This window comes from Glycomyces amatae (genome assembly GCF_020991375.1).
In the GTDB taxonomy this organism is placed as follows: Bacteria; Actinomycetota; Actinomycetes; order Mycobacteriales; family Micromonosporaceae; genus Glycomyces; species Glycomyces amatae.
In genome coordinates this window covers 1-57,671 of sequence record NZ_JAJLQZ010000026.1, presented here as the reverse complement: position 1 = coordinate 57,671, position 57,671 = coordinate 1, and the positions used below count along the sequence as shown (strand labels likewise).

The following is a 57,671-nucleotide window of genomic DNA, read 5'->3' as shown; positions in this document are numbered from 1 at the left end:
AGCCGCCCTCGACCTCCCGCAGGGGCAGGCCCGCCAGGTCGGGGTGCTGCTCGCGCAGCAGCGACCGCACCAGCGCCTCGTCGATCACCAAGTCGCTCAAGCGAACCCTCCTCGCCGCCCTCGATCGGGGCGTGTCGGCGCCGATGTGCGGCCGAGCCTACCCGGGACCGCGCGCGTGGGGGCCGCCCCGGCCGGCGCGGCCCCCACGCGCGGTTCGATTCGCCGCGGCGTCCTATGGGCGGGCCCCCTCGTCGCACAGGGCCGCGACGAGCAGGTCCGTCAATGCCTCGTCGAAGGCCTCCTCGTCGAAGTAGCCGTGCCGGTCGTCGACGTTCCAGGCGACCGAGATCTGGCGCCGCCCGTCCTCGGAGTGGAACGAGTAGCTCGAGTGGCCGAGTGTGTCGCCGGTGTGTCCGAAGTAGATCTCACCGGGTCCGTCGCCGCAGCCGAGGGGCATGCCGAAGAGGCCGAGCCCGTAGAGGCGCTCGCCGCCGGTCCCCTCGAACGCGGCGGCCTCGGCGAACTGCTCGTCGGCCAGCAGCGTCCCGTCGGCCATGGCCCGGTAGAAGTCGTTGACGGCGTTCATGTCGGCGACCACGCCGCCGCCCGCCCACAGCTGCGTCGTGGACAGCCCGGTGGTGTCCATATAGGGCTCACCGGCCTCGCCGGTGGTCACGTACGGCGTCAGGTGCGGTCCGCGGAACCCGAAGCCGTCGTCGTGCGGCAGGTACGCGTCGTCCATCCCGGCGGGCTCGAACACGCGCTGGTCCAGCTCGTGGCCGAGGCTGTTGCCGGTCAGCTCCTCGACGAGCAGGCCGAGCGCCATGTACCCGGTGTTGGAGTACGACCAGCCGCCCCCCGGCTCGAACAGGAGCGGCCCCCGGGTGCCCAGCGCGACCAGCTCCTCGGGCTCGTAATGGGTCCGGTAGTGCTCGCGGACGTCGGACAGGTCGTCCTCGGCCAGGGAGGGGTAGAGGTGCCGCAGGAACTCGTCGAGGCCGCCCCGGTGCCCCATGACCTCCCGGATCGTCGGCTCGTTCTCGTAGGGGAGGAGGCCCGGCAGGTGGTCGCCGATGGTGTCGTCGAGGTCCACGGCCCCTTCGGCCTCGAGCTGGAGCAGGACCACGGCGGTCATGGACTTGGTGATGCTGCCGATGCCGACGCGGTCGTCCGGCTCGGCCGGTGCGGGGTCGTCGAACCCGCGCGGCCCGGCGGCTTCGGCCCAGGTCTCGTCGTCGCGGCGGACCTCGACGACCACCGAGTGCTCTCCGGCGTCGGCGAACGCCTCGAACCTCGCGTCGAGCAGGTCGGTGTCGAGTGCGGGACAGGGCCCGGCGGCCGCGGCGGGCGCCGCGGCGAGGACGAGCGCGATGGTCAAGACTGTTGCGGCAGTTGGGTGTTTGCGCATGCATCGAGCCTAAGGACGCGGTATGCCGGTTTCGATACAGCAGGCTGGAGCATCGATGGTCCGGAATGCGCCCGCGGCGGCCGCTCCGGTTCACCGCTCCGGTTCGAGCGGTGCCTTGTCGGCGCCGATGACCAGCGCGTCGACGGCCCGCTGGAGCGGCGCCGTGATGTCCTCGTCGGGCCCTGCCGTGAGGACCAGGTGGTGGAGCACCCCGACGAGCGCGAGCGCCACGCCGGACGGGTCCGCGCCGATCCGTCCGAGCTCCCGCTCGGCCGCGAGGTAGGCGGCCGCCGCCCGCTCGACCGCGTCGAGCCCGGCCGCCCGCTCGCCGAGCACCGCCTGGACCCGCCCGGCCAGCTCGGGCCGCAGGACCATCAGCCGGGCCAGCACGGCCAGGGCGGGGCGCGGGACGGCCGACAGGGCCTCCCCGAGGTTCCGCGCCACCGCGCCGCCGCCCGCGCGTTCGGGCAGTCCTGCCGCGGCCGCGCTGACCAGGAAGGACCGGTCCACCGCGTACGCGGTCAGGAACTCGTCGAAGTCCCCGAAGTGGGCGTGGAGCAGCCCCGTCGCGACGCCGGCCTCGCCGGTGACGGCGCGGCCGCTGAGCCGCGCGGGCCCCTCGCGCACGACCACCCGCTCGGCGGCGGCGAACAGCTGCTGCCTGAGCTGGGGAATGGCGACACCTCTGGGCACGCGCCCCAGTCTATAGGCGAGGGGGAGGGGCGGTGCCGATCATTTTGAACACTCGTTCATACTGAGGATGAACAAGTGTTCATACTCGGATGGGAGCGACGAATGGGCATCGGGAACCGACGGGCGGTCGTGATCGGCGCGGGCATCGCGGGGCAGGCCGCCGCGCTGCGCCTCCACCGGGCCGGATGGCGGACACTGGTCGTCGAGCGCGCGCCCGCCCGCCGCAGCAGCGGCTACATGGTGAACCTCATCGGCACCGGCTACGACGCCGTCGAGCGGCTGGGGCTGCTCCCCGCGCTCGCCGAGCGCGACCTGGGCGCGTTCACCTCGATCCTCGTCAGGGCCGACGGCTCGCGCAAGTTCGCCGTCCCGGCCGCCGTGGTCGAGGCCGCGCTCGGATCGCGGGCGATGTCGGTCTTCCGCGGCGACCTCGAGACGGCCCTGCACCAGGCCGTCCGGGACACCGCCGAGTTCCGCTTCGGCACCACCGTCCAGGCCGTGGCGCAGGACGGCGACGGCGTCGAGGTCGCGCTCGATGACGGCACCACCGAGCGCGCCGACCTGCTCGTCGGCGCCGACGGCCTCCACTCGGGCGTCCGCCGCCTCGTCTTCGGCGACGAGTCCCGCTTCCGCGTCGACCTCCACCACATGGTCGGGGCCTTCCCCCTGGACCGGGTGCCCCGCGGGCTCGACGAAGGCAGCGGCACCACCTTCATCGGCCCGCGGCGCACCGCGGCGGTCGTCAACCTGGGGCCGGGGCGCTCGTCGGCGTTCTTCACCTACCGCAGCGCCGACACCGCCGCGGACCTGGAGCGCGGCCCGGCCCAGGCGCTCTCGGCCGCCTTCGGCGACCTGGGCGGCGGCGTGCCCGACGCCCTCGCGCAGCTGCGCGAGGACCCCGGCGGCGCCTACTTCGACTCGGTCGGCCAGATCGCCATGGACGCCTGGAGCCGCGGCCGGGTCGTCCTGCTCGGCGACGCGGCCTGGTGCGTGACGCTCTTCGCCGGGTACGGCGCGGCGCTGGCGCTCACCGGCGCCGACCGGCTCGGCGCCGCCCTGGAGCGGCACGGGGACGTCCCGTCCGCGCTCGCCGACTGGGAGTCGCGGCTGCGTCCCGAGGTCGTCGAGCGCCAGGCCGCGGCCCGCCGCGGCATCGCGCGGTTCGCGCCGCCGACCAAGGCGCACATCTGGGCGGCCGACATGACGATGCGCGCCATGAGCCTGCCGGGTGTCAGCAGGCTCATGGCGCGCTCGATCCGGTCCGCGCGGCAGTCCCGGCGGGACTGATCCGGCGGTCCGCCCGAGGCCGGGTCAGTCCCGCCGGCGCCACACCAGGACCGCGGCCGCGAGGCCCGCCAGGCACGGCAGCGTCACCAGCGCGCCGTAGGCGGGCGGGGCGATGGTGCTGTAGGCCTCCCCGCCCATGAAGCCGATCGACAGGGCCAGGACCGTGCCGACCGCGAACGCGGCCGTGACGAACCAGCGCGCCCAGCGCTTCCCGGCCGTCGCGATGGCGACGATCCAGGTCACCGCGCCCAGGCCGCCGAGGAGGGCGAGCGCGAGGGCGATCGCGTCCCGGTCCTTCTGGACGTCGGAGGCGGGCCAGTCGGGATAGGCGTCGCGCACGTGGGCTCCGATGGTGTCGGCCGTCGCGATGTCGAGGTACGGCGCGACCGCGCCGATCACGCTCAGCGCCAGGCCGGCGTACAGCGCGATCAGCAGCGGCCGCTTCGCGGCGGCGCGTTCGGGCTGCTTGAGGGTGGTCATGGGCGCTCCTTCGATTCATACGTCGTAAGTTTCCTCATGGCAGTCTATACTTACGATGTATGAATCATCAAGGGGGTTTCATGACGGCGAACCGGACACGCGGCCAGAAGGCCGGGCTGACCAGGGAGGCGATCCTCGAAGGCGCGGTGCGGCTGGTCGACCGGGACGGGCTCGCCAAGCTCTCCATGCGCCGCCTCGGCGCCGAGGTCGACGTGGAGGCGATGACCCTCTACCACTACTTCGCCGGCAAGGACGCCCTCCTGGACGGCCTGGTCGAGCACGTCTTCGCGCGGGCCGACTTCTCCCTCGCGGGCGGCAGGTCCTGGCAGGACGGCCTGCGCGACTACGCCCGCTCCCTCCGGGCCACACTGCTCGAGCACCCGGGCCTCGTGCCCCTGGTCGTCTCGCGCCCCGCCGTGACCGAGCAGAGCCTGCGGATCATGGAGCACGGCCTGGCCGAACTGCACGCGGCCGGGTTCGGCCTGCGCGCCGCGCTCGACCTCGTCTACTCGCTGAACGAGTTCGTGCTCGGCCACCTGGTGTCCGCCTCGAACCCGGCGGTACCGGACACCGCATCCGTCCAGGAAGGCCACCTGACCGGCATCGACCCGGGGGAGTACCCGCTCATCAGCGAGGCGATCCGCGCGGACCGGGACCGCGAGGCCGACACCCGCTTCGACGTCGCGCTCGAGGCGATCTTCCGCGGCTTCGGCGACCTCCGGCGCACCTGACGGCCGCGATCCGCCCGCCGCGGCCGCCGCGGGCCTGCGATCCTGAAGCGGTGTCCGCCAACGCACCGACGCCCGAGCCCGTCACGCCCGACGCCCCGGCGCCGATCACCAGGCCCCTGCTCACCCAGTCCTGGCTCGACCTGGCCTTCCTCCACTGGCAGGTCGCCCCGGAGGACGTCGCGCCGCTCCTGCCCGCCGGCACCGTCCCCGACACCTTCGACGGCGCGGCCTACGTCGGCCTCGTCCCCTTCCGGATGCACCGCGTCGGATGGCCGCCCCTGCCCGGCATCCCGTACCTGGGCTCCTTCCCCGAGACCAACGTCAGGCTGTACACGGTGGACGAGGCGGGCCGCCGCGGCGTGGCCTTCCGCTCCCTCGACGCCGCGCGCCTCATCCCCGTGCTCACGGCCCGCGCGGGCTTCCGGCTCCCGTACACGTGGTCGCGCATGGCCGTCCGCGCCGACGGCGACGAGCGCACCTACACCAGCTCGCGGCGCTGGCCCGGCCCCCGCGGCGCGCGCAGCCGCATCGCCCTGCGCGTGGGCGGGCGCCTCGCCGAGCCGACCGCGCTGGAGCACTTCCTCACCGCCCGGTGGGGCCTCCACAACGAGGTCGCCGGGCGCCTGCGCTACCTGCCCAACGCCCACCCGCGCTGGCCGCTGCACCGCGCCGAGCTCATCGAGTGCGACGAGGACCTGACCGCCGCGGCCGGGCTGCCCGTCGAAGGCGACCCGGTGAGCGTGCTCTACTCGCCCGGCGTCAAGGTGCGCTTCGGCCGCCCGCTCCCGGCGGCGGGTCCGCGGTCATGACGGGCGGGCAGGCCGCCGAACCCGCCCTTCGGCGGGCGCGCCGCCGCACGCCGACCCCGCCGCCCGCGTCCGAATCCTGAACCCCGAACCGCGCCCTACCTGGCCGTGCTTTATCCGACAGTGCCTTATTCGACTGTGCCTTCGACTGTGCCTTATTCGACCGTGCTTCATCCGACTGCGCTTCATCCGACCGCGTTCTACTCGGCCGTGCCTCGCTCGGCTGTGCCTCAATCAACCGTGCCTCAATCGACCGTGCCCTGCACCACCGCGGCGTACCGGCCGCCCAGCTCCCGGCGCAGCCGCTGGAGGTCGGTGGCCGCGAACGCGACGATGCTCGCCTGCGGTGGCTGCTCCATGGTGCTGTCCCACCAGCCCGAATCGCCCCGGCTCATCGCCGAGGCGTCGTCCAGCGCCCGGTCCTGCGGGCCGACGCGGATCATCGTGTTGATCTCGATGAGCCGGTACAGGTACCGCTGGGCCAGGTCCTGCTCGTCGGTGAGGAGGAAAGGCGAGCGGCGCAGCACCAGCATGTTGACGCGCCCGATCTCCTCCTGGTAGCGCAGTGACGCCATCTCCCCGTCGGCCTCGCCCCGCATCACCTGGGACCGCAGCCGCTCCTCCAGGTCCGAGAGCGCGTTCCAGACCTCCTCGAGCGCCGCGACCCGGTGGGCCCGGTACGCGCTGCCGGACTCGTGCGCCTGCGTGCGCCGCCATTGCCAGAATCCGGCCGCGACCGCCAGTACCGTGCCGACGAGCGCCAGCCCTGCGGCGATGAGTGGTTCCATGTGCACCGTACGTTCCCTTGCTGCCGGGGCCCCGGGAAGCCGGAACCGTCCGCACAGGACTGCGAGGATCGCTCCAGTATGGCGTGTCCGCCCCCTCACCGACAGGTGCGGACGGCCGATCTTCGGAAGGCGGCCGCTTCGGATCAGCCCGCGGCGAAGGCGGTCCGCAGGAAGTCGCGGTAGACCGCCGTGGAGGCCCGGAGCGCCACGGTCGCGTTCGACGGCTCCGACCGCCACGGCCGGGTGTCCACCAGGAGCTCCCCGAGGGTGCGCTCCCCGATGGTCTCGACGCTCACCGACGCCTCGACCTGCTCGGTGAACAGGTCGGGCCGCACCAGGTAGGCCACGCACATCGGGTCGTGCACCGGCGCGGACCCGGCCGCCGCCCGGTCGTGCTCGAGCCGGTGGCGCAGCAGCATCGCGACCCCCGCGGCGGCGGGCGTGCCGATCCGCTCGAACACCTCGCAGTCGCGTTCGGACAGCGGCGCGCTGTGCGTCGCGTCCAGCGGGACGATGACGACCTCGCGGATGCCCGCCGTCAGGACCACTTGGGCCGCTTCGGGGTCGGCCCAGAAGTTGAACTCGGCGGCGGCCGTGACGTTCCCGTTCGCGTGCGCCCCGCCCATGAGCACGAGGCGCGGGATCCGTTCGGCCAGGCCCGGCTCCGCCGTCAGCGCGAGCGCCACGTTGGTCAGCGGTCCCGTCGCCACGAGCGCCGCGTCGGCGCTCGCCGCGTCCCCGTAGAACCGGGTGAGGAAGTCGACCGCGTGCTCGGCCCGCGCGGTCGAGACCGGTTCGCCGAAGCCGAGGCGCGACAGCTGGAACGCGCTGTCCTTGTTCAGGACGTCGCGCGGGATCGGCAGGTCGGGCCGCAGGTAGGGCCGGTCGGCGCCCGAGTAGACGGGCACGTCCGCGCCGACGAGGCCGAGGACGCTCAGGGTGTTCGCGGTGACGTCGGCGAGGGCGACGTTGCCGCCGACCGTCGTGATCGCGACCGGTTCGAGCCCGGGGTGCGACGCGGCCGCGAGGATCGCGATCGCGTCGTCCGAGCCGGTGTCGCAGTCGAGGACGAATCTGGTGGGCGACATCGGCTTCCCTTCGCGAGTCCACTGTGCCCGGCACCGCCGGCCGGGCAGGCCGCTACCGTACTCCGGCCCGGTCGGCGGCGCCCGCCGGCGCCCCTTCGGCGAGCAGGAGCCGCCGCACCGGCACCATCGCCGCGAAGAGCAGGACCGACGCGGTCGCCATCCCCAGGCGCAGCGGGAGCCCGACCGCCTGGTCGAGCACCATGACGGCCACGGCCGCGACGACGAGGACCGCGCTGCGGGCCGGGACGCGGCGGCGGACCGCCGCGTGGACCATGAGGATCGGCATCCCCAGGAACAGCAGGGTCGGCCCGACCGCGTAGACGGCGGGCTCCACGCCCGGCACGGCCTGGACGGCGTCGAACATGTCCCACATCTCCGGGCGGCTCGTGGTCGCGAAGCCGACCACCAGGTCGACGGCCATCTGGACGGTGAGCGCCGCGCCGCCGAGCACCGCCAGGGCGGCGCCGGACCCGGCGAGCAGCCGGCCGCCGGGGGAGTCGGCGCCGATGCGCCGGTGGATCCCGAGGAGCCCCAGTGCGAGCAGGGCGTACGCCGGCAGCCACAGCAGGTGCCCGATCGTCCACAGGGGTTCGTCGCCCATGCCGTCCATGAGGCGCGTGGCGGCCCAGCCCAGGAGGATGCCGACGGGGGAGAGGAGGAGGAAGGCGCCGGCGGCGCGCGGGGAGGTCATGCGCCGAGCCTAACTATGCAGAATTTATTCTGCAAGTTTTTCTCTGCAACTTTTCGCGGACGACCGCCCCCCGCGGGTCCGGCGGTATGCTCGGCATCATGTCGGAGGCACCGGTCGAACAGTCGTCAGCGACCCTCAAGGCACTGTCCAACCCGCTGCGCCGCAAGATCCTCCACCACCTCGGCGTCCACGGCCCCGGCAACTCGACCACCATCGGCCGGGCCGTGGGGGAGAGCACCGGCACCACCAGCTACCACCTGCGCCTCCTCGCCGACGCCGGGCTGATCGCCGAGGCCCGCGAACACGCCAAGGGCCGGGAGCGCTGGTGGCGCCTGATCCGGGCCGACCGGCGCATGCCCGACCTGTCGACCCTCTCCGAAGCGGACCGCGCCGCCGCCGAGGCCCTCCAGGAAGTCCGGTTCGACGAGGACCTCGAACTGCTGGGCGCGGCCTTCGACCGGATCGGCGACAGCGAGGGGTGGACCCAGGGCTCGCGCGGCGGCGGCCACATGACCCTCGACGAGATGCGGCGGTTCCACGACGAGTACGTCAAACTGCTCCAGCGCTTCGCGCACGGACCCGAGGACGCCCCGCCGGGCGCCCGCCCGGTGATCGTGCGCTGGTATGCCGCCCCCGACCCGAGGGCCTGACCCCGGCGAGGCCTACCGCGCCGCGGGCGCCGTGCGGGCCCGCACGGGGGCGCCTCGCCGGACCCCGGTCACCACACCTCGACCGGCCAGGCGCTCAACACGGGCGCGTCGTAGTCGCCGGTGCTCGTGACGACCACGCCCGGCGCGAAGTACGCCGCGGTCCCCGGCAGGGCGACGCCCTCGCCGGTCGCCAGGTCGTACGCGTACACGCCGTAGGAGCTCCAGCCCCACATGCCCGCGTCGCCGTAGAGCCACAGGGTCGCCCCGACCGCCCAGGCGCGGTCCCCGCTGCCGAACGCCGCGCTCGCGCGCCACCGCTCCTCGCCGGTCGCCGCGTCGTAGGCGGCCAGGCCGTCCTCCCCGGCCTCCCAGTCGGCCACCACGAGGACGTCCGCCCCCTCGTCGAGCGCGACCGCCTGGCCCTCGACGGGGGCCTCCCACACGGCCTCGCCGGTCGCGGCGTCCACGATCGACGGCACCCCGTCGATCGTCAGGGGCAGCCTCCCGTCCCGCGCCTCGGCGGTCGGCAGGCCGCCGCAGGAGGCGAAGTCGGCGGTCTTGCGGGTCTCGGCCTCGATCTCCCACACGGGCGCCGCGTCGCCGAAGCGGTGGCCGGCGAGGACCGCGGTGCACCCGTCGGCGGGGTTGTCGTCGTAGTCGTCGTAGACGACCACGGTGTCGCCCGCGAGCGCGACGCTCCCCGGGGCCCGCACCTCCGCGAGCGCTGCGCCGTCCTCGTAGACCGTGACGACCCGGCTGTCGTGACCGGTCGGGAAGGACTCCACGAGGAGCCGGTCCGGCGCCGGCTCGCCGGTCCAGGAGCCGCCCGACACGACCCGGGCGCTGGCGTAGGTCGGGACCGACCACCGGGGCGACAGGTCGCCGGGGTCCCTCGCGTAGAGGGTGCAGTCGCCGACGCGGTCGTCCTGGTCCCCGGTGCACTCGGTCATGAGCACCGCGTCGGCGAAGACCGTCACGAACGAGGCCTCCCGGTCGCGCCACACCTCCTCGCCGGTGTCCAGGTCGAGCGCGACGGTGTCCTGGCGGCCGGGCCACTCGTAGTCCTCGCCGTCGAGGCCGCCCGCGGTCTCGGAGACGATCACGACGCCCCCGGCCACGCCGACCTCGGGCCCGAACTCCTCCCACTCGTACGACCAGGCCTCCGCGCCGTCCCGCTCCAGGGCGATCCGCCCGTCCGCCAACCGCAGCACCCCCTGGTCCACCTGCGCGACCTGGTCGCCCTCCTCCTCGACGCCGGCGGTCCACAGCGGGTCGCCCGCGTACACCCCGACCTCCCCGGGCCGCCCCGTCTCGTCGGCGGCCCCGTCGACCGCGCCGACCGCGACCGAGTCCGGGAGCTCGCCCTCGGGCCACGCGGACTCGTCGGGGAAGCCGGGCTCGTAGAGCGGCTCGATCACGAACATCGACGCCACGACCGCGACCGCCAGGCCCGCGAAGCCGAACTGGACGTACCGCGGCCAGCCGCGCAGCTCCCGCCACAGCGTCAGGCGATCGTCGTCCGAGGTCATGCGTCCTCCAGGGGTGGTCCGGTCCCCGCACCATAGCGACGCGCCGCAAACTGGCGCCCGGCCGCTATCCTCGGTCCGATCGTGCCCCGACCCCCGGATGTGCCCATGCCCCCGACCGACCCCCTGGCGACCCGGACGCGCCGCGAAGGCCTGCGCGTCGGCTGGACCATGCTGTTCTCGGCGCTGAGCCTGCTCCCGCTGTGGGTGTGGCAGCAGGCGCGCGAACCGGGCACCGCCGTCGAGGTCGTCACGGCCTTCATGGAGGCCGTGCGCGACAAGGACCTCGACCGGGCCTACGGCTTCATCGACACCGGCGTCCCCGCCGGGCCCGAGGCCGCGTTCCTCCACCCCGACGCCATCGGCGAATGGGACCTGCTGGCGGTCGAGCGGGTCGGCGCCGACCGGGGGTTCGAGGAGCGGGTCTCGGTGACCGTGGGCACCGACCGGGGCACGGCCTCCGGCGTCTTCACCCTCTACGAGGACGACGGCGAGTACACCCTCCGCGACCCCTTCCAGACCGTCACCCTCGCGGCCTCCTCGTACCTGTCGGTCCAGGTCAACGACCGGACCGTCCCGACGCCCCCCGAGACGACCTGGCAGGACTGGTACGTGCGGCAGGCGCAGCGCACTGTCACGCTGCTGCCGGGCGTCTACCGGTTCTTCGGCGGCGAGGAAGTCGCCCTCATCGGCGACGACGACGGCTCCCGCTCCGACCCGATCGGCACGCCGCTGCCCGAACCCGGCGAAGAGGCGGCGGTCTCGCTCCAGGGCGCCGTGAACGACTACGTCGACGCCTGCGTCGAGTACTGGCTGACCGCGCCCCCCGGCTGCCCCTTCGCGACCGACGGCCGGGTCGACACCGCCGACCGGCGCCGCGTCGAGGAGGTCCGCGACCCCCTCTGGACCGTCGAGGAGTACCCCGCGGCCGCGGTCGCCCCCGGCACCGGCCTCTACGGCGAACCGGTCCTGTTGGTCGAGTTCACCGAACCGGGCCGCCTCGCCCTCCAAGGCGACGCCACCGAGGACTGGGACGCCTGGGAGCCGTTCACCGCCGCGTGCCGCTTCGACGGCGCCGGACTGCACGTCCTGACCGACGCCGACGGCTCGATCCGGATCGCGCCCCTGGGCCAGACCGCGACCGACACCTGCCGGGGCACCGCATGAGGCGCCGCGGCACGAAACTGCTCGCCTGGGCCCGCCCCCGCCGCTGGTCGATCCTCGGCGAAGCGGTCCTCGCGGCCGCCCTCGCCCTCCTCGCATGGCCGATCCTCGCGATCCAAGGCAACGAACCGGAGGCGGTCGACGTCGTCACCGCCTACCTGGAGGCGCTCCGCGACGGCGACGTCGAACGCGCCGAGACCTTCGTGTCCGACTCCTCCGGCCTGGACGCCGACCGGTCCTGGCTGACCGCCGAGGCCGTGTCCCGGGACTGGGAGGTCGAGTCGGTCGAACTCAAGTCCGCCTCGGACACCACCGTCCACGCCGTCATCACCGCCGGCGGCCGGCGCGCCGAGGGCGCGTTCCGGTTCGAAGGCCGCGACGACGACCTGCGCATCGCCAACCCGTACGTGTACCTGACCGGCGTGGAACCGATCTTCGCCGCCCTCGAGGTCAACGGCGTCGCCGGCGAGGTCGAGTCCCCCGACGGCGCCCCGTCCCCCGTGGCGCTCTACCCCGGCTCCTACGCGCTCTTCGCGAGCGTCCCGGACCTCGCGGGGGAGGACGACCTCTCACTGCTCGCCCTGCCCGGCGCGAACGGCGGCGCCTACAGCCTCGACGCGATCGACTTCGCCGCGGTCGTGACCGGCCCCCTCACCGGCAGCGAGGCCCTCGAGACCCGCCTCAACGAGCAGCTCGCCGCCTGGCTCGACGACTGCGCCGAGAGCCCCGACCTCGCCCCCGCCGGGTGCCCGTTCAGCGCCGCCTACGACTGGGGCGTCGCCTACGACGGCCGCACCGAGTTCGCCTCGGTGACCGAACTGGACTGGACCGTCGCGGCCCACCCGAAGGTCCGCTTCGGCCGCGACCTCCGCCTGGAGACCGTCGAACCGGGCTGGATGACCTTGAGCGGCAAGGGCACCGCCCTCCTCGAGGACGGCGAGACGGCCCTGGACGGACGCTGCGGCGTCAACCTCGGCGGCCTCGTCCCCGTCCTCGGCGAGGACGGCGACTTCACCTTCACCCCGCCCGAGGGCCAGGGCAACACCTGCTACTGACCGTAGAGCGGGTTCGCCCCGGGCGGGCGCTCCTCGGCCGACACCGGCCCCGGCGCGGTCCCGCCGCCGAACGGCGACCCGCCCAGCCGCTCCCGGCCGTGGTCCGACAGCCAGCCCGCCAGGTCCGGCCCGGCCGGGACGATCCGCGTCGGGTTGACGTCCTCGTGCACCGCGTAGTAGTGGCGCTTGATCTGGTCGAAGTCGACGGTGTCGCCGAAGCCCGGCGTCTGGAACAGGTCCCGCGCGTACGCCCACAGGTGCGGCATCTCGGTGAGCTTGCTCCGGTTGCACTTGAAGTGCCCGTGGTAGACCGGGTCGAAGCGCACCAGGGTCGTGAACAGCCGCACGTCGGCCTCGGTGAGGCGCTCGCCCATGAGGTACCGGCGGTCGGCCAGGCGCTCCTCCAGCCGGTCGAGCGCCGCGAACAGCCGCTCGTAGGCGCGGTCGTAGGCGCGCTGGGAGCCGGCGAACCCCGCCCGGTACACGCCGTTGTTGACCTCCGTGAAGATCTCCTCGATCACCGGCAGCATGTCGTCGACGAGATCCTCCGGCACCAGGTCCGGAGCCCCCTCCCGGTGATACGCGGCCCACTGCGTCGACAGGTCGAAGGTCAGCTGCGGGTAGTTGTTAGTGACGACCTCACCGGAGGGCACGTCCACCAGCGCCGGCACCGTGATGCCCCGCGGGTAGTCGGGGAAGCGCTTGAAGTAGTGCTCCTGGAGCCGCTCGGTGCCCAGCACCGCGTCGCGCCCGCCCGGGCCCAGGTCGAACGTCCAGGAGCGGACGTCGTGGACCGGCCCCGGCGTCGCCAGCGAGATCACGTTCTCGAGGCCCAGCAGGCGGCGGACGATGATCGACCGGTGCGCCCACGGGCAGGCCCGCGCCGCCACGAGCCGGTACCGGCCCGGCTCGACCGGCCACGCCCGCGCGCCCTCGGTGAGGCCGGCCATCCGCGGATCGCCGATCCTCGAGGGCTCCTCGACCGGCGCCGACCGGACGGCCGCCGCGTCGGCGACCACGCGGTCCTCGATGTACTGGGTGTCCCGGGTGAACTCCTCACCGGACACGTACGCGCCCTTCGTGGAGTGCTCGTCCCCGGCGCTCTGCTGCTGTGCCACGGCCCCAGCCTACGCACCGCCGCCGTCCCCGGCCCGGACCGCCGCGTATGGTACCGCCGCGGCGCCTCCGGCCGTGTTCGGGCCCTGCCGTCCGAAACGCTCGGCATAGGAAGGTGCGGACGGCACCCGCTGCGGCTAAGCTAGCGTCCTGGTGTGCCGGTCCCACCGCACGCCGCCACGTCCATACGCGTAGGAAAGGTACGGACCCCATGACGAGCAAGGCCGCCGACGAGCCGCGCAAGCGCGTGCTCATCGCCGAAGACGAGGGGCTCATCCGCCTCGACCTGGCCGAGATGCTCACCGAGGAGGGTTACGAGGTCGTAGCCGAGGCCGCCGACGGCGAAGCCGCCGTCCGCCTCGCCCAGGAGCACCAGCCCGACCTGGTCATCTGCGACATCCAGATGCCCATCATGGACGGGCTCCAGGCCGCCGAGAAGATCGTCTCCGCGCGCATCGCGCCGGTCGTGATCCTCACCGCCTTCAGCCAGCGCGACCTCATCAGCCGGGCCCAGTCCGCCGGCGCCATGGCCTATCTCGTGAAGCCCTTCCAGAAGTCCGACCTGGTCCCCGCGATCGAGCTGTCGCTGACCCGCTTCGCCGAGATGACCGCCCTCGAGAAGGAGGTCGCGAACCTCACCGAGCGCCTCGAGGTCCGCAAGCTCGTCGACCGCGCCAAGGGCCTGCTCATGACCCAGTACGGGATGCCCGAGCCCGACGCGTTCCGCTGGATCCAGCGCGCCGCGATGGACCACCGCCTCTCCATGCGGGCCGTCGCCGAGCGCGTCATCGCCGAGGCCGAGCAGAAGGAAGCCCAGGAGGCCGAGTAGGCCCGGCCCCACGGCTCTGAACGCCACGGCCCGCGGACCGCCAGGTCCGCGGGCCGTTCCATACCCGGCGGGCCACGCCGCCCCCCGCGTGCCGCCGACTTGTCGGAGGCACTCGATAGGCTCGGGGGCGTGACCGCTTCGCAATCGCGCCTGCTCCTGATCGACGGCCATTCGATGGCCTACCGCGCGTTCTTCGCGCTCCCCGCCGAGAAGTTCGCCACCGACGACGGCCAGGCCACCAACGCCGTCTACGGCTTCGCGTCCATGCTCATCAACCTGCTCAAGGCGGAAGAGCCCACGCATGTCGCGGTCGCCTTCGACGTCTCCCGCCACTCGTTCCGCACCGACGAGTACCCCGCCTACAAGGACGGGCGCGGCGAGACCCCCGAGGAGTTCAAGAGCCAGATCCCGATCATCCAGCAGCTCCTGGACGCCCTCGGCATCACCTGGCTCACCAAGCCCAACTTCGAGGCCGACGACATCATCGCGACCCTCGCCACCCGCGGCGGGGCCGCCGGGTTCGCCACCCTCATCTCCTCGGGCGACCGCGACGCCATCCAGCTCGTCGACCCGGACACCACCCTGCTCTACCCGGTCAAGGGCGTCACCGAGCTGGCCCGCTACACGCCCGAGGCCGTCGAGGCCAAGTACGGCGTCGCCCCCGACCGCTACCGCGACCTCGCCGCCCTCGTGGGGGAGAAGTCCGACAACCTCCCCGGCGTCCCCGGCGTCGGCCCCAAGACCGCCGCGAAGTGGATCGTCAAGTACGGCTCCCTCGACGGCCTGGTCGCCAAGGCCGACGAGATCACCGGCAAGGCCGGGCAGAGCCTGCGCGACCACCTCGACGACGTCCTGCGCAACCACCGCATCAACTGCCTCGTCCGCGACCTCGAACTCGAGTCGGGCCTCGACGACCTCGCCTGGGAGGGCTGGTCGGTCGCCGAGACCAACCGGCTCTTCGACGCCCTCCAGTTCCGCGCGCTCGGCGAGCGCCTCAACGCCAACCTCGCCGCCAAGGCCGTCGGCGCCGCGGTCGTCCCCGTCGCCGAAGTCGACCGCGTCGAGGCCGCCGCCCTCGCCCCCGGCGGGCTCGCCGCCTGGCTCGCCGCCCGCGAGGGCGACGTCGCCCTCGCCTACACCGGCCTGTTCGCCTCCGGCGCCGGCTCCTTCGACTCGATCGCGCTCGCCGAAGGCGGCCAGGCCCTCTGGTTCGAGCCCTCCCAGCTCGACGCCGAGGACGAGCGGTCCTGGGCCGACTGGCTCGCCGACCCCGCCAAGGGCAAGCTCGTCCACGACGCCAAGGCCTTCCTGTGGGGGGCCGACGCCGCCGGCTGGCCCGAGCCCGCCGGCATCAGGGCCGACACCGTCCTCGGCGCCTACCTCCTCAAGCCCGAGCAGCGCTCCTACGCCCTCGGCGACCTCGCCATGCAGTTCCTCGGCCGCGAGCTCGAGACCCCCGAGACGCCCGCCGACGACGGCGCCCTCGTCGGCCTGGACGCGGCGATGAACGACGACGCCGCCCGGGTGGAGGCCGACAGCGCCGCCGCGGCCGCCATCGGCGAGATCGCCGCCGAGCAGGCCGGGCGCCTCGAGCAGCGCCACCAGGCCCACCTCGCCGACGGCATGGAGTACCCCCTCGCCGCGGTCCTCGCCCGCATGGAGATCACCGGGATCGCCGCGAACGAGGGCCACTTCGCCGACATCGAGGCCGGGTTCGCCGCCCAGTCCAAGGAGGCCACCGACCGCGCCCACGAGATCGTCGGCCGCCCCTTCAACGTCGGCTCGCCCAAGCAGCTCCAGGAGATCCTCTTCGACGAGCTGAACATGCCCAAGACCAAGCGCACCAAGACCGGCTACACCACCAACGCCGACGCCCTCCAGCAGCTGTTCGCCAAGACCGGGCACCCGCTGCTGGAGCAGCTGCTGCGCTTCCGCGACGTCGAGAAGCTCAAGCAGATCGTCACCACGCTGCGCTCGACCATCCAGACCGACGGGCGCATCCACACCACCTTCTTCCAGACGGTGGCCGCCACCGGCCGCCTCTCCTCGACCGACCCGAACCTCCAGAACATCCCCGTCCGCTCCGAGGCCGGGCGCGCCATCCGCGCCGGGTTCGTCGTCTCCGACGGCTTCGAGTCGCTCATGACCATCGACTACTCGCAGATCGAGATGCGCATCATGGCGAGCCTCACCGGCGACGAGGGCCTCATCGAGGCGTTCATCGCCGGCGAGGACATCCACAGCGCCGTCGCCGCGAAGGTCTTCGCCGTCGACCTCGCCGCCGTCACCGCCGAGCACCGCCGCAAGATCAAGGCCATGTCCTACGGGCTCGCCTACGGCCTCTCCGCGTACGGCCTCAGCCAGCAGCTGGGCATCACCACCCAGGAGGCCCAGCAGCTCTCCGACGACTACTTCGCGCGCTTCGGGAGGGTCCGCGACTACCTGCACCGCGTCGTCGAGGAGGCCCGCAGGACCGGCTACACCGAGACGATCATGGGCCGGCGCCGCTACTTCCCCGATCTCACCTCCGACAACCGCCAGCTGCGCGAGATCGCCGAGCGGGCCGCCCTCAACGCCCCCATCCAGGGCAGCGCCGCCGACATCATGAAGACCGCGATGCTCGGCGTCGACCGGGCCCTGCGCGAGGCGAAGCTCGACTCGCGGGTCCTGCTCCAGGTCCACGACGAGCTGGTGTGCGAGGTCGCGCCCGGCGAGGCCGGCCGGCTCGAGGCGCTCGTGCGCGAGCAGATGTCGAACGCCGCCGAGCTGGCCGTCCCGCTCACCGTCTCGGCCGGCTTCGGCGAGTCCTGGGAGGCCGCCGCCCACTGAGGGGGCGCCCCGCGCGGCTCCCGGGCCGGGTCCGGTGGCAGTCGACACGAGGCCCGGCCCGGACTGGCGCGGCATTATCGCGCACGGTAACCTGGAGATGGCCTGGGCATGTCCGCGTCCTCAGAAGGGAGCAGGGCGCGTGCCAGCGGCAAGGGCGGCCCGGGAACGAACTGCGAGCATTCGCGTCACGCGAGGGCGCGGGCGCGAGCCCACGAATCTGACACGTATCCGGAGCACCAGCCCACATGACGAGCAGCATCGAGGCCACCTCGAGCAACGCTGAGAACAGCACCACGGTCGACGAGACTTTTTCCGACGAGGAACTCCTCGCGGCGATCGACGCGACCATCAAATACTTCAATGACGGCGATATCGTCGAAGGTACCGTCGTCAAGGTCGACCGGGATGAAGTCCTGCTCGACATCGGCTACAAGACCGAGGGCGTCATCCCCTCGCGCGAGCTGTCGATCAAGCACGATGTCGACCCCGAAGACGTCGTCTCAGTGGGTGACCACGTCGAGGCCCTCGTCCTCCAGAAGGAGGACAAGGAAGGCCGTCTGATCCTCTCGAAGAAGCGCGCCCAGTACGAGCGCGCCTGGGGCACCATCGAGAAGATCAAGGAAGAGGACGGCGTCGTCCGCGGCTCGGTCATCGAAGTGGTCAAGGGCGGTCTCATCCTCGACATCGGCCTGCGCGGCTTCCTGCCCGCGTCCCTGGTCGAGATGCGCCGCGTGCGCGACCTCCAGCCGTACGTCGGCCGCGAGCTCGAGGCGAAGATCATCGAGCTCGACAAGAACCGCAACAACGTGGTCCTGTCGCGGCGCGCCTGGCTGGAGCAGACCCAGTCCGAGGTCCGCACCGAGTTCCTGCACCAGCTCGCCAAGGGCCAGGTCCGCAAGGGCACGGTCTCCTCGATCGTCAACTTCGGCGCCTTCGTCGACCTCGGCGGCGTCGACGGCCTGGTGCACGTCTCCGAGCTGTCCTGGAAGCACATCGACCACCCGTCCGAGGTCGTCGAGGTCGGTCAGCCGGTCGAGGTCGAGGTCCTCGAGGTGGACCTGGACCGCGAGCGCGTCTCCCTGTCGCTGAAGGCGACCCAGGAAGACCCGTGGCGCCAGTTCGCCCGCACCCACGCCATCGGCCAGATCGTGCCCGGCAAGGTCACCAAGCTCGTCCCCTTCGGCGCGTTCGTCCGCGTCGAGGACGGCATCGAGGGCCTCGTGCACATCTCCGAGCTGGCCGAGCGCCACGTGGAGGTGCCCGAGCAGGTCGTCAAGGTCGGCTCCGACGCCATGGTCAAGGTCATCGACATCGACCTGGACCGCCGCCGGATCTCGCTCTCGCTCAAGCAGGCCAACGAGGCCTACGTCGAGAACGAGGAGCAGTTCGACCCGACCCTGTACGGCATGGCCGCGCAATACGACGACCAGGGCAACTACATCTACCCGGAGGGCTTCGACTCGGAGACCGGCGAGTGGATGGAGGGCTTCGACGAGGCCCGCGAGGAGTGGGAGCGGCAGTACGCCGAGGCCCGCACCCGCTGGGAGGAGCACGGCAAGCAGATCGCCGAGCGCGTCATCACCGAGGCCCCGGCCAAGCCCGCCGAGGGCGAAGCCGCCCCCAAGGGCGACAAGAAGGGCGGCAAGGCCCCTGAGAAGAAGTCGGCTCCGGTCGAACCGCAGGGAACCCTGGCCTCCGACGAGGCGCTCGCGGCGCTCCGCGAGAAGCTCGCCGGCGGCAACTAGCCGACACTCCTGTCACTCTTTAAACTGACAGACCACTGCCCGTCCCAGGCCGTTCGCCTGGGGCGGGTAGTGTTCTATCTGTGCTTAAAGTCGCATTGACCGGTGGCATCGGAGCCGGTAAGAGCACGGTCGCAGCGAAGCTGTCGCAGCTGGGCGCCCGCGTCGTCGACGCGGACGCCCTCTCCCGCGAGGTCGTCGCCCCGAACACCGAGGGGCTCGCCGCGGTGGTCTCCCGTTTCGGGCCCGAGGTGCTCACTCCCGACGGAACGCTCGACCGCGCCCGACTCGCCCAGATCGTCTTCGACTCGCCGCCCGCCCGGGCCGAGCTCGAGGCGATCGTCCACCCGCGCGTCCGCGCCCGTGCCCGAGAACTCACCGATGCCCTCCCCGACGACGCCATCGTCGTCCAAGACATACCGCTCCTGGCCGAGACCGGCCAGGCGCCCGGCTTCCACCTCAACATCGCCGTGGAAGCGCCGCGCGAGCTCCGGCTCGAACGGCTCGCCGCGCGGGGCCTGCCCCGCACCGACGCCCTGCGGCGCATCGACGCCCAGGCGTCCGACGCCGACCGCCGCGAAGTCTGCGACCTCGTCCTCCACAACCGGGACGGCGTCGAGGACCTCGAACGCCACGTCGCCATGCTCTGGGAAGACCGCATCATGCCGTTCGCCGAGAACCTCCAACTCGAACGGGCCGAACCCCGGCCCGAGAAACTCCAGTTCGTCGAGTCCGACCCGCTCTGGCCCCGCCGCTTCGAGCACCTGGCCGCCCGGCTGCGCCGCGTCATGGGCCCCAGCGCCGTCCGCATCGACCACGTCGGCTCCACCGCCGTCTCCGGGCTGCCCGCCAAGGACGTCATCGACATCCAGGTGACCGTCGTGTCCCTGCACGTCGTCGACGCCTTCGCCGAGTCCCTCGGCGACGCCGGGTTCTTCGGCCGGGTCCTGTTCGACTCGCCCAAGCCCGAGCGGCCCGACATCGCCGACTGGGAGAAGCGCTTCTACGGCTACGCCGACCCCGGCAACATCGCCCAGGTCCACTTCCGGACGATCGACAGCCCCGGCCAGCGGTTCGCGCTGCTGTTCCGCGACTGGATGCGCGCCGACCCGCAGGCCCGCGCCGACTACGCCCAGCTCAAGGGCACGATCGCCGCGAAGGTCGACGCCGACGCCGAGTACGCCGAGGCCAAGGAGCCCTGGTTCGACCGCGAGGGCTGGCCCCGCGCGAACCGGTGGGCCGCCGAGACCGGCTGGCACGCGCCCGTCTGCTGATGCTGCGACGGGAACGGGCCCGCGGCGCCGCCGCGGGCCCGTTCCCGTGTCCGGTCATCCCATATGTCACCAGTGGTAGCAAATATGTGACGCAAATGCGGTTATGACGTCCAGTGCCCGATTCTGTTACGATGAACAGTCGCGTTCGACTCCTGTTCGACGACGACCGCCCCGGCTCGGCCGCGAACTCCCGCGGCCCCGAGACCGGCCCCCATCCGTCTGATCGAGTACAGAAAGCCATGCCACCACGATGGATACGACAGAAGATCCAGTCTCCGCCCCCGCCGCCGGGCCGGGCGGTCGTGTGCAGCTGACCCTCTCCCTCAGCGGCCTGGCGGCCCTCGCCGCCGCCCTCCTGGTCGCCGAGGCCTCAGGCCACCCCCTGCCGCCGCTCGCGGCCGCGCTCTGCGTCGCGCTCTGGCTCATCGGGTCCGTCACCGTCCAGATCGTCGTCGTCCGCCGCCGGCGGCACCGGCGGCGGCTCGGCGTGCTCGGCCGGATCGGCCTCGGGAGGCGGTCCGCCCGGTCGGAGTGCAAGCGCATCGACACGAAGATCAAGGACCCGCGCGATGTCCAGCGCGATGCCGCGGCGATGGTCCGCGACGCGAAGGGGAACAGCGAGGACCGCGACCGCGCCGTCCACGACCTGGCCCACGGCCCCGGGGCCGACGACGCCTCGAGGCGGATGCTCCGCAGCACCATCCAGGACCGCCGACTCGACCAGGGCCACCGGCTCGCGATGGCCGCCGAGTACCGCCGCTGCCACCCCGCGGCGGCCTCCGAAGCCCTGTTCCACTTCGCCCACGACAGCGCCAACCCGCCGTTCCTGCGCCTCGAGGCGGCACGGCTCATCACCTCCGACGACCAGCGGCGCCTGACGACCCTCGTGATCGCCACCGCCGCCGACGTCGACGCCGAATGCCGCCTCAAAGCGGCGATCGAGCTGAAGCCCCTGGCGCTCCACGACGCGGAGGAGGCCCTCAAGGTGCTCGCGCAGGACGCCGCGGTGAGCTTCGGCACCCGACTGCAGGCCGCCCGGCACTGGGCGCCGATCAACCAGACGGCCGCCGTCGAAGTGCTCTGGCAGATCGTCGGCTCGACGGACACCCCGTGGATCTGGCGCATCGCGGCGGCGGCCGAACTCGTCGTCCTGCGCGTCCGCGCCGCGTACAAGATCCTCCTCGAATGGGTCGAGAACCGCGAGCTCCCCGAAGAGGTGCGAGCCCACGTGCTCGCGACGCTCCGCCGGCTCGAGGCCCAGCGCGCGGTCTGACGCCGCCCACGGCGACGGGCCCGACCACCATGGCCGGGCCCGCCTCCCCTCCGCCCTCTAGCCGATCGCCTCGCTCACGGCCGCCGGGATCGCCACCATCGGGAAGTCCTCGTACTCCAGCTCCGCCGAGGCGGCCCCGAAGTACGACATCATCTCCACCTCGCGGAGGCGGTCCTCGCTCACGTGGTACCGGAACGCCGACTCACCGGCCTCCGCCGGGGCGTCCCCCGCCACCGGGAACTCGACCACGTACACCGGCTCGCCCCCGCTCTCGTCCACGCGCAGCAGCGACGCCTCCTCCGCCAGCTCGCCGGCGTCCCCGGGCTCCTCCGCGGCCATCTCCAGCATCCGGTAGACCAGCGACTCGACCGGCCCGAAGCTGTCCGCGGCGTTCTCGTCGGCGAGCGCGTGCGTCTCCCAGCCGTCCAGCGGCGGCACCTCGGGCAGCTCCTCCTCGTCGGTGGCGACGGTCGCGAACCCGCCCGGCCGCGCCAGCAGCAGCCGGTCTCCGTCGCCGTCGCTCACCCGCAGGTACGCCGTCATGGTCCGCCAGTCCACCGAGCCCGAACCGGTCGCCACCTGGCCGTCGCCCACCGGCACGGTCAACTCGACCACGGCCGACCGCGACCAGTTCGCCGCGCGCACCCCCGCGAGCGTCTCCGCCAGGTCCCCGTCGACCTCGCCCGGCGCGATCACCGGACCGCCCAGCAGGTCCACCGGCACCAGCCCGGCCGGATCGAACTCGACCTCCCGCAGGAAGTCCACCGCCGCGAGGCTCTCCGCGCCCGTGTTCACCTGGAAGCGCCGCAGGTCCCCGGAGCCGTCGAGCGAGTACAGCGCCTCGGGGCTCGGCCCCGCCTGGTCGCTGGTCGCCACCATGATCGGCGCCCGGAACGAGTCCACCGCCTCCCCGTCGATGATCCCCTCCTCGCGCCACGTGGCCTGCTCCGCCAGCTCGGCGGGGTCGTCGGCCTCCTCGGCGGTCAACGTGAACAGCGACGAGGCGAGGATGTCGAGCGTCGTCTCCAGCGGCGTGGACGCCCCCGAGAGCATCTGCCGCGTGTTCCAGCCGTCCTCGGGTACCCGGACCTCCGCGAACGCCGCGCCGTCGTCGGCGCGGCCCGCGATCAGCCCCGGAACGGCCTGCACCAGCCGGTGCTCGCCCCCCTCGACCGGGACCCGCGCGTACAGCAGCGGCACCTGCCAGTTCAGGTACCCGTCGACGACGACCATCTCGCCCTCCACCGGCAGCGTCATGCGCAGCGCCACCGGATCGGAGCCGAGGTTGCGCTCGCGCATCGACGCCAGCAGCGCCGCCTCCTCCTCGCTGACCGGGCGCTCGGCGCTCGACCGGTCGGACGCGCACGACACGGCGAACCACCCGGCGGTGGCGATCGCGATGATGATGACCATGACCCACATCAGGGCCGATTTCCAGGAAACTGAGGTAGTGGAGCTCACGCAGTGACCAACGAGCCGGGCCGCGAAAAGTCACCGGCGGCGTCGATCAATGTCGGACCCCGGCGCTACGGTTGGTCGGTGGCATTCGATATTCCGCGCGCCGAGGGGCGCTTCGAGGTGGTCAGCGAGTACGAGCCGTCCGGCGACCAGCCGACCGCGATCAAGGAGCTCGCCGGGCGCGTCGACCGCGGCGAGCGCGACGTGGTCCTGCTCGGCGCGACCGGCACCGGCAAGTCCGCCACGTCCGCGTGGCTGATCGAGAAGCTCCAGCGGCCCGCCCTCGTGATGGCCCACAACAAGACGCTCGCCGCCCAGCTCGCCAAGGAGTTCCGCGAGCTCCTCCCCAACAACGCCGTCGAGTACTACGTCTCCTACTACGACTACTACCAGCCCGAGGCCTACGTCGCCCAGACCGACACCTACATCGAGAAGGACGCCTCGATCAACGAGGAGGTCGAGCGGCTCCGCCACCGCGCCACCTACTCGCTGCTCACCCGCCGCGACGTGGTCGTGGTCGCCACCGTCTCGGCCATCTACGGCCTCGCCACCCCCGCCGAGTACCTCGAGCAGGCCACCGAGGTCACCGTCGGCCAGGAGTGGGACCGCGACAAGCTGCTGCGCCGCCTCGTCGACGTCCAGTACAGCCGCAACGACATCGCCTTCACCCGCGGCACCTTCCGCGTCCGCGGCGACACGATCGAGATCATCCCCGCCTACGAGGAGCTCGCGATCCGCATCGAGATGTTCGGCGAGGAGATCGACCGGCTCTACTACCTCCACCCGATCACCGGCGACGTCATCCGCGAGGTCGACCGGGTCCTCATCTTCCCCGGCTCCCACTACGCCACCGGCAACGAGCGCATGACCCGCGCCATCGGCGACATCGAGGTCGAGCTCGAGGAGCGCCTCGCCGAACTGGAGTCCCAGGGGAAGCTCCTGGAGGCCCAGCGGCTGCGCATGCGCACCGTGTTCGACCTGGAGAACATGAAGCAGACCGGCACCTGCAACGGCATCGAGAACTACTCCCGCCACATCGACGGCCGCCCGGCCGGCACCCCTCCCCACACGCTGCTCGACTACTTCCCGTCCGACTTCGTCACCATCCTCGACGAGTCGCACCAGACCGTCCCCCAGGTCGGCGCCATGTCCGAGGGCGACGCCTCCCGCAAGCGCAACCTCGTCGAACACGGCTTCCGCCTGCCCAGCGCCCAGGACAACCGGCCGCTGCGCTTCGACGAGTTCCGCGAGCGCGTCGGCCAGACCGTCTACCTCTCGGCCACCCCCGGCAAGTGGGAGCTCGAGCAGACCGGCGGCCAGTTCGTGGAGCAGGTCATCCGCCCCACCGGCCTGGTCGACCCGCACGTGGAGGTCCGCCCCACCAAGGGCCAGATCGACGACCTCATGCACGAGATCCGCGAGCGCGCCGCCAAGGACGAGCGGGTCCTCGTCACCACCCTCACCAAGAAGATGGCCGAGGACCTCACCGACTACTTCCTCGACAACGGCATCCGCGTCCGGTACCTCCACTCGGAGGTCGAGACCCTGCGCCGCGTCGAGCTCCTCGGCGAGCTGCGCCGCGGCGACTACGACGTCCTGGTCGGCATCAACCTCCTGCGCGAGGGCCTCGACCTGCCCGAGGTCTCGCTCGTGGCGATCCTCGACGCCGACAAGGAGGGGTTCCTGCGCTCGGCGACCTCGCTGATCCAGACCATCGGCCGCGCGGCCCGGAACGTGTCCGGCACCGTGCTCATGTACGCCGACAACCTCACCGACTCCATGAAGGCCGCCCTCGACGAGACCGACCGGCGCCGCGACAAGCAGATCGCCTACAACAAGGCGAACGGCATCGACCCGCAGCCGCTGCGCAAGCGCATCGGCGACATCATGGAGGACCTGTACGACTCGGCGGCCGAGACCGCGAAGCTGGTCGAGTCGGAGCGGCCCGCGCGCGGCAAGGGCAAGGACGCCAAGGGCGCCGGGAAGGTCCGCGCCGAGATCCTCCAGCAGCTCGACGAGCGCAACGACCAGATGCTCGCCGCCGCAAGGGAACTGCGCTTCGAACTGGCCGCGGCCTACCGCGACGAGATCGCCGACCTTAAACGCGAGCTCCGCGAGATCGAGCAGGCCAGTTAAGGTCCGTTGTGGCCCGGACCTTGTTGCCGCTAGTCGACGTCCTCGAAGTGCTCCACGAACGGCGGCTCGGCGAAGAACGGGCCGATGGCCTCCCGCCACTTCGGGAAGCGATCGGTCTCGCGGAAGCCCTGCTCGTGTGCCTCGATCGAGTCCCATTCGATGAGGAGTACGAACCGGCTCGGGTTCTCCACGCCCTGGGTCATGCGGATCGTCCGCACGCCGGGGGAGGCCGACACGTGCTCGCGGGCGGAGCGGTACGCCTCCTTGAAGGCGTCCTCCCGACCGGGGGTGACCTTGATTTCAGCGACTTCCAGAACCATGCGCGGAGCCTCCCACAACGCGTGGCGGGCACCGCCCATCCGGCGTAACGTCGAGAGTGAAGTCACATATCCGACTAATGACAAGTCGGGTTCCGGCAGGCAGAATAGTCCCGTCTGTTCAAAATCAGGTATGTGGGGAGTATCCCGCAGCGCGAGCCGCTGTTAGCGTCGTCGTCAATGCACGGAACCGCGATCGGTCCCCGGTGACGCTGGTCCGCAAGGATCGGGAGAGACCATGTGACCCTCCGAAGACCAAGGAAGGCAACACATTGGAACTCCCGGCCTGGGCCTGGGCGCTCACGATGGCGGTGCTCGCGTCGGTGATCGTCTTCGACCTCGTGATGGCGGTACGCAACCCGCACAAACTCTCCACGAAGGAATCGGCCACATGGGCCGGCATCTACATCAGCGCGGCACTGCTCTTCGGCGCCGTCATCTTCGCCACGCAGGGCGCGGCTTACGGCGGGCAGTTCTACGCCGGCTACCTGACCGAACTCGCCCTCTCGGTCGACAACCTCTTCGTCTTCCTCCTCATCATCCAGGCCTTCCGGGTCCCCGACGCGCTCCAGTCGCGCGTCCTCCTCGTCGGCATCGTGCTCTCGATCGTCCTGCGCGGCGCCTTCATCGCCGTCGGCTCGGTCCTCATCGAGCGCTTCAGCTGGGTCTTCCTGATCTTCGGCGCGATCCTCATCTGGACCGCGTGGGGCCAGCTGCGCGACAACGGCGGCCACGACGACGAGCTCCCCCAGAACGGCTTCATGCGGTTCGCCGAGTCGCGGCTGCGGGTCGCCCCCGACTACGAGGGCGGCCGCCTCACCACCCGCATCGAGGGCGTCAAGTACGTGACGCCGCTACTGCTGGCGATGCTCGCGATCGGCTCCACCGACATCCTGTTCGCCCTCGACTCGATCCCGGCGATCTTCGGCCTCACCCAGGAGCCGTTCCTGGTCTTCACCGCGACCATCTTCGCGCTCATGGGCCTGCGGCAGCTGTACTTCCTGCTGGCGGCCCTGCTCAAGTCGCTGCGGTTCCTGTCCCTGGGCCTGGCCGCGATCCTCGGCTGGATCGGCGTGAAGCTCGTGCTGCACGGCCTGCACGACAACCAGCTGCCGTTCATCAACGGCGGCGAGCACATCGACGCGATCCCGGAGATCCCGACCGCGCTCTCGCTCGGCATCATCGCGGGCGTCCTCACCGCCGTCGTGGTCACGAACCACATCCTCCTGCGCCGCGAGGGCAGGACCTGGAAGGAGCTGTTCGCGGAGGCCGAGCAGGAGCAGCACGTCCCGGCCACCGCGGGCGCCGAGAAGCTGTAGCGCACGCGAAGACGGCCCGCCGCCCCGCGAGAGGGGCGGCGGGCCGTTCGGCGTTCGTCAGACCTTGACGGGCAGGCGGCGGCAGGCGGTGATGCGGGCCAGCTCGGAGTCCTTGAGCGACTCGACGACGACCTTGCCGTACACCGACGAGGAGAAGACGACCTCCGGCAGGTCCGTCTGGCCGCGCTCGGCCATGATCGCCGGGGTCCGCGGGTCGCCGCCGTGCTCGAGGAACACCAGGTCGCCCGGGTGCAGGTCCTCGAAGTCGACCGCCTCGCCGGAGGCCATGAGCCCCTCGCCGAAGCGCGGCACGTCGATGCCCAGCTGGCGGTAGACGATCCAGACCAGCCCCGGCGCGTCGATGCCGTAGGCGCTCACCCCGCCGTGCAGGTAGGGGATCTCCAGGAGCTGCTGGGCGAGCTTGACCGCGTCGAGCCCGGCCGCGACCGTCCCGGTCGAGGGCGGGGTCAGTTCGGCCGCCGGCTCGGCCGCGAGGTCCCGCTGGGGCACCCAGCCGGGCTGCCTGGGCCCCGGCAGCGCCACGGGCACCCAGCCCCGGTACCCCTCGCCGACGACCCGCAGGCGGGTCCCCAGGGTGACGCCGGGGACGGCGACGTCGCCGCCGGGCTCGTCCCGCACGGCGGTCGCGGTGGCGGTCACCAGGTACTCGGTGCCGCTGGAGTCGCCGTCGGCCGGGTGCGCGAGCTGGTCGAGCGGGACCCAGCCGGCGACCTCCTGCGAGGGGCAGGCCACCTCGGCCCAGCCGTCGGCGACCTGCTTGACCTCGACCCTGGTCCCCAGCAGGCATTGGGAGCGGACGCGGCCCTTGAGGCCGTTGGCGCGGATGTCGTTGGTGAGCCGGGCGACCCATTCGCGGATGGCGGACGGCACGCCCAATGCGAGCCGGTCCTCCGGTCCGGGGGCCGCGGGCTGGGCCCAGAGGGTCGCGACGGCCACGGCGATCAACGCCGGCTGTCCAGGTGCGATCGGCACGGTTGATTCTCTCCGGATGGTTCGGGCGGTTCGTCGTTCGCAACGCGTGCAGGGGGGATCTCCACCAGCCCACCGCGTTCGTCGCAGCACCGACCACCCACTGTAGCAAGTGTAAGCGGATCACGACGCTGCGGCCCGAGCGTGACGTCTCGTGGCCATTCACCCCAACGGGTCGCGAACCGTCCGAAAGCGGCCGGTGCCCGGTTGTGGCAAGATCTGGCCATGCCAGCAGTGAACGACGCCCTCGCCCGACTCGCCGCCGCCGCCGACGACCCCGGGGCCGCCCCCGACGCCGCCGACCTGGAGGCGGTCCTGGCCAGCGCGGACGCCGAGCTCATGGACGTGGTGGCCGCCGCGGCGCGACTTCGCTTCCGCCACTTCGGGAACACCGTCAAACTCAACTACCTGGTGAACCTCAAGAGCGGCCTGTGCCCCGAGGACTGCGGCTACTGCTCGCAGCGGCTGGGCTCCAAGGCCGACGTCCTCAAGTACACCTGGCTGAGCCCCGAGCAGGCCGCCGAGCAGGCCGCCGCGGGGGTCGCGGGCGGCGCCTCGCGGGTGTGCCTGGTCGCGAGCGGGCGCGGACCGACGGACATGGACGTCGAGCGGGTCGGCAAGACCATCGCGGCGGTCAAGGACGCCGCGCCGGGCGTCGAGGTGTGCGCCTGCCTGGGGCTGCTCAAGGGCGGGCAGGCCGAGCGCCTGGCCGAGCTCGGCGCCGACGCCTACAACCACAACCTCAACACCGCCGAGGAGGCGTACGCCGAGATCTGCTCGACGCACACCTTCGCCGACCGGGTCGACACGGTGGACGCCGCGCACGGGGCGGGCCTGTCGCCGTGCTCGGGCCTCATCGCCGGGATGGGGGAGTCGGACGCGGACCTGGTGTCGGTGGCGCTGGGCCTGCGCGAGTTGCATGTGGACTCGATCCCGGTGAACTTCCTGCTGCCCTTCGACGGGACGCCGCTGGAGGGCACGTGGGAGCTCGATCCGCGCCGGTGCCTGCGCATCCTGGCGATGGTGCGGCTGGCGAACCCGGCGGCGGAGGTGCGGCTGGCCGCCGGGCGCGAGGTCCACTTGCGGCAGATGCAGTCGCTGGCGCTCCAGATCGTCAACTCGATCTTCCTGGGGGACTACCTCACCAGCGAGGGCCAGGCGGCCAAGGACGACCTGGCGCTCATCGCCGACGCGGGCCTGGTGCCGCTGGGCCTGGAGTCGGCCCCGGAGGCGGTCCGCACCGCGGTGAGGCCCCGCAGGCGCGGCGCGGGCACCGAGGTCGCCCCGAACGCCTAGGCGCTCTGCGGCCTACTTCCCGTGCGCGGCGGTCGACTCCCTGACGACCAGCTCGGTCGCGAGTTCGAGCCGGGGGGAGTCGATGTCGTTGCCCGCGGCCATCTCCAGGACCGTCCTGGCGGCGAGGGCGCCCATCTCGGCGAGCGGCTGGCGCACCGTCGTCAGGGGCGGGCTGGTCCAGCGCGACTCGGGCAGGTCGTCGAAGCCGACCACGCTCACGTGCTCGGGGATGCGCAGCCCGGCCTGGCGGATCGCCTCGTAGGCGCCGAAGGCCATCTGGTCCGAGGACGCGAAGATCGCCGTGGGCGGCTCGGGCAGGCGCAGCAGCGCCGAGGCCGCGTCGAAGCCGGACTGGTGGTAGAAGTCGCCGTCGAAGACCAGGGCGGAGTCGAAGGTGATCCCGGCGGCCTCGAGGGCGGCCCGGTAGCCGTCGAAGCGGGCGCGGGAGCACAGGACCTGCTTGGGGCCGTGGATGAAGCCGATCCGGCGGTGGCCCAGGGCGATCAGGTGCTCGGTGGCGGCGAGGCCGCCGGCCCAGTTCGTCGCGCCGATCGCGGGGGCGTCCATGGTGGGCCCGCCGGAGGGGTCGAGCACGACCATCGGGACGCCGAGGTGCCGCAGCTGCTCCAGGATCGGGGAGGCCAGCTGCGAGATGACGAGGATGACGCCGTCGGAGGCGCGGGTGCGGAGGTTGTCGAGCCACTGCTCGGTGGAGGCCCGGCGGCGGTGGACCGCGGAGACGACGGTGCCGACCCCGGAGGCGTGGGCCGCGTCCTCGACGCCGCGGATGATCTCCACCGCCCAGGGGCTGTCGAGCTCGTTGAAGACCAGGTCGACCAGGCGCGCCCGGCTCGGCGCGCGGGTGGAGCGGCGGCGCTGGTAGCCGCGCTCGTTCAGGAGCTCCTCGACGCGCTTGCGGGTCTCGGGGGCTACGTCGGAGCGGCCGTTGATGACCCGCGAGACCGTCGGGACGCTGACGCCCGCCTCGTCGGCGATGGCGCGGATGGTGATGCGCCCGTGTTCGGCTTCGCTCAAGGCTCCTCCTGCTGCTCCGATGCACCGCCGGTACGACCGTGCGCCCCCGCGCGTCGGGGGCCCGCTCCCAAAGGTAGTGCGAACATCCTATAGCCGCGGTCCCGGGCTCCCGGATCGCGGCCGAAACTTTCGAACGAATCTGTCGAATAGCGCTCCTGGGCAAACGCATCCCACGATCCGATTGACGCTAGAACTGGGGCCTCATCAATGTTATGGTGTGCAAACCCGTATCGAAAACGATCAGAAAATTTCCGGAAACTATCGGCCCGGCTTTGGCCGCCAGCGGCGTGTCGCGGGCCGCTTGAGTGGAGCAGCATGCACACCGACACCCCCGCGGAGGCCGCTGAAAGGGCCGCCGGGCTCGTCAAGCGGATGACCCTCGAAGAGAAGTGCGCGCAACTGGCGAGCCTGTGGCACGGCGTCGACGCCGACGCCGGCGACATGGCCCCCCACCAGAGCGAGCAGACCGAAGGCGCCGCCGCCGGGGACGACGCCCTCGCCCACGGACTCGGCCAGCTCACCCGCCCCTTCGGCTCGGCCCTCGTCGACCCCGCCGCCGGCGCCGGGCGCCTCGCCGCCGTCCAGCGCCGGATCCGCTCCAACAGCCGCTTCGGCATCGCCGCCATCGCCCACGAGGAGTGCCTCGCCGGCTTCATGGCCCACGGCGCCACCGCCTTCCCCACGGCCCTCGCCTGGGGCGCCACCTTCGACCCCGACCTGGTCCGCGCCATGGCCCGCCAGATCGGGGCCACCATGCGCTCGGTCGGCATCCACCAGGGCCTCGCCCCCGTCCTCGACGTCGTCTCCGACTCCCGCTGGGGCCGAACGGAGGAGACCATCGGCGAGGACCCCTACCTCACCGGCGTCCTCGGCACCGCCTACGTCACCGGCCTCCAGGAGTCCGGGATCATCGCGACCCTCAAGCACTTCGCCGGCTACTCCGCCTCGCACGCCGCCCGCAACTTCGGCCCGGTCTACATGGGCCCCAGGCAGTTCGCCGAGACCTACCTGACCCCCTTCGAGATGGCCGTGCGGATCGGGCGCGCCAAGGCGGTCATGCCCTCCTACGCCGCCAACGACGGCGTGCCCTCGCACGCCAACGTCCGCCTGCTCACCGGCGTCCTCCGCGAGGAGTGGGGCTTCGAGGGCGTCATCGTCGCCGACTACTTCGGCGTCAACTTCCTCAACTCCCTGCACGGCGTCGCGGCCGACCGCTCCGCCGCCGCCGGGCTGGCCCTCAACGCCGGCGTGGACGTCGAACTGCCCGGCGCGGACTGCTTCGGCGAGCCGCTGCGCGCCGCCGTCGCCGAAGGGGCCGTCGAGGAGAAGACCCTCGACCGCGCCGTCGAGCGCGTCCTGACCCAGAAGATCGAACTCGGGCTCCTCGACGAGCTTCCCGAGCCCGCCGGGACCGTCGACCTCGACCCGCCCGAGGCCCGCGCGCTCGCCGCCGAGGTCGCCCGCAAGTCCGTCGTGCTGCTCGCCAACGACGGCACCCTGCCGGTGACGTCGCCGCCCGCCCGCGTCGCCCTCCTCGGCCCCGTCGCCGACGACCCGGCCGCCATGCTCGGCTGCTACTCCTTCCCCAACCACCACATGCGGTACGAGCCCGAGAGCGGCGACCCCTACCCGCGCGTCGATGTGGGCGTCGCGATCGCGACCCTCGCCGACCGGCTCGCGGCCGACCTGCCGGGCGCGACCGTCGAGCAGGTCGCCGGCGGCTGGATCCTGGACGCCGACGACGCCGAGATCGCCGCCGCCGCGAACGCCGCCGCCTCCGCCGACCTCGCGATCATCGCCGTCGGCGACCGCTCGAGCCTGTTCGGCCGCGGCACCTCCGGCGAAGGCTGCGACGCCCCCGACCACGCCCTGCCCGGGCGCCAGTCCGAACTGCTCGAAGCGGTCCTCGACTCGGGCACCCCCACCGTCGTCGTGGTGATCTCCGGGCGCCCCTACGCCCTCGGCACCGCGCCCGAGCGGGCCGCGGCGATCGTGCAGGCGTTCCTGCCCGGCGAGGAGGGCGCCGCCGCGATCGCCGCCATCCTCACCGGCGCCGCCGAACCCGAGGGCCGCCTGCCCGTCGGCGTCCCGGCCCGCCGCGACTCCCCGCCGGCGACCTACCTCGGCCCGCAGCTGGCCCGCCGCTCGGAGGTGTCCTCCAACGACCCGACCGCCCGGTACGCCTTCGGCCACGGCCTGACCTACACCGAGTTCGCCTGGGACGAGCCCGAGCTCGTCTCGGGGCCCGAGGCGGGGCCCGAAGGCGTGGTCGAGGTCGAGGTCCGCGTGCGCAACACGGGGGACCGGCACGGCACGGAGGTCGTGCAGCTGTACCTCCACGACCCGGTCGCCTCCACCGTCCGCCCGGTGCAGCGCCTCGTCGGCTTCGCGCGCCTCCCCCTCGCCCCCGGCGAGGCCGGCAGGGCCCGCTTCGCGGTGCCGGTCGACCTGGCCGCGCTCATCGGCCTCGACGGCCAGTGGATCGTGGAGGCCGGGGCCCTCGAACTGCGCCTCGGCCGGTCGGCGGCCGACATCGCCGCGACCCTCGCGGTCGAGGTCACCGGCGAGCGCCGCTTCGAGCCGGGCACCCGCACGCTGGCGACCCAGGTCACCGTCGAGACCGTTGTCGGCTAGTATTGCCCCTAACGCTGGAAAACGTTTACCGATCCGTCGCGTCGAAGGAGTCCACCGTGCCCTCCACCCACCGCCTCGCCATCGTCGGCACCGGCGGCATCGCCCACCTCCACGCCGCAGAGCTCCGCAGGCACGTGCCCGACCGCTTCGAGCTCGTCGCCGCCGTCGACCCCGACGCCGGGCGCCTCGCGGACTTCACGGCGAAGTTCGGCCTCGAGCGCGGCTACGCCTCCATCGAGGAGCTGCTCGCGAACGAGGAGCTCGACCTGGTCGACCTGTGCACGCCGCCGGTGGCCCACGGCCCCGGCGCGATCGCGGCGCTCGAAGCAGGCGTCGGCGTCGTCTGCGAGAAGCCCCCGGCGCTGAGCCTGGAGGAGTTCGACCGGATCGCGGCCGCGGCGGCCGCCTCCAAGGGCGACTTCGCGATCATCTCCCAGCACCGCTTCGGCTCGGCCGCCGAGCGGGTGCGGAACATGACCGCCGCGGGCGTCCTCGGCAAGCTCGCCGTCGCCAAGTGCGACACGCTCTGGTACCGCGCGCCCGAGTACTTCGCGGTCGACTGGCGCGGACGCTGGGAGACCGAGGGCGGCGGCCCCACCATGGGCCACGGCATCCACCAGATCGACACGCTGCTCTCCCTCGTGGGCCCGTGGTCCGAGGTGGTCGCCACCGCGCACCGCCACCGCCGCGACACCAACACCGAGGACGTCTCCCACGCGATCGTCACCCTCGAGTCGGGCGCCTCGGTCGTCATCACCAACTCCCTGCTCTCCCCGCGCGAGGTCTCCCAGATCCGCCTCGACTTCGACAACGCCACCGTCGAACTCGACCACCTCTACGGCTACAGCGACGCGAACTGGACGGTCACGCCGCTCGAAGAGCACGTCGAGGAGGTCATGCAGGCCTGGTACTCCAAGCCCCGCGGACAGTCCTCGGGCCACGGCGCCCAGTTCGCCCGCATCGCCGACGCCCTCGACGGCAACGCCGCCCCGCCGGTCGCCATCGGCGAGGCCCGCCGCACCCTCGAACTCCTCGCCGCGATCTACGCCTCGGCCTTCACCGGCAAGCGGATCCGCGCCGGGGAGATCGACCCGACCTCGCCGTTCTACCAGCGCATGGACGGCTCCGGCGCCCCCTGGCCCGACCGCAAGTGACGCCCGACCCGCCTCGAACCACCAGCTTCGGAAACACAGTGGAGAAACACCGATGACGCTGCAACTCGACGACAACGGCACCGCGCTCTCGATCACCGAGGGCGACCTCGAGCTCCTGCGCTACGTCTACCGGCCCGACAACGACCAGTTCGAGTCCCCCCGCCCCTACTTCGAGCCGCTGCGCGACCTCGCCGGGCACCAGGTGAGCCTCTACCGGCCCCACGACCACGTGTGGCACAAGGGCATCGCCCTCTCCCTGCCCAACGCGGGCCCCGAGAACTTCTGGGGCGGGCGCACCTTCCGCCGCGGCAAGGGCTACGTCGACGAGAAGAACGACGGCGCCATGGTCCACCGGGAGTTCACCGAGCTCACCGCCGGCGAGGGCGGCGTCAAGGTCGCCGAGCGCCTCGACTGGGTCACCGAGGACGGCCGCCACTTCTTCGCCGAGCAGCGCGCCTTCGCCGTCACCGTCCTGGCCGACGACACCTGGGTGCTCTCCTTCTCCACCGCGTTCACCAACGACACGCAGGACACGGTCATCATGGGCAGCCCCACCACCGAGGGCCGCGAGAACGCCGGCTACGGCGGCTTCTTCTGGCGCGGACCGCGCTCCTTCACCGAGGGCCGCGTCTACACCGCCGACGGCGAGGGCGGCGACGAGCTCATGGGCGTGCGCGGCGACTGGCTCGCCTTCCGCGGCGCCCACGACTCGGTCGACGCCCACTCCACCCTGGTCTTCACCGACCACCCGGAGAACCCCGGCGCGCCGGTCAAGTGGTTCGTCCGCTCGACCCCCTTCGCCGCGGTCTGCCCCGCGCCGTTCTTCGACACCGAGCTGCCGATGGCCCCCGGCGACACCGTGACCCTGCGCCACGCCGTCGCGGTCGTCAACGGCGACACCGGGACCGAGGGCGCCGCGAAGGCCGCCGAACTGGCCGCCGCCGAACTCGCGCGGCTGGGGTAGGCGTGGGATTCCCGGGCGGCACGGCCGTCTCCCTCGTCACCGTCTACGACTGGCCCACCGTCGACGGCCAGGCGGGCGGCTCCCCGCACCTGCACACCGCCTCCACCGAGGGGTACGTCGTCACCGGCGGCACCGGCGCGGTCGAGACCCTCTCGGGCGACGGCTACGAACGCCGCGACCTGGCGCGCGGCACGGTCCTGTGGTTCACCCCAGGGACCGTCCACCGCCTGATCAACGGCTCCGGCGACCTCCAGCTCGTCGTGGTCATGCAGAACGCGGGCATCCCCGAGGCCGGGGACGCCGTGTTCACCTTCCCCGAGGCGACCCTGGACGACCCCGAGGCGTACGCCGCGGCGGCGGGAGCCCCCGCCGCGGACGGCCTCACCGAGGCCGGGCGCGGCGAGGCCGTCCGGACCCGGCGGGACCTCGCCGTCGAGGGCTACCTCGCCCTCCGCGAACGCGTCCGGGCCGAGGGCCCCTCGGCCATGAAGCCCCTGTGGGACCGGGCAGGACGGCTCGTCTCGGCCCGCACCGACGCCTGGCGGCGGCTGTGGGCCGACGGCCCCAAGGCCCAGGTCGACGCGACCGGCGCCCACCTCGACGCCCTCGCGCGGGCCGACGCGACCCACCTGTGCGACGCCCACGTCGCCAGTGCCGGGGACGCGGCCGCCAAGTGGGGCATGTGCGGGCGGCTGGAGACCTGGGACCTGCGCCCCTGAGAGGGTTGCAGTCCGCACCGGGCCGGGTGTTCACAGTATGGACACCCGGCCCGCGTGCGTACGCGCACCCGCCCTGCGCCTGCGGCTACGATTGCGGCTGGATTCGAAGGAGCGCAGTTGGCCGACTACAACCCCGCCGAGACCGGGATCATGATCGACGCCGCGACCACCGTCGACCGCGACGACGCCATCTGGATCGAGGCCGACGGCGACGGCTTCGACGCCTGGATCCACATCGCGCGCGTCGCCGACCACGTCGTCAACGGCGGACCCGCCGACATCGAGGCCCGCCAGCGGGTCGCCACCCGCTACCGGCCCGACCACACCAAGCACATGCTCCCCGCCCCGGTGGTCGCCGCCGCCTCCCTCGACCCCGGCCGCGAGAACGACACCTTCGCCGTCCACCTCCGCATCGACGGCGCCGGCCACGTGCTCGCCGCCGACCTCGGACCCGGCCGCCTCACCCGCTCCTGGGCCGTCTCCCACGCCGAGGCCGCCGATGCCGCCGGCGACCCCGCCCACCCGCTCCACGACACCCTCGCCCTCGCGCTGCGCTTCGCCCAGACGATGCTCGCCGCCCGCCGCAACGCCGGCGCGCTCGCCTTCTACGACCTCCTCTCGGGCTTCGCCACCAACGAGGAGGGCCAGCTCATCCGGCTCGACAGCTCGATGCGCAACTCCGGGTACATCATCGTGCAGGAGTTCATGATCGCCGCCAACGCGCAGATCGCGGCCTGGGCCGTCCGCCAGGACCTCCCGATCCTGTTCCGCAACCACCGCCTCGCGGCCGTCGCCGGCGACCCCGCCGACCTGCGCGGCGAACTCGACTCGATCGCCGCCTCCGGCGACAGCGCCGCCTTCGAGATGCTCCGCTCCCGGATGCGCATGGTCGCCCGCGCCGCCGGCTACGGCCCCACCGTCCACGGCCACCACGGCCTCCAGCTGCCCGTCTACACGCACGCGACCAGCCCCATCCGCCGCTACCCCGACCTGGTCACCCAGCGCATCCTCCTGGCGGCCTCGCTCGGCCTCCCCACCCCGTACCCGCCCGAGGCCCTCGCCGAGGCCGCCGCGCACGTCAACGAGCGCATCGAGGCCGAGCGCCGCGCCAAGTCCGAGTACTTCAAGCAGCGCGCCGCCGAGGAGACCGCCAGGCAGATCGAGGCCGCCGACTTCGCCCGCCTGCCCTACAAGCAGTTCGCGCGGGTCCTCCAGTTCGCCGTCGAGCGCGGCGAGGTCCCGCCCGGACTCGCCGAGGACGCCGCGCGGCGCTTCGACGCCCGCGAGCTCCAGCTGCGCGAGTTCGCCTCCGTGTACCTGTACGGGCGCGAGCCGTTCGCGCCGCTGCGCGAGCGCATGAACCGCCTCCTGGCCGCCGAGCCCCAGCAGGCCCAGTCGATCGTCAACGTCTACCTCCAGGACCGCCTCGGCGGACCGGTCAGCAACGACACGAACGTGCGCTGGACCGTCGAGGCCGAGCCGGGCTTCGAGGCGCCGCTGTTCGCCGCGCAGGTCGCGATCCACTACGGCGGCGAGCAGGTCGAGTCGCCCAGGCGCTTGCAGCGCAACAAGAAGGACGCGAAGAACCAGGCGGCGCTGGCGCTGCTGGCCTCCCTGGCGGGGCTGGCGGACCTCTCGCAGGACGCGGCCGCCAAGCCCCGCGTCGAGGGCCCGCGCAAGCTCCTGGTCGACGCGGGCGTGCACCCGGCCGAGGCGGTCCAGATCTACGCCGCCCGCGGCCTGGTCGAGGACCTGACGTGGCACTTCGAGGTCGAGGGCCCCTCGCACGAGCGGGTCTTCACCTGCCGCGCCGAGGCCGCGATGCCCCGCACCGGCGAGCGCGCGGCCGCCGAGGGCCGGGGCCCGACCAAGCAGGCCTCCAAGACCGCCGCGTCCCAGGAGCTGCGCGTCCACATCGAGGCCGCGCTGGCGCTCGGCGGGACCGGGCAGCGCGCGGACGCCTAGGCGGGCCCGGGCCACGCGGCCCGGCGCACCGCGAAAAGCGCTTCCGCCGCTGAGGCAGAATGAGGGCGTGCATATTCTCGACGACCTCGCGTGGCGCGGCCTCATCCAGGACTCGACCGGTATCGACTCGCTCCGCGAGCACCTCGACGCCGGGCAGGTGACCTTCTATGTGGGCTTCGACCCGACGGCCGTCAGCCTGCACGTCGGCCACCTCATGCAGGTGATCACCGCCCGCCGCCTCCAGCGGGGCGGGCTGCGGCCGCTGCTGCTCGTCGGCGGCGCGACCGGCCAGATCGGCGACCCCAAGGAGGCGGGGGAGCGCAGCATCAACCCGCCCGAGGTCGTCGCCTCCTGGGTCGAGAGGATCCGCGCCCAGGTGGCCCCGTTCGTCACCTACGACGGCGACAACGGCGCCGTCCCGGTGAACAACCTCGACTGGACCTCCGAGCTGGGCGTCGTGGACTTCCTGCGCGACGTCGGCAAGCACTTCCCGATCTCGAAGATGCTCGCCCGCGACGTGGTGAAGAGCCGCCTCGAGTCCGGCATCTCGTTCACCGAGTTCTCCTACCAGCTGCTCCAGTCCCACGACTACTTCGAGCTCAACCGCCGCCACGGCTGCACCCTCCAGTTCGGAGGGTCGGACCAGTGGGGCAACATCACCGCCGGGGTCGACTACATCCGGCGCCGCGCGGCCGAGCACGTCCACGCCTTCGTGACCCCGCTCGTGACCAAGGCCGACGGCACCAAGTTCGGCAAGACCGAGGGCGGCGCGGTCTGGCTCGACCCCGAGCTGACCAGCCCGTACGCGTTCTACCAGTTCTGGGTCAACGCCGGGGACGCCGACGTGGCGCGCTACCTGAAGTACTTCTCGTTCAAGTCCCACGAGGAGATCGAGGAGCTGGAGCGGGCCACCGCCGAGAAGCCCGCCGCGCGCCTCGCGCAGAAGGCCCTCGCGGAGGAGCTGACGACGCTGCTGCACGGCGTCGAGGAGACCCGGCACGTCACCGCCGCCTCCCAGGCCCTGTTCGGGCGCGGCGAGCTCGCCGAGCTGCCCGAGGCGACACTGCGCGCCGCGCTCGCGGAGGCCGGCCTGGCCGAGCTCCACAAGCCCGACGTGACCGTCGCCGAGGCGATGAAGGAGTCGGGCGTGGTGGCGAGCCTGGGCGAGGCGCGCCGCGCCGCCAAGGAGGGCGGGGCCTACCTCAACAACGTCCGGGTCGCCGACCCCGAGGCCGTTATCGACCGGTCTGCCCTGCTTCACGGCCGCTACGGAGTGATCCGGCGCGGTAAGAAGACCGTCGCCGGGGTCGAGCTCATCGGCTGAGGCATAGACTTGACTGGTTTTGTCGCGGTGAACAGAGGGGGAGAATCGAGTGGCTGAAGAAGGCCGCGCCCGCAAGGGTGGAGATGACCGGCGAGGCGGCTACGGCCGTCGCGAGGGCGGCGGCTACGGCGACCGTTCGGGCCGCGGCGGGTACGACCGCCGGGAAGGCGGCCGAGGCGGGGACGACCGGGGCGGCTACGGCCGCAGGGACAACCGCGACGACCGGCCCCGCCGCTACGACGACCGGGACGACCGCCCGCGCCGCGACGACGACCGGCCCCGCCGGTTCGAGAACCGCGACGACCGCGGCCGCGGCGGCTACAACCGCGATGACCGGGGTCCGCGCCGCTACGACGACCGCCCCCGCCGCGACGGCGACGACCGGGGCGGGCGCGGCGGCTTCAACCGCGACGACCGCGGTGGCCGTGGCGACAACCGCGGCGGTTACGGCCGCAGCGAAGGCCGTGACAACCGCGGCGGTTTCAACCGCGATGACCGGGGTCCGCGCCGCTATGACGACCGCCCGCGCCGGGACGGCGACGATCGCGGTCCGCGCAAGTTCGACCGCGACGACCGAGGCGGTCGAGGCGACAACCGCGGCGGTTACAACCGCGACGACCGCGGTCCCCGCCGGGACGACGACCGGCCGCGCCGGTTCGAGAACCGCGAAGGCCAGGGCCAGCGCCGCTACGACGGCGACCGGGGCGGACGGGGCGGCTTCAACCGCGACGACCGCGGTGGCCGCGGCGGCTTCAACCGTGACGATCGCGGTCCGCGCCGCTATGACGACCGCCCGCGCCGGGACGGCGACGATCGCGGTCCCCGCAAGTTCGACCGCGACGACCGGGGCGGACGCGGCGGTTTCAACCGCGACGACCGCGGTGGCCGTGGCGACAACCGCGGCGGCTACAACCGCAGCGAAGGCCGCGACGACCGCGGCGGGCGTGGTGGTTACAACCGCGATGACCGCGGTCCGCGCCGCTATGACGACCGTCCCCGCCGGGACGGCGATGACCGTCCCCGCAAGTTCGACCGCGACGACCGCCCCCGCCGCGACGACCGGGGTCCGCGCCGGGACGACGACCGGCCGCGCCGCTTCGAGAACCGCGACGACCGCGGTGGCGACCGCCGCGACGGCGGACGCCGCTTCGACCGCGACGACCGGCCGCGCCGCGACGACCGGGACCGCGAGGACCGCCTCGGCCGCGACGGCAAGGAGCGCCGCGGCAAGGACAACCTGCGTCCCCTGGAGGAGCGCGAGGCCGGGCACGAGGGTCCGATCCGCCTCGGCGAGTCCGACGAGGCGCCGGACCTGCCCGAAGGCGTCGAGTACGGCTTCGACCAGCTCGACAAGGAGACCAAGGCCGGGCTGCGCAGCCTGAACAAGCAGCTGGCCGAGGCCGTGGGCAACCGCCTCCTCGCCGCCGCCGCGCTGCTGGCCGAGGACGACGTGGAGGGCGCGCTCGAGCAGGCCCGCTACGCGCGCCGCAAGGCCTCCCGCGTGGCCGTGGTCCGCGAGGTCACCGGCGTGGCCGCGTACGGCGCCGAGGAGTGGCAGCTGGCCGTCAACGAGCTGCGCGCCGCGCAGCGCCTGGGCGGCACGCACGACCACGTCGCCCTCATCGCCGACTGCGAACGCGCCCTGGGGCACCCCGAGCGCGCCATCGACATCTACCGTGAGTTCGGCAGCGACGAGAGCGTCGACCCCGAGGTGCGCGTGGAGCTCCTCATCGTCGCCTCCGGCGCCCGCCGCGACATGGGCATGGGCGAGGCCGCGACCGCGATGCTCAAGGTCGGCGCGCTCAACTCGCCGAAGACCGAGCCGTGGGTCGCGCGCCTGCGCTACGCCTACGCCGAGGGCCTGCTGGCCGACGGCCGCGAGGACGAGGCCCGCGAGTGGCTCTCCAAGGCCGTCGCCGCCGACGAGTCCGGCGAGACCGGCGCCGCCGAGCGCCTGCTCGAGCTCGAGGGCATCGCCATCGAGGAGTTCGAGGACGACGATGACGACCTCGAAGACGACCGCGACGACGAGGACTTCGACGACGAGGACGACGACTTCGACGAGGACGACCGCGGCGAGACCGGCGACTTCGACGGCGACGGCGAGGGCGACGAGCACGCCGACGGCGAATCCCGCGACGACGACGAAGACGACGAGGACGACGACTTCGACGAGCACGCCGACGAGACCGGCGGCGAGGACCTCGACGCGGAGGACGACGAGGACCAGGAACCGGAGGCCGGCGTCAAGGGCGACGAGCGGACCGACCCGAAGCCCTCGCGCGACGAGGCGAACCCCGAGGAGTCCGATGACCCGACTGAAAGGCGCCCCTGAGGCACTCGCCGGCGCTTACGACCAGGCGCTGCTCGACCTCGACGGCGTCGTCTACCTCCTGCACGAACCGATCCCGGAAGCGGCCGCGACCATCGCGGCCCTTCCGGGCCTCGACTGCGAGCCGGTGTTCGTCACCAACAACGCCTCCCGCAGTCCTGCGACCGTCGCGGACGCCTTGCGCGGCATGGGCGTCCCGGCCGAGGACGAGCAGGTGCTCACTTCGGCGCAGGTCGTGGCCGAAGTCCTGCGCAAGCGCCTCGGCGAGGGCGCCCCGGTCCTGGTGACGGGCTCGGAGGCGCTGGGGGCCGCCGTCGAGGCCGAGGGCCTGACCACGACGAAGGATCCCAAGGCGGCCCAGGGCATCGCGTACGGCATGATCCCCACGGTCACCTGGAGGGACCTCGCCGACCTGACCATCGCCGCCCGCGGCGGCGCCGTCTGGGTCGCGACGAACCTCGACGCCACCCTGCCCACACCGGACGGTCCGCTGCCCGGCACGGGGGCGCTGGCCGGGGCGATCACGGCCGCGCTCGGCCGCGGCCCCGACGCCGTCGCGGGGAAGCCCGAACCGGGGATCTACCAGGCCGCCATGGAGCGCAGGCCGGGCGGCCGCCCGGTCATGGTCGGCGACCGGCCCGACTCCGACATCGAGGGCGCCAACCGCGCCGGGATCGACTCGCTGCTGGTGTTCACCGGCGTGGCGTCGCCGCGCCAGGCGCTGGCGCTCCCGCCCGAGCAGCGGCCCACCTACCTCGGCTGGAGCCTTGCGGCGCTGACGGAGGCGCACCCGGAACCGGTGCGGAACGAGGCCGCCGACCGCGTCGAGTGCGGCGGCTGGACGGCCGCCTTCGACGGCGGGAGGATCAGCCTCAGCGGCCGGGGCGCCGAGCTCGACGCGTGGCGCGCGCTGTGCGAGTCGAGCTGGGCCGCAGCGGACACGGTCGGCTACGACCCGACCGGGGCGCCGGTCCCGGTCGGCGACGCCGCCGAGGAGCTGCTGGCCGGCTGAGCGCCGAGCGCAGGTACGACGAAAGCCCGGACTGCCGAAGTCCGGGCTTCTGCGCTCTCCGAGCCGGGGCGGCTCGGGACGGCCTCGCCGCCGCGGTCTCCGCGGCGACCGGCCTCGGTGCTAGTCGACCTTCAGGGCCTTGCGCAGCTTGGCGAGGTCCTTCACGGAGGCCTTGACCTTGATCTTGCCGGTCAGGAACGCCTTGGCGGGCTTGATCTCCTTCTTGGACAGGGCGATCAGGTCGTCAGAGGCGATCAGGATGCGGACCTCGGCGTCGGGGGCGTCCCCGTCGAGGAGGTCGTTCAGCTTGCCGCCGGCGAGCTTCGCGCTGAACGTCTGGCCCAGGTCGGTGATCTCCACGGCCAGCGTGCGTTCGAAGCCGTCCTCAAGGGCGAGCTCGCCGGACTTCTTGGCGACCTTGCCCGCCATCTTCTCGAGCACATTGCGGCATTCGTCAACAGTGGCCATACGGACCTCCCGGTAAGTGTTCTGGGCTCGAGGCACCCGTCAGCGCCTCTCAACAGCCGTGCGAGTCGGCTGGCCAGAAGATTACAACGTGGCCTGAATGGTGTTGCGCCCGACCGGGACGCATTTGACCGTCCGGGCCGCCGACGCGCCGCGACGGAGCGCGGGGCGGGCCTCCCGGCCCGCTCCCGCGCGCCCCGCGTGCGGCGTTCGCCCTTGTCGCGCAGGTGGAGCGGTCCTACAGGACCCCGTTCAGCTTCATGAGGTCCATCGGCTTCGCCTTGATCTTGACCTGGCCGGCCATGAAGGCCTTCTTGAAGTCCAGCTCGCCGGCGACGAGCTTGACGAGGTCGTCGGAGCCGACGACCATCCGGATGTCGGCGTCGGGGTTGTCGCCGTCGGTGATGCCGGTCAGCCTCCCCCGGTCGAACTCGCCGTTGAAGGACACGCCGTGGTCGGTGATGTCGGCGGCGAGGCTGCGCTGGAAGCCCGTGAGCTTCTTGACCGTCTTGGGGTTCTCGGCGAGGTTCGCGGCGAACTGCTCCAACGCGGTTCGGCATTCGTCGATGGTGGCCATGGGCCCTCCTGTTCGATCGGCTCGGGCGCGGCAGTGCGCCCGACAGTATGTTACCGGCCAGTACGACACCATGGTCGACGACCGTCGACGGCGGCTTGGCAGTACCGTTGACGTCGGAACCGGGCCACGGCCCCCGGGCCGGACGCGCGGCTCGCGGGCTCTGCCGAGCCAGAGCCAGCCTACGGCCCGAAGACCACGCCGGGGACGCCTCCCGCGGACCCGCAGACCTCGGAAGGAGTGCGAGCACCATGGCCGACACCGCCCGCGCCTACTACGACACCCTCCGCGACCTGGCCGGCGACCCCGCCCGCCGCGCCCGCGAGTTCGCCGGGAGGCTCCGCGAGGACCTCCGCTCGGGGACCGAGGGCCTCAAGTCCGGCGCCGAGCAGCTGCGCGGCCACGGCTCGCGCACCGTCGCCGACATCGGCCGCCTCGTGCGCGCCGAGGTGGACGCCGGCCTCACCCGCCTCGGCGTGGCCACCCAGGCCGACCTCGACGACCTCAACCTCCGCCTCGAGCACTCCGAGGACCAGATCCGCGAGCTGCGCATCCGCCTCGCCGAGGCCGAAGCCGCCGCCGCGGCCGCCGAGACGGGGGGCGCGACCGCCGCCGAGGACCGCCCCGCCGCCGACGCGCCGGAGCGCGCCGCGGACGACGCCGGCCCCGACCGCGGGGAGGAGGACGCGTGAGCGACATGCCGAACCCGGCGGCGCTCGCCGCCCGCTCCCGCCCCCGCGGCGACGCCGAGGACGTCGAGGCGGAGGTCGAGGAGGCCCTCGCCCGGCTCGAGACGCTCGCCGACCTGCCCGTCACCGACCACGTCGCCGTCTTCGAGGGCGTCCAGCAGCGCCTGTCCGAGATCCTCAGCAACGTCGACGACGCCTAGCGAGGCGTTGACCGAACGCCCCGCCCGCCCAGTGAGAGAGCCCGACTTCCCGCCATGCCGACGCGCTACCGACTCGACGCCGAACTCGTGCGCCGCAAGATCGCCCGCTCCCGCGAGCACGCCCGCGAACTCATCGCGGCCGGGCGCGTCCACCTCCGCGGCATCCCCGCGACGAAGGCCGCCACCAGCGTCACCGGCGACGACTCGATCCGCCTGGTCGGCGACGTCGACGACTACGTCTCCCGCGGCGCCCACAAGCTCATCGGCGCCCTCGACGCGTTCGGCGTCGACCCCGCGGGCCTGCGCGTCCTCGACGCCGGGGCCTCCACCGGCGGCTTCACCGACGTCCTGCTGCGCCGCGGCGCCGCCGAGGTCCTCGCCGTCGACGTCGGCTACGGCCAGCTCGCCTGGAAGCTCCAGACCGACGACCGCGTGGTCGTCCACGACCGCACCAACGTCCGCCACCTCACCCCCGAGCGGCTCGGCGGCCAGGTGGACCTCACCGTCGGCGACCTCTCGTTCATCTCGCTCGAACTCGTCCTGCCCGCGCTCGCGGCCTGCACGAAGCCCGGCGGGCTGATGCTGCCGATGGTCAAGCCCCAGTTCGAGGTCGGCAAGGGCCAGGTCGGCCCCGGCGGCGTCGTCGCCGATCCGGCCCGGCGCGCCGGAGCCGTCTGGGGCGTCGTCGAGGCCGCCCGGCGCCTCGGCTGGACCACCACCGGCGTCGCCGCCAGCCCCCTGCCGGGCCCCAAGGGCAACGTGGAGTTCTTCTGCCGCATGGAGGCCGGCGGCGAACCGGTCACCCGCGAGGCGGTCGACGCGGCCTGCGCCGCCGGCCCCGGCGCCTGAGCCCCGACCGGGCCGATCGGCGCGTCACACCCGAACCGCCTTGTGCAAACGTTCTCATCGGTATGCTCGTCACGACTCCGGGAAACACCCCTGGGGTACAGTTCGAGGCCCTGTAGCCGTCTGTAGAAGGAGCGCGAGTGGGGTCGCAGCAGAAGCCGCGCCGCGTCTTGGTCGTCACGCACCCGACCCGCGAGGACGTGGCGCAACTGGCCGAGAAGCTCGCCGCCGCCCTCCACGAGGCCGGCGTCGCCACCCGCATCCACCCCGGCGACCCCAACGGCCTGTGCGAGGCGGGAGCGGTCCTCATCGAGGACGCCCCCGCCGACCTCGTGCTCGCCCTCGGCGGCGACGGCACGGTCCTGCGCTCGGCCAAGATGGCCGCCGAGGCCGACATCCCCCTGCTCGGCGTCAACTTCGGCAAGGTCGGGTTCCTCGCCGAGGCCGAGACCGGCGAGCTCGAGACCGTGGTCTCGCGCCTCCTCGAAGGCGACTACGCGGTCGAGGAGCGCACCGCGCTCTCCGTGGAGCTCGAGAGCGCCGCGGGGGAGACCGCCACCTCGTGGGCCTTCAACGACATCGCCGTGGAGAAGTCCGAGCCCGCGCGGATGCTCGAGCTGTTCATCGAGATCGACGGCTCCCGCATCTCCCGCTACGGCTGCGACGGCGTCATCTGCGCCTCCCCGACCGGGTCCACCGCCCACGCCATGTCCGCCGGCGGCCCCGTCGTCTGGCCCGATGTGGACGCCCTGGTCGTCGTCCCCATGAACGCGCACGCCCTGTTCGCCAAGCCCATGGTCGTGCACTCCTCCTCGGAGATCCGCATCGGGATCGAGTCGGTCGGCACCACCGGCGTGCTCGTGGCCGACGGCAAACTCGTCGCCGAGCTCACCTCGAACACGACGGTGACCATCCGCCGCTCCCGGCGCCCGGTCAAGCTGGTGCGCATGTCCGGCCGCTCGTTCCCCTCGCGACTGGTCTCCAAACTCTCTCTGCCCGTTGACGGTTGGCGAAACGGACGAATCTGACCCGTGCGAATGTCGGCTGCGCCGAGCGGTGTCGGTCCGAGGGGATAGGCTCTGAAGCGTGTTGGAGGAGCTTCGCATCCAGAACCTGGGCGTGATCGCTGACGCCACCCTGCCGCTCGACCCCGGCCTGACCTGCATCACCGGTGAGACCGGCGCTGGTAAGACCATGGTCGTGGCCGGTCTGGGTCTGCTGTTCGGCGGTCGTGCCTCCCGCGCCCCCCTCGGAGCGGACCGCGCCCTTGTGGAAGGACGCTTCGCCGTGGCCGAGGCCGCCCTCGAACTGCGCGAGCGCGCCGTCGAGGCCGGCGCCGACCTGGAGGACGGCGAGCTGCTCCTGGCCCGCTCCGTCTCCTCCGAGGGCCGTTCGAAGGCCTGGGTCGGCGGCAGGTCCGCGCCCGTCGGCGTCCTCGCCGAGCTGGGCGACCTCGCCATCTCGGTCCACGGCCAGTCCGACCAGATGCGCCTGCTCCAGCCCGCGGAGCAGCGCGCCGCGCTCGACCGCTTCGCCGGGGCCGACCACGGCAAGGTCCTCGACGCCTACCGCGCCGCCTACGCCGAACTCGGCGCCTGCACCACCGAGCTGACCCGCCTGCGCACCAGCGCCCGCGAGATGGCCCGCGAGGCCGACATGCTCCGCCTGGGCCTCGAGGAGATCAACGCCGTCGAGCCCCGCGACGGCGAGGAGACCGAACTCGCCGAGGAGGCCCGCCGCCTGGAGAACGCCGAGGCCCTGCGCCTGGCCGCCGCCACCGCGCACGGCGCCATCACCGGCGACCCGGCCACCGGCGAAGGCGGCGCGACCGACACCGTCGGCGCCGCCGCCCGCGCCCTGGAGCACGACGCCCACGCCGACCCCAAGCTCGCCGAGTTCGCCGAGCGCCTCGCCGAGGCCGGCGCCCTGCTCGCCGAGGCGGCCGTGGACCTCTCCTCCTACCTCGACGACCTCTCGGCCGACCCGCAGCGGCTCGAGGAGATCTACCAGCGCCAGGCGGCCCTGAAGACCCTGTACCGCAAGTACGCCGAGGACCTCCCCGGCGTCCTCGCCTGGGCCGAGAACGCCGCCAAGCGCCTCGGCGAACTCGACGTCTCCGACGAGCGGGTCGCCGAGCTCGAGGGCCGCCACGCCGAGCTCACCGCCCGCACCGCCGACCTGGCCGCCCAGCTGCGCGCCTCGCGCCGCGCCGCGGCCGAGCGCTTCTCCGCGGCGGTCTCGAACGAACTCAAGGGCCTGGCCATGCCGCACGCCGAGGTCGACGCCTCGGTCGAGCCGCGCCCGGCCGGGCGCGGCGGCGTCGACCTGGCCGTGGACACCGCGGTCTCGGGTGCCACCGAGGACGGCGCCGACGAGGTCGAGCTGCTGCTGCGGCCCCACCCCGGCTCGGTGCCCGCCGCGCTGCACAAGGGCGCCTCCGGCGGCGAGCTGTCCCGCGTCATGCTCGCCATCGAAGTGGTCTTCGCCGAGATCGGCGGCCCGCCGGTGCTGGTCTTCGACGAGGTGGACGCCGGGGTCGGCGGCGGCGCCGCCATCGAGATCGGCCGCTGCCTCGCCAAGCTCGCCCGCCGCCACCAGGTCCTGGTCGTCACCCACCTGCCGCAGGTGGCCGCGTTCGCCGACCGCCACCTCGTGGTCTCCAAGGACACCTCCGGGGCGGTCACCGTCTCGGGCGTGCGGGTGGTCGACGACGCCGAGCGCGCACGTGAGCTTGCTCGCATGCTCGCCGGCATGCCCGACTCCCACCTGGGCGTGGCCCACGCGGAGGAACTCCTGGCCGAGGCTGCGAAGATGAAGTCCTAGCGCATGCCCCTCCGCGGGGCGGGAAGCGGCGCGCCGTCGCCGAGAGCCGTGCGCTCGGATGGCATGATGATGCACGATGCGTGTACCTAGCTTGCGTTTGCCCGGGCGGAACCCGGAGGGCGACTCCTCCGACGGACGGCTGGTCGGCACCGCCCGCCTCGACCGCCGCACCAAGCGGCTCTGCGGCCGCCTCGAACCCGGCGATGTCGCGGTCATCGACCACGTCGACCTCGACCGGGTCGCCGCCGACGCCCTGGTCGGCACGGGCGTGGCCGTGGTCGTCAACGCCGCCAAGTCGATCTCCGGCCGCTACCCGAACCTCGGCCCCGAGGTCCTCGTCAAGGCCGGGATCGTCCTCATCGACGGCGTCGGCGACGAGATCTTCGACAACGTCCGCGAAGGCAAGTCCGTCGCGGTCGACGGCGGCGAGGTCTACCTCGGCGACACCCTCATCGGCTCGGGCACCGTCCAGACCGAGGAGTCCGTGTCCGCCGACATGGAGGCCGCCAAGGAGGGCCTGTCGGTCCAGCTGGAGGCCTTCGCGGCCAACACCATGGAGTACCTCAAGCGCGAGCGGGACCTCCTGCTCGACGGGGTCGGCGTGCCCGACGTCAAGACCTCCTTCAACGGCCGCCACGCCCTCGTCGTCATCCGCGGCTACAACTACAAAGAGGACATCGACGTCCTGCGGCCCTACATCCGCGAGTTCAAGCCCGTCCTCGTGGGCGTCGACGGCGGGGCCGACGCGCTGCTGGAGGCCGGGTACACCCCCGACATGATCGTCGGCGACATGGACTCGGTCTCCGACGACGCCCTGCGCTGCGGCGCCGAGATCGTCGTCCACGCCTACGCCGACGGCCGCGCCCCCGGGATGGAGCGCATGGACCGCCTCGGCGTCCCCGCGATCCCCTTCCCCGCCGCGGCCACCTCCGAGGACATCGCCATGCTCATGGCCGACGAGAAGGGCGCCGAGCTCATCTGCGCCGTCGGCACCCACGTCACCATGGTCGAGTTCCTCGACAAGGGGCGCGGCGGCATGGCCTCGACCTTCCTCACGCGCCTGCGGGTCGGCGGCAAGCTCGTCGACGCCAAGGGCGTCTCGCGCCTCTACCGCCAGGACATGTCGATCTCGGCCCTGCTCCTGCTCATCGTCTCCGCCCTCGCCGCCATGGCCACCGCCGTCGCCATCTCGACCGTCGGACGCTCGTTCGTCGACGTGATCGCCGACTGGTGGGACGGCCTGCTCTTCCAGATCCAAAGGCTGTTCTCGTGATCAACTTCCGGTACCACCTCGTGAGCCTCACCGCGGTCTTCCTCGCGCTGACCGTCGGGCTCATCCTCGGCACCGCGGCGCTCAACGGCCCCGCGATCGACGCCATGCAGAGCACCACCCAGAGCCTCCGCGACTCCAACGACCAGCTGCGCGCCGAGAACCTGGAGCTCGAGAACCAGCTCGGCGAGGACCAGGCCTTCGCCACCGCGATCGCCCCCTCCTACCTCGAGGGCAAGCTCACCGGCAAGAACATCCTGGTCGTGGCCCTGCCCGGCGCCGACACCGACGTCGTCGACGGCGCGGTCGAGATGCTCGGCTACGCCGGCGCCACCGTCTCGGGCCGCATCTCGGCCCTCGACGACTTCTTCGACCCCGCCAGCGGCGACACCCTGGTCGACCTCACCGACACCACCACGCCCGCCACGGTGCAGGCGCCCGTCACCTACGACGGCGTCGCCGCGATGAGCTACGTGCTCGCCGCCGTCACCACCGGCGAGGCCGCCGGCACCACCGTCGAGATCGCCCCCGGCGACATCACCAAGGTCACCACCGCGCTGACCGAGCTGTCGATGCTCACCGTCGAGGCCGAGCCCACCGGCGTCGCCGACGGCGTCCTCATCCTCGCCGGAGCCGGGGCCACCGACTCCGAGGCCGAGGACCGCAACGCCGGGATGGTCTCCCTCACCACCGCCTTCGCCGCCGACGACCCCACGGTCTACGCCGCCACCACCGCCACCGGCGACGGCAACCCGCTCGCCACGCTGCGCGGCGACGACGTCTCGACGGTCGCCACCGTCGACAACGTCGCCACCCCGCAGGGCCAGATCGCGGCGGTCGTCGCGCTCGCCGACTTCGTCAACGACGGCACCGTGGACCATCTCGGGACTGGGGAGGGCGTTTCCGGTCTGCTTCCGGGCGCGGCTTAGTATCGTCGCCATGAGCCAGTTGACGCGCACGGTAGGGCGGGCGTTCCTCGGGGGACTCGCAGCAGGCGGCACGATCGCCGCGATCAGTGCCGTACGGCGCTCCAAATGGGCGGCCGAACTGGAGCGGACCAACCACAAGGGCGACATCGTGAGCCTGGCCGAGGGGCCCGGCATCACCGTGGGCGCCACCGCCGGGGCGGTCCTGGGGGCCGGCTCTCCGGCCTACGCCGCCGCGGCGGCCACCGCCGGGCTCACCGCCGGAGCGGTCGGCCTCTACGACGACATCGCCGACGCCAAGGGCGAGAAAGCCAAAGGCTTCAAGGGCCATGTGGGCGCCCTCCTCAGAGGGCGCCTCTCGGCCGGCCTGATCAAGATCCTCGGGATCTCCTCGGCGGGCATCGCCTCGGCCGCCCTGATCGACCTCGCCAACGGCGAACTCACGGACGAGCGCCGCTCCCCGCTCCGCCGCCTGTGGAACGTCGGCGTCGGCGGCGGCGTCATCGCCGGGACCGCCAACGTCGTCAACCTGTTCGACCTGCGCCCCGGCCGCGCCCTCAAGGTCGTCACCCTCGCCGCCGCGCCCCTCTCGAAGGACCCCGGGCCCGAGTCCCGGCGGCGCACCGCCGCCGGCGGCGCCAACACCGCCCTGGCGGTCTCCTCGGCCGCGGGGGCCGCGATGGCCGACGACCTCGACGGCAAGACCATGCTCGGCGACGGCGGCGCCAACGCCCTCGGCGCGCTCCTGGGCCTGGCCTTCATCGCCCGGACCGGCATGATCGGCCGCCACGTCGCCCTCGCGGGCGTCGCCGCGCTCATCGCCGCCTCCGAGAAGTGGAGCTTCACGAAGGTCATCGCCGAGACGCCGGTGCTGCGCGAGCTGGACGAGCTGGGTCGGACGAAGTCTTGACCGAGACCCGACGCGAAGTCGGTCGTGCCGCCTCGGTCATCGGTGCGATCACCGTCGCCTCCCGCCTGGCCGGATTCGGCCGCACGCTGGTCTTCACCTGGGCCGTGGGCCTGTTCAGCCTCGGCACCGCCTACCAGACCGCCAACAGCATCCCCAACATCATCTTCGAGCTCGTCGCCGGGGGAGCGCTCGCAGCGCTGGTCATCCCGCTCCTGGCCGCCCCGCTCGCCAGGCACGACCCCAAGCAGGTCGGGCACATCGCCTCGGCGCTGCTGACCTGGTCCCTGACCATCCTCGTCCCCGCCGGACTCCTCGTCGCGCTCTTCGCCCGCCCGATCATCCAGATGCTCATGCCGGACCAGCGGGTCACTCCGGAGACGATCGACGTCGCCACCGAGATGCTGGTCCTCTTCGCCCCGCAGCTGCCCCTCTACGGGGTCGCGGTCGTCCTCACCGGCATCCTCCAGTCCCACCGCCGCTTCGCCTGGCCCGCCCTCGCCCCGCTCCTCTCCAGCGTCGTCATGGCCGGCGTCTATGTCGTCTACGGCCTGGTCTCGGGCCGAGGCGCCAAGGCCGAGCAGGTCTCCCAGAGCGAGATCCTCCTACTCGCCCTCGGCACCACCTTCGGGGTCGCCGTCCTCGCCGGATGCCTGATCTTCCCGCTGCGCGGCCTGCACCTGCGGATCCGACCCGTCTGGCGGCTGGAGACCCACGTCGCAGCCAACCTGAAGTCGCTCGCGATCGCCGGAGCGATCACCGTGGGCGCCCAGCAGCTGTGCCAGGCGCTCCTGCTGCGCCTCGCCAACGACGCCGGCGACGGCCCCGCCGTGATCTTCACGGTCTCGCAGACGTTCTTCCTGCTGCCGTGGGCGATCCTCGCCGTGCCCCTCGCCACCGCGGCCTATCCGGTACTCGCCGAGGCCTTCTCGCTCGGCGAGCACGAGCGCTACCAGCGCCGCCTTTCCCAGACCGGTCGGGCCGTCCTCCTGCTCTCCGGTCTCGGCGTCGCGGCTCTCGCCGGACTCGCCGAACCCATGGGCACCGTGCTCTCCTCGGTCTCCTCCGACACCGGTTCCAGCACGCAGCCGCAACTCCAGGCCACCCTCACCGGCCTCGCCTTCGGCCTGTTCGGCTACTCGATGTTCGCCATCTACTCCCGGGGCCTGTACGCCATCGGCCGCAACAAGTACGCCGCCGGGGCCACCTCGGTCGGCTGGGCCGCGGGCGCCGTCGCGGCCGTCGTCCTCGCCCAGGTCATGCCGATCGCCGACCGCACGCTCGCGCTCGCGATCGCCTGGTCGATTGGCATGACCGCCATCGGCCTCGCCCTCACCGCCGCCATCGCCCGCCACACCGGCGCGGCCAGCCTCAGGGGCGTCCCCCGGGCCGCGCTCGCCACCGTCGTGGCCGCCGTCGGCGCGGTCCTCGCCGCCCGCGAGCTCATCGACCTGTGGGGCCACGCCAACACCTCCTACAGCGCGCTCTTCCAGGGCGTCGTGGTCGGCGCCGCCACCGCCGTCGTCTACCTCGGGCTCGCCGCGCTCATCGGCGGATCCGGTGTCGTGCGCCCGGTGCTGCGGCGCGCTGGCATAATCCGAGCGTCCGAAGAACCCGACGAGCACGTGCCAGACCGACCTAGTGGAGCGGATCAGTGAGTCATCGACGTATTGCCCTGGTGCTCGGCCCTTCGACCGGCGGCATCGGGACGCATGTCGCCTCGCTCGCGGCCGGTCTCGTCGAGCGCGGCGACGCCGTCCTGGTCGTCGGACCGCCCGAGACCGAGGAGCGGTTCGGCTTCCGCGCCAAGGGGGCCCGCTTCGCGCCCGCCCCCATCACCGCCAAGCCCTCGCCCGAGCTCCCGCTCGCGTGGTGGGCCGCCCGCGGCGCCCTGCGCGGCATCACCGGACGCGGCGTCGACCTCGTGCACGCCCACGGGCTCACCGCCGGGATCACCGCCCTCGCCGCCCGCCCGACGGGCGCCGCGCTGGTGACCACCTGGCACAACCAGCTCATCACCGAGGGGTTCAAGCGCCGCGTCTCCGACGAGATCGAGAAGCGCCTCGCCCGCGGCGTCGACGTGGCCCTCGCCGCCTCCTCCGACCTCCACGAGCACCTGGTCGGCCTCGGCGCCCGCGACGCCCGCCTCGCGCCGGTCGCCGCACCGCCGCGCCGGGCCTCGGGTGAGCCGCAGGCGATCCGCGACGAGCTCGGCATCGGCGACCGGCCCCTGCTGCTCTCCGTGGGCCGCCTCCACCCGCAGAAGGACTACGACACCCTCATCGCCGCCGCCTCCCGTTGGACCGACAGCGAGCCCGCACCCGTGGTCGCCGTCGCCGGGGACGGCCCCGAACGGATGCGCCTGCAAGGCCTCATCGACGCCTCCGGTGCCGACGTGCGCCTTCTCGGCCACCGCACCGACGTCGGCGACCTCCTCGCCGCCGCCGACCTCGCCCTGGTCACCAGCCAGTGGGAGGCCCGGCAGCTGTTCGCCCAAGAGGCCCTCCAGGCCGGCGTCCCGCTCCTGACCACCCGCACCGGCGGCATCCCCGAACTCGTGGGCGACGCCGCCCTCTACTTCGAAGTCGGCGACGTCGACGCCCTCGACCAGGCCGTGCGCGGCCTCCTCGCCGACCCCGACCGCCTCGCCGCGCACGCCGAGGCCAGCCGCGCCCGGGCCGCCACGTGGCCCGACGAGGCCCAGATGCTCGACTCCCTGGACGCGCTCTACCTGGAACTGACGGGAAGATAGCCCCGCCGTGCCGCGCAACATCGACGCCCGCCGCCTGACCCGCAAGGCCCGCAAGCGACTCGCCGCGAGCGTCGCGGAGAACCGGGGGCCCTTCCTCACGTGGGTCGCCGTCGCCCTGCTCGGCGCGCTCGCGGTGCTCCAGCTCCTGCCCGAGGAGGCCGACGAGGCGATCCCCGAGACCGTGCCGTCCGTGATCGTCCTCGGCGTCGGCGGCCTGACCTGGACCGACATCGACGCCGAGACGACCCCGAACCTGGCCGGGCTGGCCCGCAACGGCTCGCTCGCCGAGCTGAACACCGACTCGGGCCGCCGCTTCACCTGCACGCTCGACGGCTGGCTGACGCTCTCGGCGGGCTCGCCCGCCGTCGCCGCGCCCTACGGCGACGCCTCCGACTGCGGCCCGGTCACCGCCGAGCAGGTCGAGGTCACCGGGGACAGCGCCGCCGTCGGCGACATGGCCGACCTGGTCGCCCTGAACCGCGACCTCGAGCAGGGCGCCGAACTGGGGATGCTCGCCGCCGGGACCTCGTGCGCGACCGCGGTCGGCCCCGGCGCGGCCTACGCCACGGCGAACTCGGTCGGCCGCGTCGGCGGCTACCTCTCGGCCCTGCCCACCGGCGAGCGCCTCGCCGAGGCCCTCGCCGAATGCCCGCTCACGGTCGTCGACGGCGGTGTGCTGCCGGTCGACCCCGAGGCCCGCGCGGCCGCGCTCGACGACCTCGACGACACCGCCGGCGCGCTGGCCGCCGCCCGCGCCGACGGCGCCGCCCTGGTCGTCACCGGCGTCAGCCAGACCGCCGAGCCGAACCGGCTCCTGGCCACCGTCGCCAACTTCGGCGCCGAGGACGGCCACAACCTCCTCGACCTGCCCGCCGACCGGCCCGGCTACCTGCGCCTGACCGACCTCACCGCGACCGTCCTGACGCTGCTGGACGCCCCCCTGCCCGACACCGTCGAGGGCGCCGCGGCCGGGGCCGCCGCCGACACCCTGTCCTACGAGGACCGGCAGGCGGTCTTCGACGACACCGACACCAGGCTCATCGCCGCCGACACGGCCGCCCCGGCCACCCAGTGGCTCCAGGTGCTCCTGTTCCTCGCCCTGACCTTCGTGGCCTGGCCGCTGCTGCACCTGCTGCGCCAGGCCGGCCAGCCGGGCGTCAAGCCGCCGCCGCTGTGGCTCATGCGGCTCAACATCGTCTCGGCCCTCGTCTGCGCCCTGTTCACGGCCGCCGCGATCCTCGCCGACTTCTTCCAGTGGTGGTCGGCGCCCCGCCCCGGCCTCGTCGGGCCGCTGACGGCCCTCGGCATCGCCGTGGTGTGCGCCTTCATCGCCATCGTCATGCCCGGCCGCCACGGCCCCGCCAGCCTCATGGTGACCGTCTCCGCGTTCGGCGTCATCGTGACCGCCCTGGCGATGCTCACCCACACCGAGGACCCCCTGGGCACGCTCCTGGGGGACTACACGGTCGCCGACTCGGCCTCCAACGAGCTCGGACCGGTCGCCACGGGCATGTTCATCGCCTCGCTGTGGCTGCTCGCCGCCGCGGCGGCCTGGCGGCTGCCGCGCCGCTACCAGTCCCCGGTCATGGCCGGGATCGGCTCCCTGGGCGTCCTGGTCGTCTCCGCGGGCTTCCTCGGCGACTCGGTGCCCGCGGCCGTCGCCATCATCGTCGGCACCTGCCTGGCCGCGGCGCTCGCCACCGGCGGCTGGGTGACCTTCTCCCGCTTCGTGTGGTCCGGCTTCGCCGGGGCCGCGGTGCTCGTGGGCCTGTCCTGGATCGACTACCAGCGGCCCGCCGCCGAACGCGGCGAGCTCGGCGCGTTCCTCGGCGACATCATGGGCGACACCAACGGCGTCATCGCCTCCGGCGTCGGCTCCAACATCGTCGCGGTCTTCACCTCCCCGCTGAGCCTCCTGACGGTCCTGGCCGGCGCCTACTGCTGGCTGGTCCTCCTGCGCCCCGGCGGCGGCCTGCGGCGCGCCTGGGGCCTCTACCCGCCGCTGCGCGCGGCCTTCTCGGCCGCGGTCGTCGGCGCGGCCGTCGCCGGGCTCCTCCTCGGCAAGGGCCTCATGAGCCTCGGCTCGGCCCTCGCCGTCATGGTCCCCTTGGCGGTCATCATGAGCCACCGCGTGCTCGCCCGCGCGCACGTCAAGGACGGCCAGTACTCGGACATGATCGTCGACGCACCCTCGTGGGTCGACGAGGAGAACAGCGGCGAAAGTGTTAGTGTGGAATCCCGTGGATGAAGCGATCCACCGGCTGCCTCCGGCGAAGCCCGCCGGCTCCGTCCGAAGCAGCTCGTTCGCCACGAACACCACGGGAGTCCGCCTTGGCCAGCGCCGCGAATGGTCAGATCCGCACCACGAAGCACCTCTTCGTCACCGGTGGGGTCACCTCCGCCCTCGGTAAGGGCATGACCGCCGCCAGTCTCGGGAACCTGCTCACCGCGCGCGGACTGTACGTGGTCATGCAGAAGATCGACCCTTACCTCAACGTCGACCCGGGCACCATGAACCCGTACGAGCACGGCGAGGTCTTCGTCACCGACGACGGCGGCGAGACCGACCTCGACATCGGCAACTACGAGCGGTTCCTGGACCGGAACCTGTCCAAGCACGCGAACGTGACCACCGGGCAGGTCTACTCCGACGTGATCGCCAAGGAGCGCCGCGGCGACTACTTGGGCGCCACCGTGCAGGTCATCCCGCACATCACCAACGAGATCAAGTCGCGCCTCGCGGCGATGGCCGACCCCGACCCCGAGACCGGGCGGGTCCCCGACGTGGTGATCACCGAGGTCGGCGGCACGGTCGGCGACATCGAGTCGCTGCCGTTCCTGGAGGCGATCCGCCAGTACCGCCACGACATCGGCCGCGACAACTGCTTCTTCCTCCACGTGTCCCTGGTCCCGTACCTGGCCGCGTCCTCGGAGATGAAGACCAAGCCGACGCAGCACTCCGTGGCGCAGCTGCGCTCCATCGGCATCCAGCCCGACGCGATCGTGTGCCGCTCCGACCGGCCGCTGCCCGACGGGCTCAAGCAGAAGATCGCCGGGTTCTGCGACGTGGACGACGCGGCCGTGGTCTCGGCGCCCGACTCGAAGTCGATCTACGAGATCCCCAAGACCCTCCACACCGAGGGCCTGGACGCCTACGTGGTCCGCAAGCTCGACCTGCCGTTCCGCGACGTCGACTGGAGCGCCTGGGACGACCTGCTCGACCGGGTGCACCACCCCGCCGCCGTGGTCGAGGTCGCGATCGTCGGCAAGTACGTGGAGCTCCCCGACGCCTACAAGTCGGTGGTCGAGGCCCTGCACGCCGCCGGGTTCTCCCATCGCGCGAAGGTGAACGTCCGCTGGGTGATCTCGGACCGCTGCGGCAGCCCCGAGGCCACCGCGAAGGCCCTCGCGGGCGTCGACGCCGTGGTCATCCCCGGCGGCTTCGGCGACCGGGGCGTGCCGGGCAAGATCCAGGCGCTCACGTGGGCCCGCAACGGCCTGGTGCCGACCCTGGGCCTGTGCCTGGGCCTCCAGTGCATGGCGATCGAGGCCCTGCGGGAGATCTCCGGCCTGGTCGGCGCCGACTCCGAGGAGTTCGACCGCGGGGCCGAGCACCTGGTCATCTCGACGATGGCCGACCAGACCGAGATCGTCGCCGGCCGCGGCGACATGGGCGGCACGATGCGCCTGGGCACCTACCCGGCGAAGCTCGCCGAGGGGTCCCTGGTCGCCGAGGCCTACGGCGCCACCGAGGTCAACGAGCGCCACCGCCACCGCTACGAGGTCAACAACGCCTACCGCGACGAGCTGGCCAAGGCCGGGTTCGTGATCTCGGGCCTCTCCCCGGACGGGCGCCTCGTCGAGTTCATCGAGCTCGACCGCGAGGCCCACCCGTACTTCGTGGCGACCCAGGCCCACCCGGAGCTCAAGTCGCGCCCGACCCGCCCGCACCCGCTCTTCGCGGGCCTGGTCGAGGCGGCCCTGAAGCGCCAGGCCGCCGAGCGCCTCGACATCGAGGCGGTGTAGCCGAGAAGGCGTCGCCGCCGGACGCGACGGGCGGCCCGCCCGTCGCGTCCGGACCGGACAAGGCAGAGGAGCGGGGGGGCCCCCCGGGGGCCCCCCCCCCCCCCCCAA

At 72.8% G+C, this 57,671-nt stretch carries 49 protein-coding genes (1 of these 49 running past the window's edge); 34 read left to right on the top strand and 15 right to left on the bottom strand.

Translation table 11 applies throughout. The annotated features are described in order from the left end of the window. The 3 genes from LO763_RS25445 to LO763_RS25435 form a co-directional block, all read right to left on the bottom strand. Positions 1 to 91, bottom strand: the start of a protein-coding gene (locus LO763_RS25445) for an aminoglycoside phosphotransferase family protein (RefSeq protein WP_369432086.1). 791 nt of this gene lie to the left of the window's left edge; 91 of the gene's 882 nt are visible here — the first part of the coding sequence; its start codon is at positions 89 to 91; its stop codon lies beyond the left edge, outside the window. Between the two features lie 141 nt (positions 92 to 232). Next, positions 233 to 1,408, bottom strand: a complete 1,176-nt coding sequence (locus tag LO763_RS25440; protein WP_230790626.1) for a serine hydrolase domain-containing protein — start codon at positions 1,406 to 1,408, stop codon at positions 233 to 235. Positions 1,409 to 1,498: 90 nt separating this feature from the next. Next, positions 1,499 to 2,101, bottom strand: a complete 603-nt coding sequence (locus LO763_RS25435; protein ID WP_230790624.1) for a TetR/AcrR family transcriptional regulator — start codon at positions 2,099 to 2,101, stop codon at positions 1,499 to 1,501. Positions 2,102 to 2,203: 102 nt separating this feature from the next. Between LO763_RS25435 and LO763_RS25430 the strand changes: the two genes are divergently transcribed. After that, on the top strand, positions 2,204 to 3,388 hold the full coding sequence (locus LO763_RS25430; RefSeq protein WP_230790622.1) for an FAD-dependent oxidoreductase: 1,185 nt from the start codon (positions 2,204 to 2,206) through the stop codon (positions 3,386 to 3,388). A 24-nt stretch (positions 3,389 to 3,412) separates the two neighbouring features. On the opposite strand, the gene LO763_RS25425 is transcribed toward LO763_RS25430, so the two are convergent. After that, positions 3,413 to 3,868 (bottom strand): hypothetical protein, encoded by a 456-nt coding sequence (locus LO763_RS25425; protein WP_230790620.1) that lies wholly within the window; start codon positions 3,866 to 3,868, stop codon positions 3,413 to 3,415. A gap of 80 nt (positions 3,869 to 3,948) precedes the next feature. On the opposite strand from LO763_RS25425, the gene LO763_RS25420 reads away from it, so the two are divergent. Together LO763_RS25420 and LO763_RS25415 are read left to right on the top strand one after the other, a co-directional pair. After that, positions 3,949 to 4,599, top strand: a complete 651-nt coding sequence (locus LO763_RS25420; RefSeq protein ID WP_230790618.1) for a TetR/AcrR family transcriptional regulator C-terminal domain-containing protein — start codon at positions 3,949 to 3,951, stop codon at positions 4,597 to 4,599. A 50-nt stretch (positions 4,600 to 4,649) separates the two neighbouring features. Further along, a complete protein-coding gene (locus tag LO763_RS25415; protein ID WP_230790616.1) occupies positions 4,650 to 5,408 on the top strand; it encodes a YqjF family protein in 759 nt (252 codons plus the stop codon). Positions 5,409 to 5,650: 242 nt separating this feature from the next. Here LO763_RS25415 and LO763_RS25410 read toward each other — a convergent pair whose 3' ends face one another. The 3 genes from LO763_RS25410 to LO763_RS25400 all read right to left on the bottom strand — a co-directional run bounded on the left by LO763_RS25410 (position 5,651) and on the right by LO763_RS25400 (position 7,972). Further along, on the bottom strand, positions 5,651 to 6,193 hold the full coding sequence (locus LO763_RS25410) for a hypothetical protein (RefSeq protein ID WP_230790612.1): 543 nt from the start codon (positions 6,191 to 6,193) through the stop codon (positions 5,651 to 5,653). Between the two features lie 143 nt (positions 6,194 to 6,336). Beyond that, positions 6,337 to 7,281 carry a nucleoside hydrolase gene (locus LO763_RS25405; RefSeq protein ID WP_230790609.1) on the bottom strand — a complete coding sequence of 315 codons (945 nt, stop codon included), beginning with the start codon at positions 7,279 to 7,281 and terminating at the stop codon, positions 6,337 to 6,339. 52 nt (positions 7,282 to 7,333) lie between these two features. Next, positions 7,334 to 7,972: a hypothetical protein gene (locus tag LO763_RS25400; protein WP_230790607.1), complete on the bottom strand. Its 639-nt coding sequence runs from the start codon at positions 7,970 to 7,972 to the stop codon at positions 7,334 to 7,336. 98 nt (positions 7,973 to 8,070) lie between these two features. Here LO763_RS25400 and LO763_RS25395 point away from each other — a divergent pair, with 98 nt between their 5' ends. After that, complete coding sequence (locus tag LO763_RS25395) at positions 8,071 to 8,622, top strand: ArsR/SmtB family transcription factor (RefSeq protein WP_230790605.1); 552 nt, start codon at positions 8,071 to 8,073, stop codon at positions 8,620 to 8,622. 68 nt (positions 8,623 to 8,690) lie between these two features. On the opposite strand, the gene LO763_RS25390 is transcribed toward LO763_RS25395, so the two are convergent. Next, the gene (locus tag LO763_RS25390) at positions 8,691 to 10,151 is read right to left on the bottom strand and encodes an outer membrane protein assembly factor BamB family protein (RefSeq protein WP_230790604.1); all 1,461 of its coding nucleotides are present in this window, start codon (positions 10,149 to 10,151) and stop codon (positions 8,691 to 8,693) included. Between the two features lie 105 nt (positions 10,152 to 10,256). On the opposite strand from LO763_RS25390, the gene LO763_RS25385 reads away from it, so the two are divergent. Further along, on the top strand, positions 10,257 to 11,315 hold the full coding sequence (locus LO763_RS25385; RefSeq protein ID WP_230790603.1) for a hypothetical protein: 1,059 nt from the start codon (positions 10,257 to 10,259) through the stop codon (positions 11,313 to 11,315). Next, positions 11,312 to 12,367: a hypothetical protein gene (locus tag LO763_RS25380; RefSeq protein WP_230790602.1), complete on the top strand. Its 1,056-nt coding sequence runs from the start codon at positions 11,312 to 11,314 to the stop codon at positions 12,365 to 12,367. The genes LO763_RS25385 and LO763_RS25380 overlap by 4 nt, the downstream gene beginning before the upstream one ends. Here LO763_RS25380 and LO763_RS25375 read toward each other — a convergent pair. After that, entirely contained in the window at positions 12,361 to 13,485 is a 1,125-nt protein-coding gene (locus LO763_RS25375; protein ID WP_230790601.1) for a glutathione S-transferase family protein, read from the bottom strand. The two genes, LO763_RS25380 and LO763_RS25375, sit on opposite strands and share 7 nt — an antisense overlap. A 209-nt stretch (positions 13,486 to 13,694) precedes the next feature. Here LO763_RS25375 and LO763_RS25370 point away from each other — a divergent pair, with 209 nt between their 5' ends. The 5 genes from LO763_RS25370 (at position 13,695) to LO763_RS25350 (ending at position 21,430) form a co-directional block, all read left to right on the top strand. Continuing rightward, the gene (locus LO763_RS25370) at positions 13,695 to 14,312 is read left to right on the top strand and encodes an ANTAR domain-containing response regulator (RefSeq protein ID WP_230790600.1); all 618 of its coding nucleotides are present in this window, start codon (positions 13,695 to 13,697) and stop codon (positions 14,310 to 14,312) included. Between the two features lie 129 nt (positions 14,313 to 14,441). Continuing rightward, positions 14,442 to 17,141, top strand: a complete 2,700-nt coding sequence (gene polA / locus LO763_RS25365) for a DNA polymerase I (RefSeq protein ID WP_230790599.1) — start codon at positions 14,442 to 14,444, stop codon at positions 17,139 to 17,141. Positions 17,142 to 17,386: 245 nt separating this feature from the next. Continuing rightward, entirely contained in the window at positions 17,387 to 18,886 is a 1,500-nt protein-coding gene (rpsA, locus tag LO763_RS25360) for a 30S ribosomal protein S1 (protein WP_230790597.1), read from the top strand. Between the two features lie 80 nt (positions 18,887 to 18,966). Continuing rightward, positions 18,967 to 20,157 carry a dephospho-CoA kinase gene (gene coaE / locus LO763_RS25355; protein WP_230790595.1) on the top strand — a complete coding sequence of 397 codons (1,191 nt, stop codon included), beginning with the start codon at positions 18,967 to 18,969 and terminating at the stop codon, positions 20,155 to 20,157. 250 nt (positions 20,158 to 20,407) lie between these two features. Continuing rightward, complete coding sequence (locus LO763_RS25350; protein ID WP_230790593.1) at positions 20,408 to 21,430, top strand: hypothetical protein; 1,023 nt, start codon at positions 20,408 to 20,410, stop codon at positions 21,428 to 21,430. Positions 21,431 to 21,487: 57 nt separating this feature from the next. Here the strand turns inward: LO763_RS25350 and LO763_RS25345 are convergent, their stop codons facing one another. Beyond that, complete coding sequence (locus LO763_RS25345; protein WP_230790591.1) at positions 21,488 to 22,843, bottom strand: hypothetical protein; 1,356 nt, start codon at positions 22,841 to 22,843, stop codon at positions 21,488 to 21,490. A gap of 126 nt (positions 22,844 to 22,969) precedes the next feature. On the opposite strand from LO763_RS25345, the gene uvrB reads away from it, so the two are divergent. Next, positions 22,970 to 25,024, top strand: a complete 2,055-nt coding sequence (gene uvrB / locus LO763_RS25340) for an excinuclease ABC subunit UvrB (protein ID WP_230790588.1) — start codon at positions 22,970 to 22,972, stop codon at positions 25,022 to 25,024. A gap of 29 nt (positions 25,025 to 25,053) precedes the next feature. On the opposite strand, the gene LO763_RS25335 is transcribed toward uvrB, so the two are convergent. Then, on the bottom strand, positions 25,054 to 25,344 hold the full coding sequence (locus LO763_RS25335; protein WP_230790586.1) for a putative quinol monooxygenase: 291 nt from the start codon (positions 25,342 to 25,344) through the stop codon (positions 25,054 to 25,056). Between the two features lie 269 nt (positions 25,345 to 25,613). Between LO763_RS25335 and LO763_RS25330 the strand changes: the two genes are divergently transcribed. After that, positions 25,614 to 26,660, top strand: coding sequence for a TerC family protein (locus LO763_RS25330; RefSeq protein ID WP_230790584.1), 1,047 nt, complete (start codon positions 25,614 to 25,616; stop codon positions 26,658 to 26,660). A 57-nt stretch (positions 26,661 to 26,717) separates the two neighbouring features. On the opposite strand, the gene LO763_RS25325 is transcribed toward LO763_RS25330, so the two are convergent. Next, positions 26,718 to 27,653 (bottom strand): C40 family peptidase, encoded by a 936-nt coding sequence (locus tag LO763_RS25325; RefSeq protein ID WP_230790582.1) that lies wholly within the window; start codon positions 27,651 to 27,653, stop codon positions 26,718 to 26,720. Positions 27,654 to 27,875: 222 nt separating this feature from the next. Between LO763_RS25325 and bioB the strand changes: the two genes are divergently transcribed. Next, the gene (gene bioB, locus LO763_RS25320) at positions 27,876 to 28,946 is read left to right on the top strand and encodes a biotin synthase BioB (RefSeq protein ID WP_255673008.1); all 1,071 of its coding nucleotides are present in this window, start codon (positions 27,876 to 27,878) and stop codon (positions 28,944 to 28,946) included. 12 nt (positions 28,947 to 28,958) lie between these two features. Here bioB and LO763_RS25315 read toward each other — a convergent pair whose 3' ends face one another. Then, a complete protein-coding gene (locus LO763_RS25315; protein ID WP_230790580.1) occupies positions 28,959 to 29,981 on the bottom strand; it encodes a LacI family DNA-binding transcriptional regulator in 1,023 nt (340 codons plus the stop codon). A gap of 315 nt (positions 29,982 to 30,296) precedes the next feature. Here LO763_RS25315 and LO763_RS25310 point away from each other — a divergent pair, with 315 nt between their 5' ends. The 8 genes from LO763_RS25310 to LO763_RS25275 all read left to right on the top strand — a co-directional run bounded on the left by LO763_RS25310 (position 30,297) and on the right by LO763_RS25275 (position 42,085). Beyond that, a complete protein-coding gene (locus tag LO763_RS25310) occupies positions 30,297 to 32,615 on the top strand; it encodes a beta-glucosidase family protein (RefSeq protein ID WP_230790578.1) in 2,319 nt (772 codons plus the stop codon). A gap of 56 nt (positions 32,616 to 32,671) precedes the next feature. Next, on the top strand, positions 32,672 to 33,769 hold the full coding sequence (locus LO763_RS25305; protein WP_230790576.1) for a Gfo/Idh/MocA family protein: 1,098 nt from the start codon (positions 32,672 to 32,674) through the stop codon (positions 33,767 to 33,769). Positions 33,770 to 33,821: 52 nt separating this feature from the next. Next, positions 33,822 to 34,733 carry a DUF6807 domain-containing protein gene (locus tag LO763_RS25300; RefSeq protein ID WP_230790574.1) on the top strand — a complete coding sequence of 304 codons (912 nt, stop codon included), beginning with the start codon at positions 33,822 to 33,824 and terminating at the stop codon, positions 34,731 to 34,733. A 2-nt stretch (positions 34,734 to 34,735) separates the two neighbouring features. Further along, positions 34,736 to 35,452, top strand: a complete 717-nt coding sequence (locus tag LO763_RS25295; protein WP_230790572.1) for a cupin domain-containing protein — start codon at positions 34,736 to 34,738, stop codon at positions 35,450 to 35,452. A 117-nt stretch (positions 35,453 to 35,569) separates the two neighbouring features. Then, complete coding sequence (locus LO763_RS25290; RefSeq protein WP_230790570.1) at positions 35,570 to 37,417, top strand: RNB domain-containing ribonuclease; 1,848 nt, start codon at positions 35,570 to 35,572, stop codon at positions 37,415 to 37,417. Between the two features lie 67 nt (positions 37,418 to 37,484). Then, positions 37,485 to 38,741 (top strand): tyrosine--tRNA ligase, encoded by a 1,257-nt coding sequence (tyrS, locus tag LO763_RS25285; RefSeq protein WP_230790568.1) that lies wholly within the window; start codon positions 37,485 to 37,487, stop codon positions 38,739 to 38,741. Between the two features lie 49 nt (positions 38,742 to 38,790). Beyond that, complete coding sequence (locus LO763_RS25280) at positions 38,791 to 41,076, top strand: tetratricopeptide repeat protein (protein WP_230790567.1); 2,286 nt, start codon at positions 38,791 to 38,793, stop codon at positions 41,074 to 41,076. Then, positions 41,051 to 42,085, top strand: coding sequence for an HAD-IIA family hydrolase (locus LO763_RS25275; RefSeq protein ID WP_230790566.1), 1,035 nt, complete (start codon positions 41,051 to 41,053; stop codon positions 42,083 to 42,085). The genes LO763_RS25280 and LO763_RS25275 overlap by 26 nt, the downstream gene beginning before the upstream one ends. A gap of 120 nt (positions 42,086 to 42,205) precedes the next feature. Here LO763_RS25275 and LO763_RS25270 read toward each other — a convergent pair whose 3' ends face one another. Continuing rightward, positions 42,206 to 42,553, bottom strand: coding sequence for an SCP2 sterol-binding domain-containing protein (locus LO763_RS25270; protein WP_230790565.1), 348 nt, complete (start codon positions 42,551 to 42,553; stop codon positions 42,206 to 42,208). Positions 42,554 to 42,788: 235 nt separating this feature from the next. Next, on the bottom strand, positions 42,789 to 43,127 hold the full coding sequence (locus LO763_RS25265) for an SCP2 sterol-binding domain-containing protein (protein ID WP_230790564.1): 339 nt from the start codon (positions 43,125 to 43,127) through the stop codon (positions 42,789 to 42,791). 248 nt (positions 43,128 to 43,375) lie between these two features. Between LO763_RS25265 and LO763_RS25260 the strand changes: the two genes are divergently transcribed. From LO763_RS25260 to pyrG, 12 genes are all read left to right on the top strand, one after another. Next, the gene (locus LO763_RS25260) at positions 43,376 to 43,816 is read left to right on the top strand and encodes a hypothetical protein (protein ID WP_230790563.1); all 441 of its coding nucleotides are present in this window, start codon (positions 43,376 to 43,378) and stop codon (positions 43,814 to 43,816) included. Continuing rightward, positions 43,813 to 44,013, top strand: coding sequence for a hypothetical protein (locus LO763_RS25255; protein WP_369432085.1), 201 nt, complete (start codon positions 43,813 to 43,815; stop codon positions 44,011 to 44,013). The genes LO763_RS25260 and LO763_RS25255 overlap by 4 nt, the downstream gene beginning before the upstream one ends. A 54-nt stretch (positions 44,014 to 44,067) precedes the next feature. Then, positions 44,068 to 44,862: a TlyA family RNA methyltransferase gene (locus LO763_RS25250; RefSeq protein ID WP_230790562.1), complete on the top strand. Its 795-nt coding sequence runs from the start codon at positions 44,068 to 44,070 to the stop codon at positions 44,860 to 44,862. Positions 44,863 to 44,999: 137 nt separating this feature from the next. Continuing rightward, positions 45,000 to 45,887 carry an NAD kinase gene (locus tag LO763_RS25245; RefSeq protein WP_230790561.1) on the top strand — a complete coding sequence of 296 codons (888 nt, stop codon included), beginning with the start codon at positions 45,000 to 45,002 and terminating at the stop codon, positions 45,885 to 45,887. Between the two features lie 58 nt (positions 45,888 to 45,945). Next, positions 45,946 to 47,682, top strand: a complete 1,737-nt coding sequence (recN, locus tag LO763_RS25240) for a DNA repair protein RecN (protein WP_230790559.1) — start codon at positions 45,946 to 45,948, stop codon at positions 47,680 to 47,682. Between the two features lie 91 nt (positions 47,683 to 47,773). Next, positions 47,774 to 48,955, top strand: coding sequence for a putative cytokinetic ring protein SteA (gene steA, locus LO763_RS29245; protein WP_439650320.1), 1,182 nt, complete (start codon positions 47,774 to 47,776; stop codon positions 48,953 to 48,955). Continuing rightward, positions 48,952 to 49,881: a copper transporter gene (locus LO763_RS25230; protein WP_230790556.1), complete on the top strand. Its 930-nt coding sequence runs from the start codon at positions 48,952 to 48,954 to the stop codon at positions 49,879 to 49,881. Before steA ends, LO763_RS25230 begins: the two co-directional genes overlap by 4 nt. Positions 49,882 to 49,891: 10 nt before the next feature. Then, on the top strand, positions 49,892 to 50,788 hold the full coding sequence (locus LO763_RS25225) for a hypothetical protein (RefSeq protein WP_230790555.1): 897 nt from the start codon (positions 49,892 to 49,894) through the stop codon (positions 50,786 to 50,788). Next, entirely contained in the window at positions 50,785 to 52,443 is a 1,659-nt protein-coding gene (gene murJ / locus LO763_RS25220) for a murein biosynthesis integral membrane protein MurJ (RefSeq protein WP_230790554.1), read from the top strand. The genes LO763_RS25225 and murJ overlap by 4 nt, the downstream gene beginning before the upstream one ends. Continuing rightward, positions 52,440 to 53,537: a glycosyltransferase family 4 protein gene (locus LO763_RS25215; protein WP_230790553.1), complete on the top strand. Its 1,098-nt coding sequence runs from the start codon at positions 52,440 to 52,442 to the stop codon at positions 53,535 to 53,537. Before murJ ends, LO763_RS25215 begins: the two co-directional genes overlap by 4 nt. Before the next feature lie 7 nt (positions 53,538 to 53,544). Beyond that, positions 53,545 to 55,785, top strand: coding sequence for a hypothetical protein (locus tag LO763_RS25210; RefSeq protein ID WP_230790552.1), 2,241 nt, complete (start codon positions 53,545 to 53,547; stop codon positions 55,783 to 55,785). Between the two features lie 167 nt (positions 55,786 to 55,952). Continuing rightward, on the top strand, positions 55,953 to 57,563 hold the full coding sequence (gene pyrG, locus LO763_RS25205; RefSeq protein WP_230790638.1) for a CTP synthase: 1,611 nt from the start codon (positions 55,953 to 55,955) through the stop codon (positions 57,561 to 57,563). Positions 57,564 to 57,671: the final 108 nt, after the last annotated feature.

What these genes read in the sequence shown, in the direction of transcription:
- bioB (WP_255673008.1), top strand. Translation starts at nt 27,876, where the DNA reads ATGCCAGCAGTGAACGACGCCCTCGCCCGACTCGCCGCCGCCGCCGAC.
- rpsA (WP_230790597.1), top strand. Translation starts at nt 17,387, where the DNA reads ATGACGAGCAGCATCGAGGCCACCTCGAGCAACGCTGAGAACAGCACC.
- LO763_RS25370 (WP_230790600.1), top strand. Translation starts at nt 13,695, where the DNA reads ATGACGAGCAAGGCCGCCGACGAGCCGCGCAAGCGCGTGCTCATCGCC.
- LO763_RS25345 (WP_230790591.1), bottom strand. Translation starts at nt 22,843, where the DNA reads ATGGTCATCATCATCGCGATCGCCACCGCCGGGTGGTTCGCCGTGTCG.
- LO763_RS25405 (WP_230790609.1), bottom strand. Translation starts at nt 7,281, where the DNA reads ATGTCGCCCACCAGATTCGTCCTCGACTGCGACACCGGCTCGGACGAC.
- LO763_RS25270 (WP_230790565.1), bottom strand. Translation starts at nt 42,553, where the DNA reads ATGGCCACTGTTGACGAATGCCGCAATGTGCTCGAGAAGATGGCGGGC.
- LO763_RS25275 (WP_230790566.1), top strand. Translation starts at nt 41,051, where the DNA reads ATGACCCGACTGAAAGGCGCCCCTGAGGCACTCGCCGGCGCTTACGAC.
- pyrG (WP_230790638.1), top strand. Translation starts at nt 55,953, where the DNA reads ATGACCGCCGCCAGTCTCGGGAACCTGCTCACCGCGCGCGGACTGTAC.
- LO763_RS25390 (WP_230790604.1), bottom strand. Translation starts at nt 10,151, where the DNA reads ATGACCTCGGACGACGATCGCCTGACGCTGTGGCGGGAGCTGCGCGGC.
- LO763_RS25260 (WP_230790563.1), top strand. Translation starts at nt 43,376, where the DNA reads ATGGCCGACACCGCCCGCGCCTACTACGACACCCTCCGCGACCTGGCC.
- LO763_RS25410 (WP_230790612.1), bottom strand. Translation starts at nt 6,193, where the DNA reads ATGGAACCACTCATCGCCGCAGGGCTGGCGCTCGTCGGCACGGTACTG.
- LO763_RS25225 (WP_230790555.1), top strand. Translation starts at nt 49,892, where the DNA reads ATGAGCCAGTTGACGCGCACGGTAGGGCGGGCGTTCCTCGGGGGACTC.
- LO763_RS25395 (WP_230790605.1), top strand. Translation starts at nt 8,071, where the DNA reads ATGTCGGAGGCACCGGTCGAACAGTCGTCAGCGACCCTCAAGGCACTG.
- LO763_RS25430 (WP_230790622.1), top strand. Translation starts at nt 2,204, where the DNA reads ATGGGCATCGGGAACCGACGGGCGGTCGTGATCGGCGCGGGCATCGCG.
- LO763_RS25250 (WP_230790562.1), top strand. Translation starts at nt 44,068, where the DNA reads ATGCCGACGCGCTACCGACTCGACGCCGAACTCGTGCGCCGCAAGATC.
- LO763_RS25425 (WP_230790620.1), bottom strand. Translation starts at nt 3,868, where the DNA reads ATGACCACCCTCAAGCAGCCCGAACGCGCCGCCGCGAAGCGGCCGCTG.
- LO763_RS25380 (WP_230790602.1), top strand. Translation starts at nt 11,312, where the DNA reads ATGAGGCGCCGCGGCACGAAACTGCTCGCCTGGGCCCGCCCCCGCCGC.
- LO763_RS25440 (WP_230790626.1), bottom strand. Translation starts at nt 1,408, where the DNA reads ATGCGCAAACACCCAACTGCCGCAACAGTCTTGACCATCGCGCTCGTC.
- LO763_RS25385 (WP_230790603.1), top strand. Translation starts at nt 10,257, where the DNA reads ATGCCCCCGACCGACCCCCTGGCGACCCGGACGCGCCGCGAAGGCCTG.
- LO763_RS25420 (WP_230790618.1), top strand. Translation starts at nt 3,949, where the DNA reads ATGACGGCGAACCGGACACGCGGCCAGAAGGCCGGGCTGACCAGGGAG.
- LO763_RS25300 (WP_230790574.1), top strand. Translation starts at nt 33,822, where the DNA reads ATGACGCTGCAACTCGACGACAACGGCACCGCGCTCTCGATCACCGAG.
- LO763_RS25335 (WP_230790586.1), bottom strand. Translation starts at nt 25,344, where the DNA reads ATGGTTCTGGAAGTCGCTGAAATCAAGGTCACCCCCGGTCGGGAGGAC.
- LO763_RS25265 (WP_230790564.1), bottom strand. Translation starts at nt 43,127, where the DNA reads ATGGCCACCATCGACGAATGCCGAACCGCGTTGGAGCAGTTCGCCGCG.
- LO763_RS25310 (WP_230790578.1), top strand. Translation starts at nt 30,297, where the DNA reads ATGCACACCGACACCCCCGCGGAGGCCGCTGAAAGGGCCGCCGGGCTC.
- LO763_RS25350 (WP_230790593.1), top strand. Translation starts at nt 20,408, where the DNA reads ATGGATACGACAGAAGATCCAGTCTCCGCCCCCGCCGCCGGGCCGGGC.
- LO763_RS25400 (WP_230790607.1), bottom strand. Translation starts at nt 7,972, where the DNA reads ATGACCTCCCCGCGCGCCGCCGGCGCCTTCCTCCTCCTCTCCCCCGTC.